The following is a 55,628-nucleotide window of genomic DNA, read 5'->3' on the forward strand; positions in this document are numbered from 1 at the left end:
CGGCTCCTAGGTGAGGGGGCCATCACCCTCCAGACCGAGGAGGTATCCGGGTGGGAGTGGCGCCCCGTCGACCGCGTTACCGCGCCGACACTGAGGGAGAAGCTGCTCAAGCTCGGTTCGCCCACCCCCGTGGCCGAGCCGCCGAACACCTCGGAGTGTCTCGTAGGGGGCACCGAGTCCGCGGGATCGGGCCGTCCACCGGCCGTGCAGGCGAAGGCACCGAGCGGGACCGTCCTGAACGTCATCGGTGTCCATCTCTACCTGGAGGATGCCGAGGGACGGGTACTGCTCGGACTGCGCCATCCCGACTCGGCATACGCCGGATCGATGCACCACTTCCTGGCGGGCCACTGCGAGCAGGAAAGCGCTGTCTCGTGCCTCGTGAGGGAAGCGCGGGAGGAGGCCGGACTGTTAATCGATCCCATCGATGTTGATCTCGCGCACGTCGTGCATCTCGTGGATACGCCCGGCGACCGGCCACGGATGCAGATGGTCTTCCGGGCGCGTGCGTGGTCGGGCACGCCGGAGGTCCTGGAGCCCGACAGGTGCATCAGCTGGGGCTTCTGGCACCCGCAGAGGCTTCCCGAGCAGGTCGTGCCCTATACCCGCGCAGCCATCGAAGGCATCCGCGCCGGCTGCCTCTACACCGAGCTGGGGTGGACATGACCGTCGAGGCGACCGGCGAAGCGCCCCGGGCCGGCACTGGGGACAGCATGCTTCCACGACAGGGCACAGCAGCAGACCCCGCGGGCGATTCTGCCGCTGCTCGGGCGGCGATGGTCGCCCGGCTGGAGGCGGACGGCGACCTCGGCCCCGGCCCGGTGCGCGAGGCGCTGCTCGCCCTGCCCCGCGAGGTATTGATGCCACAGGCGTACGTGCGGCGCAGCGCCGCCGATGAGATGCCGCCGCGCTGGGAACTGCTGGACTGGGCCGAGCCGGATGACCGTGAGGAACTTCTCGCGGTGCTGCACGGTGGCCAGAGCGTCCTGATCCAACACGACGGCGAGCCCCTTCTCGGCCGGCCGCGCCGGGGCCGGTCCGGCGGGGGCATGACGTCGATGTCGACCGTGATGAGCCTGACCTCCTCCCTCCTGGAGGAGTTGGCCCTCCGGCAGGGGCACCGGGTGCTCGACATCGGTACCGGCGCCGGCGTGACCACGGCGGTGGCCTGTCATGTCTGCGGAGATCAGACCGTGGTCACACTCGACCGGGACCCGCACGTAACCGAAGCCGCCCGAGCACGTCTGGGAGCCCTCGGGTACGGGCCGACCCTGGTCAGCGGAAACGGCGAACACGGCTGGCCACAGCAGGCCCCGTACGACCGGATCCTGATCACCTACGCCCTGCCGTACGTGCCGCAGGCATGCGTGGACCAACTGGCCCCCGGAGGGCGGTTGCTGGTACACGTCACCACCTCCTCACCGTCCTGGCCTGCGCTGGCCGTCGTTACCCGAAAGCCTGACGGGCGACTTCAGGCTCAGCTGCGGGCCGTGGAGTACGCCCACCGCGCCGGGCACGGCATGAACCGGCTCTACCTCTCCGCAGCCTTCCGTCAGCGCATCGCGGCCGGTTGCGCCGAGGAGTCGGAGGCTCGTGCCTTCCGCTCGGTACAGGCGCCGCCGCCGGACGAGGCCCGCGGTTTCTGGCTCGCACTGGACGCGTTGCACCCGGGCCTGGTGCGGCACTGGGGAGCTGGGGGGCTGGTGTCGGCGCACCTCGCTGCGGCTCCTGGGTGTCTGCCCACCCGGACCGCACTGGTGCCTGGAGCATCACCACCGGCGGCCCACGCGACATCTGGGGCGAAATTCACGAGACCGCCGCACGTTGGCGGGCCGCCAGCGCGCCCGCGGTCTACCACCTCGCTTTCGAAGAAAGCGGGAAACAGCGCGTGAGCGCGGGCAACGGGCCGAGCGCCCTGACCTGGCGACTGCCCGTTCCGCCCACCGCCACCGTCCACCACCGCTGATGAGGAGAGCACCTGTGGCATACGACCGCTCGGACTGGTCGAAGCACTACGACGAGGGCCGCGGTTTCCGCCCGTTGCGCGACGTGGAGCGCGACTTGCTCACCCGGCACACCTCCGCACCCGACGGCGGCCGGGCGCTGGATGTGGGCTGCGGCACCGGCGAACTCGCCGCCCACCTCGCCGAACTCGGCTACGAAGTCGATGCCGTTGATTTCGCCGAAGGGGCCCTGGCCCGCGCCCGCAAAGAGCAGGACGGCGCCGAGGGGGTGCGGTGGTTGTGCCTGGACATCGAGCACGACGACCCGGCCGGGCTGAACGACGACGGCTACGACCTGATCACCATGCGCCTGATGCTCGCCTTCGTGGGCGATCGCACCCGAGTGGTGCGCAGCCTGGCGAATCGGCTGCGTCCCGGTGGCGCCCTGGTTGTCATCACACCCGTAGCGGCGAACACCCCTGAGGAGCGGCGGCGCATCGCCCTGGACGAGCACGAGATCGACCTGCTCACTGAAGGCTGGGCACAGGTGGAGCGGTGCGACGCGGACGGGCTCGCGTTCCTGGTCCTGCGCGCTCCGGTCAGTTCCTTCAAGGCGGTGGAGAAGGGCCGCCCGGAGCCGCAGGCAGTCCTCGGCGCGTGCGCCGTGGTCACCGACGACTGCGGGCGGGTCCTGCTCGGGCGCTCCGCCCGCGGCATGTGGGAACTCCCCGGCGGTCGCGTCGAGAACGGCGAATCTGCTCAGGCAGCGGCCGTACGGGAACTGGCCGAGGAGGCTGGCCTGAGCGCACGTCTTGAGGATGCGCACCTGCTAACGATCCTCCACGATGATCGCGCCGATGTCCGTCGCGTATCGGCGGTGGTCCGCATCACCGCTTGGACAGGCGCCCCACGGGTGTCCGAGCCGCACCGCTTCACCCGCTGGGAGTGGCACGACCTGCATACCCTGGCCGGCCTCGGGCCCGTCTTCACGCCCTCCGCGCAGGCGCTGGAGGCGGTGTGGCCGGGCGTCCTGCCCGGCCTACCGCCCGTGCACTCCTACCCTCACGCCGATGGTCCCCCCGCCGTCGGCGGCGAGCCGGCCGAGGCTGTCCGGCTTCGTCAGAAGATGGCCGACGCCGTGATCGCCAAGGGCCGGGCACCCTCGGCGCCCGTTCAACAGGCGCTGCGCACCGTGCCCCGGCACCGCTTCACCCCCGAATCCCCGCTGAGCACCGCCTACGACGACGACCTGGCCGTCGTCACCCGCCGCGACGAATCCGGTACGGCGCTCAGCTCGGTCTCGGCCGCCTGGCTCCAAGCCGACATGATCGAGCACTTCCACCTCGAGCCGGGCATGACCGTCTTCGAGGCCGGCTCAGGCGGCTACAACGCCGAGCTGATGGCCCACGTCACCGGCCCGGCAGGGCGGGTGATCACCGTAGACCTCGACCCTTACGTCATCCGCCGCACCCGGCGGCTGTGCGCCGAGGCCGGCAGTGGCCGGGTCACCGCCGTGCTCGGCGACGGCAGCCTCGGCGCTCCCGACCACGTCCCGGATGAGGGGTTCGGCGGCATGGTCATCACCCACAACGTGTGGGACATCGCGCCCGCCTGGCGGGAGCAGCTGGCCGAGGGCCGGTACCTCGTCCTCCCGCTGGAAATGCACGGCTACACGCGTGCGATCGCTTTCCAGCGGCAGGGTGACGTGCTGCACGCGCGCGACTGGACCGTGTGCGGATTCGTGAGGGATCAGGGCGCCGCCGCCCGCGCCACGCAGACGGTCACGCTCGCCGACGGACGTCTGAAGCTTCCACGACGGCCCGGCGCTGGAGACGACCAGGCTCGAGGAGGCACTGCACGGTGAGCGATACGAGGCGCCCACCGGGGTGGTCATGCCGGGGATGTGCCCCTTCGACACGCTGCAGGTGTACGCGGCCACCACCCTGCCGGACCACTGCCGCCTCACCACCGACCGCTCCTCCAGGACTCCCCTCGTGGTCACCGGAGGTGAACACCTGCCCGCCCTTGTCGCCGACGGGTCCCTGGCCTACCTGACCACCGTCCAGCTCCACAAGGGCGAGACGCCGCCCGAAAGTCGCTGGGAGTTCTATGCGCACGCCTACGGCCCGGCCGGGCCCGCTCTGGCGGACCGGCTGATCGACTGCGCACAGCAGTGGGACCGGCATGTCCGCCACACCGGCTACCCGCCGATGACCGCCCATCCAGCAGGTACGCCCGACCAGGACCTGCCCGCCGGGCACGTGTTGGACAAGGCGGCCTCCCGCCTGGTCTTCCAGTGGCCAGGCGGCTCGGCGGATGCCCGGCCGGCGGCTCTGACCGCGGCAGGCAGCACACGTGAGTGACGGCGAGGCGTTCACCCACGCGGCCGCCGACACGCTGGTCCTCGCCTACGGCGCCCACGGTGAGTGCGAGCGACAGGCGGCCGACCCGACTCAATTCGCACGATCGGTCCTCCTGGCCGGCCCGGACGACCACCAGAGCCCCGCGCTGCTGCCTCGAAACCCTAGGCTCAGCTACTGATCATTCCAGGGCGCCGTCTGCAATGCCGGCGGTGCCCCGGAGCTCCAAGGAAGACCACGTGTGGAAGGAGGGCGCGCGATGGAGATCGTGGTCGCCTCACAGAACGTCTCCCGAGGCGGGATACGGAGCGGAAACGGCGACCCGCAGGACCGGTGGCCCGTCATCGCGGAGGCGCTGACCTCCGTCTCGCCGGACATCGTCCTGATACAGGAGGCAGAGGGCTGGAGCGCCGATGCGGCCCGGCAACTGGTCCGGGCCGAGACCGACTTGGACATGGACGGCATCCTCAGCCCGAGCCGCACGGGGCTTGGGCCGGCCCTGCTGTACCGGCGGGAGACACTGGGCCGCCGCCAGTACGTCAACAGCGACTTCAGTCTCGACGAGACGCACCACGGCTACACGACGGTCGGCTGGTCCCTGCCGACCGCTCTGCCTGCCCTGCTGTGCGCCGGCAGCGTGCACTTCACGCCGTACGACGCGACGAAGGCCAAGCAGGAGGCCAACTTCGTGGCCTCGCGCGTACACCGCGCGGGCGGTGGCTACGCCATCCTCGGCGGGGATGTGAACTTCGCCCCGCAGGACGGTCCCGAGCCCGACCTGACCATGATGCGGCCCTACAACCGCGGCTCCCGGCTCCTGCCCTCCGTCAACGGCGAGCCACCCCGAGCTGACCGGTCCGTGGCCCAGGTCCTGGCTGACAACGGGTTCGTGGACGTCGCCCGACACCTCCACCAGGCGACCGGGGACGAGGCCCTGATCGCGCCAACGGCGGGCGGCCTGCGCATCGATCAGATCTGGGTTTCCGGCGCGCTCGCACCGTGCATCATCGACTACGGAGTGCTGGACCACGGTGCGTCCGATCACCCTGGGCTTTGGACTCGGCTGGACCTGTCGCGGGCAGCAACCGACGACGTGTGGGAGTACGTGTGAACGGGCGCAAAGTTGCGTCGAATGCAGCGGCGAGGCCGGACCAGGCTGCGGGCCATGAGGGCGATGACGGCGGTGTTCATCATCGCTTCCGCGTGCGCGGGCTCGCGCACATAGTCTCTGACCAGCCGTCTCGCCTGATCCACCAACTAATTGAACGACCCACACTCCAACGCCTGGGCAGGAGCACGAAGCGCTGCGTGCGGCCGCCCGTCTGCCGGACGATGAGCCTCGCACGCTCGCGGACTACCTCCTCGCCGAGACTGAGCGGCGCTGTCCGTACCGCTGGTGGGGCACCGTGCGCTGTTCCCAGGTCCGCGCTCGCCTCGGCCGTGCCCTGTATGAGCGCCAGGATCGCCAGAGGGGCCGGCCGTGCCGGTCCCCTCAACGTTGTCTGAGGCTGCCGCGCACCTAGGCGCGACCACGGCTCCCCTGGCTGTGCGGCCCGTGTTGGGTTCCCACATGCGCGCACGTCACACCGTGTCCGCACGGTAGGGAATCCTTCGAACCTCAAGGGGATGTGGCGGCTGGTGTTCTTTGGTCAGCAGGTGACGACGAGGCCCGTACTGACTTGGCAGTTGGCCGAGGATCGGATGCTGTGACCGTCGGTGACGCGGGGGACGGCGCTGCCGTAGCGCGCGGTGGTGGTGAGAGGCCCGAGTGCGAGCAGGTTGTTGGTGGTGGCGGTGAACCGGGCGGTGGCTGTGCGGGTGCCGGTGTAGCGCACCACGCAGTTGATGATTTTGTTCCTTGTGCCCGCTGCTGTCCGCACGTCACAGCCGGTCCCACTGGTGAAGCTGAGGCTCCGTGGGAGGTTGATGATCGCTGAGACCGATCCCGCTCCGTTGTCCTGGCGGGCTGCAACGCTCAGCGTGTAGGTGATACGCCCTCCGACAGCCACCCCGCGCGGTGCAGAGAGCCGGAGCGAGACCCCCTTGATCTCGATGGGGTCGGGAGCCTCCGAGGGCCACTCGCAGCGCCCCTCAAACGGCGCGCCCCGCTCGTCGGCGACGAATACCAGCGGCGGGTTCGCGAGGGCGCAATCCTTCTCGTACGCGTAGTGGTTGCTGCAGTGCCAGAACTTGCTGAGATCCTCGTGCTCGAATGTCCCGTCGGAAGCCGGACAGTCGAAGTCCTCTTGGGCGAGGGCGGCGCGGGCTGGGACAGCCTGCGCGGAGACCGGGGCCAGCACGCTGGCCAGGAGCACCAGCATCACCGCTACCGCCCACAGCCGCCGGGCCGGCCCCCCGCGGAACCGTCCAGTGATTAAGAACCCACTGTTGCTGTGCACAGGGAACCTCTCTCCTTGGTCAGGTCGGGCCCGCCAACGCTCAGGGGCGGGTGCGCCGCTGTCCCGGGACGGGGTCGCTGGCCGTCCGAAGCAGTCGGGGCCCATCCATCCAATCGGCAGCAGATGGGGCTCCAGCGGGAAGCGAAAACTCCGAGCAGCGAATGAGCCACGGCCAAGGGAGTTTCTGAGAAAACTTGCGTACCAGCGCCTTGGTCAGCGGCCGTCACACCGTCAGCCCGCTCAGCTTGTAAGCGACCGATACCGCGTCACTCCCACCGGTGAACGGCAGCGTTCAAACATCAGGGAGCGTGATCGGAAAGGCCCGGCGCAGCCTTTGAGAAGGTGTCGCCCAGCGTCTCAGCGCAGGTCGACGGAGATGTAGAAGTCGCCGTCGATTCGCGCGAGGCGGGGGGCGGTGGTGCGGATGGCCTGCCGCAGCTCGGCGGCGGTCAGCCGCGGGTCGCGGGTGAGATGGCCCTCGGCGCACTCGTACGTGGCGTCCTCGTGCCGGGCGGTGAGCACCCCGCCGGTACGCGCCCCGCAGGTGCGGCACACCAGCGGCAGCCGGCTGCCGCTGGTCATGAAGAACCACACAGTGCCGGCGACTTCGATCGCGCGGACGGTCGGCTCGACGCCGGCCCCGGCCTCGTCGGCAGCGAGCGCGGCCAGCAGCTCCGTCAGTTCCTTCAGCGCGGCCGCGCCGGCGTCTCCGGCAGCCAGCTGCGGGGTGTCGAGCAGTGCATCGGCGGCGGCCAGGACGTCGGCGAGCCGCCCGCTCATGCCGGTCATCAGCAGGGCCCGGCGTACGCGCAGCAGCTCCAGCGGGCCGACCGCCAGGTGCTCGACGGCGGTCTGCTCCTGCGCATCCGGCCGCCAGGTACCGGCGCGGTAGTCGGCCAGCAACTCGTTGGCGGCGTGTGCGAAATCGTCTGCCATCAGCTCGGCTCCTCGGGGAAGAGCGAGGTGAGCGTCTCCTGCCGACGCCGGGCGGCGGCCTGCAGAGCCGGTATGCGCTCGCACAGCGCCGGGAGGCGATCGGCGAGCAGCGTCTCGTCGACGCCAGCGTCCTCGCGATGCCGCTGCACCGCCTGCCGTACGCGGCTGAGGAGCACCTCGACGTCAGCGTCGCCGTACCGCTCGAGCAGGTCGTCGCGCTCGCGTCCTCCGGTGTCGGCCGGGGCCGGGCATGCCTGCAAGGCTGAGACCACGTACTGCAGCCCGTCGGCGACGTCGACGAGCGGCAGTTTGGTGACCGCCGGGCCCTCCAGGCCGGCCTGCTGGGCCCGGTCGTGCAGGACGGCGGCCAGCAGCACGGTCGCCTGGGTGCGCTCGGGTTCGGAGGTCAGCGTCGGATCGTCTTGAGCGGCCCACTGCCGCAGCAGGTCGGCCATGCTCACGCAGTGCTCCCATGTCGTACGGGGCCGCAGTGTCGTCATGGCCATACCCTCTCGCATCCCACCCAGCGACGTTGAGGGAGGTCTCGCGAGGCCAACCGCTGGCGACAGGCACGAGTCCTGCGAGCGTTCACCGCAGCTGGTAGGCGCGCCAGCGCCGCTCCGTACGTCTGAGAATCCCGCGGTGTTCCAGCTGCCGCAGTTGGTAGTGCACCGAGGACGGACTCGACAGTCCGACCTGCTGGCCGACTTCGCGGACCGTCGGCGCTTCACCGTGTTCAGCGATCCACTCCCGCACGCACGCCAGCACCCGTTCCTGCCGCTCGCTCAAGCCCTCCCGCACCGCTACGCCTCCCGCTCTTCGCGGGCGCGGGTCTGGCGGCGCAGCTCCGCGCGGGTGGCCGCGGAGCGCCGCGTGGTCGCCGTCCAGAACGGATGGCCGGCGATACGGGCGGAGAGCAGCTGCAGGCGGCGGCGCAGCGCCGTGGTGTGCGGCGGCCGCGCGGCGAGCGCCTCGTAGGTGCGGTTCCACTCGTGCTGTGCCTCGATCAGGTCCTGGGGGAAGGAGGTGGTTCGCGCCATGGCCGAATTAGATCACGTATTCGATTTCTCGTGCACGTGCCGACGCGGCGCGCCGCCGGATGCGGACCGGCGCGAAGCGCGGACCAGCGGCGCGCGACCAGACGCGTGCGCCGGTTGCATATGTGACGCGTGAGGCTCCTGTGGCGCTCGGAAGGCTTATGGATAGTGGATGTGCCAGTTCCGAAAGATTTTGCAGATGCGCGTGAACATTCGGCCGCCCTTTCCGATTGGCTGATGAGCGAGGGCTACAACGGCCTTGGGTGCCAACGGGGGTGGGCACTCTCCAGCGTCCTGGAGGGACACCAAACGTGGATCTTGAAATGGCCGCTCACGCGATGACGTGGGCAGTCACGGCGAGGGTGATCGCAGCCGATGCGTGCACGGCAGGACGGCGCCTGCTGGGAGCCAGCGTGCGCATCGGAGCCGCCTACCTCGCCGCCCAGCAGCACGACCGCGCCCGCAAGGTGAAGCACCGGCAGCCGGGGGAGGGCTCCAAGTGACCGACCAGACCGACCCCTGGGGCGACTCCGCTGCCAACAGCGACCGCTTCTCCGCCGTGCTCCCGCTGGACTTCACGGCATTCTTCATGCTGCACCACAAGGCGTACCTGCGCTTCGCCCACCTGCAGCTGGCCGACCGCACAGCAGCCGAGGCCGTCGTGGAGGAGGCATTCGCCGAACTCGCCGACACCTGGAATGAGGTACTGCGCCAGCCCAGCGTGGAGGCGTACGCGATGGCCACCCTCAAGGAGGTCATCGACCGGCGCCTGGCCGCCAAAGGGCGCGAAGTCCCCTTCGTCGCCACCGCCGCCTTCGCCGCGATCCGCGACGCCTCCCGAATCCGCCTGAACGCACTCGAATCGAACCTCGGCCTGTACACGGCGATCGCCCGACTGCCCGAACGCCACTACGACGTCATCGTGCTGCGCTTCGTACTCGGCTACCCACCCAAAGAAGTCGCCCACATCATGGGCATCTCCCCCGCCACCGTCCGTTCGCACATCCACGGAGCGCGTCGCCGCCTCGCCCGCTACCTGGGATTCGACTGGGAACCGACCGAGGAGGAAAAGGTATGAGCCGGAAGAACAATCTGCCCGCCATCGACCGGGCCCTCGCCCAGGCCGAGGTGCTGGCCGGAGAATACGACGACTACGACGCGCAGGCCGCGCTGAACCGCATCGCCCACCGCGTGGTCTGGCGCAAGGCCGCCGCCCTCGAGCACCGCGCCCACCGGGCCCGGCACTCCCACGCCCGCCCGGAGGACCGCGAAGCACCCAGCACCGCAATGGCCGCCCTGCACGCCCGCGCCGCCGCCCACCTCGGCTCGCTCTCCTCCCGCGTGGTCCGCAACCCGGCGGCCACCGCCGCGATGGCCCTGCTCGTCGATGACCCGGCCCGCATCGAGCCGGCCGGCGCGCTCGCCTTCGCCTGCCTGCTCTACCTCGCCGACCGCCACGAAGCCGCCCAGTTCTGGTGGCAGTTCGCCGCCGGCGCCGACTCCGCCACTGCCGCCCGCTGCCTGTACCTGCACCACCTGCAGCTCGCCGAGCCCGAATCCGCCCTGTACTGGCACCACCAGGCCCAAGCCCTCTACGACAAAGAGACCGACCCGATGCTCACCGAACGCCCCACCCTGCTCGCCCCCGCCCCGGACCTCTTCATCACCGCCGGGCAGGTCGACGTCCTCGTCGAAGTCAAGCGCTGCACCCGACAACACCGCGCCTACGAAGCCAGATGGTGGGTCTTCAGCACCTCCCTCACCGACGCCGTACTCCGTCTGGAGACCGACTCCGACGAAGACTTCGGGGCCATCCCCAAGCCCGACCCGGACCTGGCCGCCGAACTCGAAGACGCCACCACCCCGTAGGAACGACCGTCCGGGGCCAGGCACCCTGCCGGCCCCGGACGGGCTCCCGACACCGCGGCGCAAGAGCGCGCATCCCGCCCGCCTGCCTCGAGCACGTCCTACGCGCGGGTGGTTTCGACGCCGGACGCCTCGGGCTGCGGTCCGAGGCCGCGTAAGAACTTCCATTGTGGATGCCGCCCTCGGCCGACGCCCGCTGCACCTACCTCGCCGACTGGGTGGGCACCAAACTCCGCTGGGAGCTCACCGCCGACCGTACGCAGGTGAAGAGCCTCCAGGACGTGGCTGCCGGCTGCGGGCAGCAGCACGTCCAGTACGAACACGCCCAGGACTGACACCACCGCCGTACCGCTCCCAGCCCGCCCTCCAGGCCGGCCGGTCTGCGGGCGCGCTTCACGGCCGGGAGGCGCTCGCCTGCGGCAGCGGGCTTCGGCCGAGCGGCCCGGGACGACAGCGGATTCACGCCGGACCGCTTCGCAGGGCCGGGGCGGGACGTACGGGTACGCTCCGCCTGGAGGGCGCGGCGCTGTCGCCGCTGTTGGCGCAGATGGGCACCTGGGCGGGTTGGCCTGTTCCTTCTTCTCGTTCCCTGCCCAGTACGCCAGCCGCCGGTGCTCCTCGCCCCACAGCTGCACCTCATCGACGCAATGGCGGGCAAGGATTACCCAGTCGATGCCTGCGGCCAGCACTCGTATGCCCGGCGTCGGACTCATAGCGTGTCGCGCCATACGGCCGCCGGGTTGCTCGGGCCCGGCGGCCGGTGGAGCCCGCTCTTACAGGTGGTACCGGTTCCGGGACGTCTACCGGTGGCTGAAGAAACGGCTGAAGCGTTCGAGGCTGATGTTGGGCTTCTTCGCGAGGGCACCTACCACGTCCCATCCGCCGACGGTGTTGCCGATATTGGCGGTCAGTGCTGTGCCAGTGGCTGCGTCCTTTGCCTGCTGGTCCACGGCGGTCTTGGTGGAGAGCTCGATGACGAGGGGCACCTGGGTGGCAAGGCTGACCGATCCCTGCAGCACCTTCCCGGCGATCTGGCCCTGGCTGACGGTGCCTTTGACGACCTGGGCGCCCTTCTGGCCGATGTAGTCGAAGATGTGTGAGGCATCGGAGGCGCCCTTGCCGGCGATCGCCCCGGCGAAGGCCCGCCCGCCTTGGTTGACGATGACGTTGGCGACCTTGTTCATGCGGGCCGCGGCCCAGGCAGCCCTGGCGCCTTTGGCCACGGCGCCGACGGCCGGGATGGCAGCGAGCGTGTCCGCTGCGAGACCAGCGATCGCGGCCGGGTCGTCCCAGTTGCCCGCGATGGAGACAGCTGCCGCGTGCGCGCCCATCGAGGCGACAGCGGTGACGATGGCGACGGGGGCCATGAGCGGCGTGAAGATCGGGATGAGCGCCAGGACGCCGGCGGCGGCGCTCACCAGTCCGAGGATGTCCCCCACGTAGCCCCAGAAGGCGCTGCTCTTCTCCTTCGCCTCCATTTCAGCCCTGGCACGCTCCACGGCCCATTCCGCGGTCTTCTGATACAGCCACTGCTCCTCCTTGCCCCGGCTGTCGATGATGTTGGCAAGTTCCCGGTCCACGAAGACACATTGGAGCTGGTATTCCGCCTGCACGGCCAGGACGCTGTCCACCAGGTCATACAGCAGCCCGTCAGGAATGCGTGTCCTGGGGTAGCCGTGGTCCTTCAGCCGCCAAAGCTCCATGTCGAAGCCGGACGCCTGGAACGACGTGTCCTTGGGCCTCTTGTTCCCCTCCGCGTCCGTAGGGGCGGAGGCATACGCGAAGCCACGGGGGCCGAGATCGTGAGAGATCTCGGGGTCGTGGAAGTCCACGACGCTGCGCACGGCGTGGAGGCGTCGGAAGGGGGGCGGCAGATACTTGTCCGTGAACGGACTCTCGCGCACGACGCGGAACCGGCTGTCTCCAAGGACACTCCCAAGGAAGGCCCCGACGGTCTGGGCGAGGGCGGGCCCGAGATGGTCCACGAGAACCCCGCCCACGAGCATCGTGCTCTGCTCCAGCACGCTCTGCCCGGGGGCGACCCGGCGCGAAGGCCGAAAGGCCTCCAGCGGATTCGTGTCTGCCGAGGAGACGTGAGCGTCGGCCTTCGGCGCCTCCTGTTGCCACTTGGCCACTACGTCCTTGGCCGCCCGGTCACGTTTGTCGTCCGTGAGCTCGGCGGCTGCTGCCTCCGGCAAGCCGCCAACTACGTGATCGATCGCGCGGCGGGCGGCGCCCTGATTGAGGGAGTCGATGAACGCCTTGGCGTTCGCGCGGGCCTGGGGGGAGGAGTCGGCGTAGGCGCGGTATTGCTCGTCCAGCCAGTGCAGCGCGGCGACGATGCGCTGTTCCTGGTAGATGAAGGAGCGCAGGAGCTGGGCGATGCGGTACCGGTCCGTGGCGTGCAGGGAGCGGGAGTTCCAGCCCCACATCTGCACTGCTTCGCCTTCATTTTCGAGGAACCGGTTGAGCTCCTTGTGTGCGGCCTGCACGAGCAGGTCGTGCACGGAGGCGTTGTAGCCGAGGTGGTCCAGCTGGGTGTCGGCTTCGCTTTCGGGTGTGTACAGCGGCTTCGTCATGACAAGGTCCTTTGGTCCGTGGCGGCAGGCGGCGTCAGGTGAAGGCGATGGTGCTGCAGACGCCGGCCAGGATGTCGACGCAGTGGTCCCACTCGGCGAGGTTTTCGGTGGCGATGGAGAAGTCCGCCATCGCCAGCCGGCCCGGGATCGGCACGAAGACATGCAACTGGCGCACCACGGTGGGTTGGTCGTCATTCGCCAGGAGGTTGACCGGTTTCTCGACCTTGCTGTCCTGGGTCAGCAGCACTACGGGCCCCGAAGGCAGCCGGGAGACACCGACCTCTGCCTCGGGATGGATCGCGCCCAGAGTGCGCGCCAGACGCGTGACGGTGTGTTCGTTGGCCAGCTCACTGGGCCGGGCGATGACCGACAGGATCAGCGAGCTCAGATGCTGCTTCTCCGGCGGGGCGCCAGCCGGTGGCTTCGCCAGCAGAACACCTGCGTAGACGGCGCCGGCCGCGGTCAGCATCTCGTACATCGTCTGCTGCGCCAGCACGGCGTGGGCGAGCTCCTCCTGCGACGGCGTGCGCTCCAACGTGCCGAGTCGTGCGAGCAGCAGGTTGGTGTTCTCCTCCGCGGACGCCGCAAAGTCGAGGGAGAGGAACTCTTCGGGTACGGAGAACGCCAGCGGCAGCTCAACCCCGGTCCCGGCCTTCGTCGAGGGGACTCGTTCCAACATCCACTGTCGGTACGCGTGGGTCTCCGAGTCGTCGTCGTACACCTCCGCCTGGGCACCTGCATCGTGACTGTGGCCCACGACGTTGAGCCAGCGCCCGCCGACCACACACTTCAGCTTCCAGACCTCACCGTCCGGGGTGGTCTCGTTGAGGACCTCCCACATGTAGCTGTCGGCATGGTCGGGCTCGTAGACGAACTCCTCCAGCAGGGTGCTGGCGTCACCGCTGTGCCCGGCGGGGTGCAGGTATGTCTGCCGCCGCTCCATGTTGCGCAGCATGAAACGTCCCTGGGCGTTGCCCTGCCGTAACTCCCACAGCTGCGTTCGACGCGCCTCCCCTTCCCGCAGGGGCTGCAGTTCGACGGTCCCGTGCTCGGCGCGGTCCGGATTGGGCTTCCCGGTCAGGTACTGCCCGGTCTTCCTGTTTTTGATCAGGTACTGGCCGCCTTCGATCAGGTCGCTCATATACCCTCCTTAGGTATTTATCCCGCCCAGTACCTCTTAGGGTCGGTGTGCGTGTAAAGGCGATGGGTCTGTGCCGGTGGCGGTTCACGTCAGCGGAGGCTGCCCCTCCGGGGCCACCGAACGACAGCACCGCCACGGACAAGCCGGAACACAACTGGCGTCGGCCAAGACGGCCGCCGCCCCGGTGCCCTTGTCGGCCAATCGTCCGGCTGCCGTGGGCCAGGACACTGAAGAGCACGCGGCGGCCTCTCGGCATGACGCCACATGGTCCGCCGTCCGCGAATGGCAGGTCCGCCTCGACACCGCACCGCCGTCGACGCCTTCCTCGACTCCGCCATGGGCGATTTCGACTACATCCACCCGAAGACATCCTCAGGCTCCGCCGAGAGAGCTCGTCGCCGACGGCTGCGCTGCCCGGGCAGCGGAGGCGAGCTGGGCCAGGACCAGGGTGAGATCGTCGGCTGCCGCGGCGGCGTGCCGGGGGTGCTGGTGGTGCAGGGCCAAGAGGACGTCGAGGGCCTGGTCGAGGGTGGGGGCCATGAGCGCGGCGCGGGCGTGGGAGTCGAGGGGAAACAAGGTGCCGTGGGCGTCCCGGGCCTCGGTGAGGCCGTCGCTGTACAGCAGCAGGCGCTGGTCGGGTAGGAGGCGGTGGCGCTGGACGCAGGGGCCGGGGCCCAGCCCCAGAGGCGGGGAGGGACGGCGTGGGGTGAGCGGGTCAAGGCTGCGGCGGGTGATGCTCAGGGATGGGGGTGGCCACAGTTGGCCAGGCGGACTTCGCTGGGGTGGAAGTCGGCGATCAGCAGGGTGATGAAGTCCTCAGCGTGCAGGTGCGGGCCCCGGCGGGCATCGAGGGCCTCTCGCGCCGGGCCACTTCCACATTCTGGTCGTAAACCACCAGGTGAGAAGCGTGCAGGACGACCCGCACCCGCCTGCCGATCAGCCGGATCGGCACCGAGTAGCGGTTGGTGCGGACCGGGATCTGGCCGTACCGGTCCACCCTCGGGGTGAACAGCCGACCCGTCTCGAACGGCTCCTCAGGCAGCGGCAGCAGCAGCGGCTGCTCGAGCGCGAAGCACTCGGCGACCGTCTTGGACCGGGCATCGATGCGGTGTGCGTCGTCCTGCCGGTGAGCCGCGTAGGCGCGACAAGCGCCGGGCCTGCCTCAGCAGCGAGTCTGTCCGGTGACCGCTACCCGCGGAGAGGACCGGACGGGAGGCAAAGAAGAAGGTCTCAGGTCACAGGCGGAGGCTGGCGGTTGATGTCCTCGGGTTGGTGATCGCGGTGGTGGTGCTGACCGTCTGCGTGCACGACAATGCCGCGGGGTCGCGCTGCTGGACAAGTGCCCCGGAGCCCGGCGCGAGGCTCCGGGGCATGGGAGGAACTCAGCGCAACCTCGCGTGAGAAGCCGGTCGCATCCGCCCAGGAAGGTACCGGCGGTGCCCGGTACGGGGCGCTGGCATGCCACCTGTACGGGCTCTCTCTGGCACGAAGACGGACTCACCAGCCGGAAATGGGGACGATCGGCGCACCGCTACGGCAACGTCGCTCGGCCCATCGCACGCTCGATCGCGACGTTGATCACGACGCGCTCCGGATCCGGGACCGGTGTGCGCCCGTACCGCGCGCCGTACCGCTGAACGGCATCGTCCACGGCGTCGGGGTCGGTGAGGATTTCCGCTGTTCCCTCCAGGGTCGCCCAGCGGCCCCCGTCTACCTGGCAGAGGGCCACACGCGCCCCGCTGGGCTGTGCAGCCTGGATGTTGGCAACTTTCTTACTTCCTTTGCGAGTGATAACTCGCGCGACCCCCGTATCGGCGTCGAGCGTGACGCCCACTGGTACAACGTGTGGCCGTCCGTCCGGCCTGATCGTCGTCAGCGTGCACAGATGGTATTCGTTCCAGAACTTGAGGTAGTCATTGCCTTGGTCGTGGAGCACCTTGGACATGGCTGAAACGGTAGCTCTTGCTTTTGCTCGATCCGGCCGAGAGTGACCACGCGCACAGATCACCTTTCGAGGTGCATATGGGGCGTCCGGGAGTCCGATGATCGGCACTAATACTCAAAAGTCTCGGATTGGTAACGATCCTCAAGTGAGGGCTGCGGCTGAAATGAACATGGCGGGCACCTGAAACGCCAGCGCATGGATGTAGGTCAACGATCAAGTGCCCTGTTCATGCTTTTTGTGTGAGTGGACTGTGCGTCGAGATGTGGGCTGAGGCGTCGATATCAAGCCTCAATCACGTGTACGCGTCACGTATCGTCCGCATGTGGCGCCCGACGCCCTACTGGAGTGCCCAGTGAGGTGTCATTGCTTGTTCGCGGTAGTGATCATGAGGCGCCTCCTGGGGGTTGGATGGAGTCCATGACCCCGTTCAAGCCGCTACAGAGCGGTGCGTTCCGACGTACCCCCGACGACCGCGTCTGCCGTGCATGCGCGGTGGCAAGTTGGACGGGGATGGCTCGCCTGGCTCCCGAGAGGAGCTGCTTGGCCGGTACGGAAGGGACTCGAATGCGATCGGGTACGAGTGGTCGCGATCTTGCTGGTGGCATGGCCCATCTTCGAGGTGCGGCGTCGCGCTGGTGGAGGAGTCGCCGGCAGCAGGTACCGCCGACCGCCGAGGCAGAGCTTCTTCACCGGATGCGTCGCGAACTCCGTGACCTCGGCATCCACCCGCCGCTCGACATGGCCCGCCTGTGCCAGGCGCTGGGGGAGCGACGCGGACGTCCGATTGAGCTGGAAGCGAAGCGGCTGACGACACTCGGCCCCTCGGGCCTCTTGGTCGAAACGTCTCGACGTGACGTGATCATCTACCAGGCCGAGACGACACGGCTGCACCAGGACCACATCATCCTCCATGAGCTGGGACACATCCTCGTCGCCGATGATGCTGGCGAAGAGGAACCCGATGACGCCGTTGAGACCTGGGCGGGGCTGATCCCGGTGTTCGAGAACGAGATGATCCGCCGGGTGACCCAGCGCTGCTCGTACGAGTCGGAGGAAGAGTGCGTCGTGGAGGCGGCAGCGACGTCCCTGCTGGAGTGGTCTTCTGTGGAAGGCGCCACCCCGTTGGCGGAGGATCCCTCCCTGCGCAGGGTGCAGTCGGTCGTTGGCGACCAGCGCGGTTGGCGGTAGCGCGTGTTCCACCTGTTGCTTCTCGTTCCGGCCGCGGCCGTCGTCTGGAAGCTCTACCAGCTTGCGCGGCACCCGAAGGATGCGCCCCTTCGCTCGGTGACGCTGTGCCTCGTGACCGCAGTGGCCTCCTACCCCTTCGCCTTGCCCAACGCTGCTTCCGAAGCATCGATGAGTGCCGACCATGGAGCAGGGAAGATCGTGCAGAACGTGCTGCTGTTGGGCACGGTCTACTTCCTCATGTGTTTCTACCTGTACTCGGCAGACGAACAGGCCGGCGGGCGCCGGGCACGTACGGAAGCGGCCGTGGTGGTGATGGTCGCAGCGCTTTTGATCGCCGACGCAGCGACCGTCCCGCACGACGTCTTCGCCGGCTCGTACAGTACGGCGGACATGACCATCCCCCAGGTTGCGTTCTTCTACGGCCTGGCAGGTGCGTATCTCATGTATGCCCTGGCGGTCGCAGGGAGGTGGACCCGACGCTGTGCGCGCCAGTCGAGCCGACCACATTCCACGGGTCTGTGGATGGCTGCTGTCGGCCTGAGTGCGATGGCCGCCGCCTGCCTGGTCAGAGGTGTCATGATCCTCATTCGCTGGCTCGGGGGAATCGTGCCGCAGCAGGTGACGGCCGCCGTCGCGTTCTTCCTCGCTGTAGCGATTGTGCTGTTCGTCGTCGGTATCATCTATCCCGCCGTTCGCACGCGGATTACCTCTGCGCGTTTGTGGTTCCGGCACCGTCGAGATCACCGCCGCTTGGCGCCGTTGTGGCAGCTGCTGGCCGAGGCGTATCCCGACAACGTCCTGATGCCCTGCTCCGATGACCCTCGTGAGGCACGCCGTGTGCGAGGCGTACACCGGCGGTACTACCGCCGCATGGTGGAGTGCCGAGACGGACTCGTTGACGTCAGCCCCTACCTGGCCGGGGGAGAGGACGAAGATGGACTCCTCGACCTCACTCCCGAAGAGCTGGCCGACAGGCTCCGGCGAGCCGTGCACCGCGTTGAGCAGGGGGCCCCAGCGCCTCGGCGCGCCATGCCGCTGGCCATCTCTGGTGGACGAGATCAGGAATCCGATGTCCGTCAGCTGATCGCCATCTCCGAGGCCCTCAGCTCATCCAGTCATCAGCCGACCGACCGAGGAGAACCAGTCGATGCTGATCACCGCTGACCGAATCCTGGTGAGCACCGGCACGTACCTGGAGGACGGCGCAGTCCTCACCGACGGCGACGAGATCATCGCGGTAGGCCCCAGAGAAGAGATCAGCCGGCAAGCAGGACCTGACGTCCGGCGTGTCGAGTTCGCCGGCACGGTCATGCCCGGCCTCATCGACGCCCACGTGCATCTCATCTTCGACGGGAGCCCGGACCCCGTGGCCGCACTGCAGAACAGTGACGAGGTACTGCTCGACCAGATGCGGCATCGGGCTGAGCGGCTGCTGCGCAGTGGCGTGACGACGGTGCGTGACCTGGGGGACCGCAACGGTCTGGCGTTTAGGGTTGCTGAAGAGGTCGAGGCCGGCCGGCTGTCTGGCTCGCGCATCCTCGCGGCCGGCACCCCGGCGACGCCGCCCGGCGGACACTGCTACTTCCTTGGCGGAGAGGTCACCGGTGAAAAGCAGGCCCGTGACCTGGTCCGGCGCAACGCCGAAGCCGGTGCCGCCGTCATCAAGGTCATGACGAGCGGGGGAGGGCTCACCAAGGACGGCCCACGCAGCTGGCAGAGCCAGTTCTCGCGCGAAGAACTGCACGCCCTGGTCGAGGAGGCCCACTCCGCCGGACTGCCCGTCGCCGCGCATGCGCACGGAACGGAAGCGATCACCGAAGCCGTCGACGTCGGCGTCGACACCCTCGAACACTGCACGTGGATGACCGAGGACGGATTCGACCTCCGTCGCGATGTCCTCCAGCGCATCATCGACGGAAACATCACGGTCAGCACGACCGTGAGCCCGCACTGGCGCATGCTGCCGAAGGTCTTCGGTGAGGAGCGCGCGAACCTCATGTTCGACCAGATCCGGCAGATGGCCGAGGCCGGAGCCAACATGATCGCGGGCACCGACGCGGGGGTCCAGCGCACCGGCTTCGACGGCCTGCCCGGCGCGCTGACCTTCTACGCCCACCTCGGCATCCCGAACAGCACCATCCTCGACATGGCGACCCGCCGGGCTGCCGAGACGCTCGGACTCGGTGAGGTGACAGGACGAGTCGCCCCCGGCTTCCGCGCTGACCTTCTCCTCGTCGACGGTGACCCGCTCCAGGACCTCGAAGCATTGCGGCGGGTCCGGGCTGTTGTCGCCGCCGGCCGTATCCACGAACAGGAGTAGGGCTGGCGGGCGTTGCGCGTAGGTGCCGCCAGGTCTCTATGGCGCCCGACTTTTGCAGTCGTAGGGCGCTGGGTTGCGTGCGGTCCGTGTCCGGGCTCGTCCGCGGATCAGGACGGCGGGCGTTGCGCGGTGCGCGACGGCGGAGGCGGCACACGCGTGCGTTCGATCCTGGACCAGCCCTCCGGCGTCACGCGGTAGTGATCCCCGTCGTCGGCGTCCATCCGCGAGTGGGCGTGCACATGCACGTAGTCCTCTTCGAGCCGGTAGGTGAAGCCGCCCATCATGCCGACCACCTGGAAGAAGATCTCCACGGCCGGCCCTTCTGTGAGGGGAGCCAGCGGGGGCAGCAGGTGTTCGATCTCCTCGAAGCAGCGGCCGGTACGCTCCCGCAGCAGCGCATGGAAGTGGTCCTCTAGCACCTCCGGAAGGGAGGGGAGCTGTCGCACCACGACCGGCTCCAGGAGTTCCAGCAGGTGCGTGTGCCCCTGCTCCCGCGCGATGTCCACGGCGCGCCGTCCGTCCCGGGTGCGCTGCGTGCGCCAGGCGCCGTGCGCGATCAGTCGGGAGACGACGGCGAAGTCCGCGCCGTGCCAGGCCGCTTGATGCAACGGGGCGAAGCCGCTGCGGTTCCCGGGCCGGGGGAGATTGACCCGCCTCGGATGCTTGCCCAACTCCTCGAACAGGCCGTTCCAGTCGGCGTCCCGGGCCGTGTCCGCGAGCCGGTCCCGTTCCTTCAGGTACCACTCGTTGAAGCGCTCGCGGTCGGTGAGCCCGTCCCACTCCATGCTGATCACACCAACACGCTAACCGACCACGCCGGGGCAGTACCGAAGGGGAAGCCCCAGCCGCCGGGATCAGAACCTACGGGGCACTACTAGCGAGAGCCGGAGTCTCTCTGCTCCAGCTCGTCCACCAGGTCATTGACGATCGACATCACGTCGGCCGGCAGGCCCTGCGCCCCGCCGCGGGCGCGTACGCGGCCCACCGCACCCCGTCGTGAGGCTGACAGCAGCCGCAATCCTTCGTACACCTGCCGTGCCACCGCGTCGTCGGGCTGGAAGTACATCGGCGAGACGCCGAAGAACGAGGCGAGCCCTTCCAGGACGAGCGGGGCGGCGTCCGTCTGCTCGCCAGTTCGGAGGGCGCGCACGTCCTCTGCCGAGGCGACATGGGCTTCGGCGTGCGCGTTCACCGCTTCGGCGATCTCCGCGTCCGACGGCGGCTTCTGCTGGCCGGGGAACGAACGCTCCAAAAGAAACGTGATCTTTTCTGCGAGGGAGCCGGGCGGTCCGCCGGCCGCGGCCTTGCCTTCTCCCGCGGTCTCCTCCTCGGCGTCTTGCGCCTTGGCGATCGACCGCTCCTGCGCGCGCAGCAGCTCTTCCTCGCTCACCCCGTAAGCGGCCGCGAGCGGCCCGACGTACCGGTCCTTGAGGCGCCGCTCCCCGCGTTCGGCACCCCGGACGGGCCCAGCGCTCTTGGTTCCGAGAATCGCGCTCGTCTCTTTCTGGTACAGGCCCGCATCGCAGCGCAGGTCGGCTAGGTCCGGCAGCCCGGTGCGCGGAAAGAGGTCGTCCAGGTCTCGTCCGAGCACTCTGGCCAGCGCGGGGAGCTTCTCCGGGTCCGGCGAGGTAGGGCTGTCCGCTTCCCAGCCGGCCACGGAGGACGTGGCCACGCCGACACCCGATGCGACATCGCCTTGCGACAGCTCCGCGGCGCGGCGCACCGCACGCAGGCGGCCTCTGTCGAAGTGGCGGGCAGGCATCGGACCTCGTTTTTCACTGAGCCGAAGAAGTGTCGGCGCATTGACTTTGTCGCTCTATCGGAATAGGTTCAGCCTAGCGAAAAACGGAGTGGTCTGCACCCCGGGCTTCGTGTTGGTCGGGCCCATTCCGTGCACTTCACGGGGTGGGCGCACCGTTACTCCTGCTGTTGTCGTTGGCTGGGGCGCGTGGAGCGATCCTGCGCCACGCGGTCTCGACCGAGGCGGCGCAGTCGGGAGGGCTGTGCCCTGTGGCCGTATGTGTCTGGCTCTGCGCACCCTGCGTCGATCGCCCAGGGAATGTGTCGGGTTGGCGTCGGTGTGGGGCAACCCCCTCTAACGGCTGGAGCGTTGACCGGCCTGCACATATGTTGCTGGTCCCTCGGCGAGAGCCGCCGAGACAACGCCCGCGAGGAGCGACAACCACACCGAGTGTGCCGGAGGGAGTCGTGCCCGGCGCCCGGAAGTAGCAGCTTCCGGGCGCCAGGACCGCCACCCCGAAGGGGCACGGATACACAACTGGAGCGGGTCGGCTGACCTTTTCGACGAGAGCGGCCGTCCCTCCCCACCTACGAGCGAGGAATTATCGCATGCCCGACAACGCCCGGGGAGGGGCGTCCGCGGCCCTGCCCGCCGAGGCACCCTGCGCCGGCATCCGCCAGCAGCATCTCGCCGAGCTGCTCGCCGACATGGCGCCCGGCACTCACACAGTGATGCGCGCCTGTTCACGACTGGACGGGGACGAACCGCACTACCTGAAGCTGGCCGCGGGCGAGCTGAGGCCCGCAGTTGAGCAGCACACTGTCGCTGCAAGGGGGCGCTGAGCATGGCGAGGATCCGTACGTTGAAGCCCGAGGCTTTCGCCTCGGAGTCGCTCGCCGAGGTGAGCGTCCACGCGGAGCGGACGTTCTTCGGTCTGCTGACCCAGGCCGACGACCGGGGCCGCTTCCGAGATCAGCCCGCCGTCATCGCCGGGCTGCTGTGGTCGCTGCGCCCCGAGCACGGCCCGGTCGACGTCGAGGATGACCTGACTCAACTCGCCGCCGCTGGACTGATCTGCCGCTACGAAGGCCCCGACGCCAAGCGGTACCTGCACATCGTCACCTTCGCCCAGCACCAGCGGATCAACCGGCCCAGCGGCATCCGCCACCCCGGCTGCCCGGTCCACGACTCCGAGGACCCCGCCGGGCAGGACGCGACGCAGACTCCAGGAGTCCTCCGTGAGCCCTCACGAAAGGCTCACGGAGGACTCACTGAGGGTTCAGTGAGTCCTCACCGAGCAGACCGTGAGCCCTCCGCGGACCGCGAAACCGCAGGTCAGGAGACACTCACTGAGTACTCAGTGAGTCCTCACGGAGGAAGCAGTGAGCCCTCCATGAGCCCTCACGGTCCGGATCTAGGACCTAGGAACGTGGATCTAGGATCTTCCCCTTCGGGGGGCGCAAGCGCCCCCGCGCCCGGCTCCGCCCCCACCCAGCAGCTCATCGGCGAGTACGCCGCCTCCTGCGCCCACCGCCCGCCCCAGGGCGTGCTCGGGCACCTGGGGCGCGAGGTCACCAAGCTGCTGAAGGAGGGCATCGCGCCCGAGCACATCCGCGCCGGGCTGGCCCGCCACCGGGCGAAGGGGCTGCATCCGAGCACCCTGCCGAGCCTGGTGCACGAGGCCATGAACGCCGCCAGCCCGACAGGTGGGTTGGTGCGGCCGGAATCCGCGCCTACCGTGCCCGGTCACCGGGCCTGGGCCAACCCCGCCAACCCTGCCGCCGCCTACGCCGAGGAGTTGTGATGCGCGACCACGACGCCCAGCCCGTGGGTGGCATCGCCCGGCGGCTGACCGGCATCCTGAAGGCCCGGGGCATCGACCCGAGGACACCGGTTGCCGACGAGGCCGAGCCCAGCCCCGCGCTGGAGGCGGCTCAAGCGCGTATCCCCGCCCGCTACCAGGACGCCGTCGCCGACCACCCGGCCGTCACCGCCTGGGTGAAAGAAGTCGCCGCTGCCGGACGCCGAGGACCGGACGGGGCCCCAGGCATCGCCCGGGGCCGGTCGCTGCTGATCGTCGGCACCACCGGCACCGGCAAGACCCACCAGGCGTATGGCGCCGTACGCAGCCTGTTGGCAGCCGGAGTCCGCCTGCGATGGAAGGCGACCACCGCCGCCGACCTGTACGCCGACCTGCGGCCGCGGCCCGGCCACGACGGCGAACGCGAACTGCAGGACCTGGCCCGCTGCCCGCTGCTGATCATCGACGACCTCGGCGCGGCCAAGGCGAGTGAGTGGACCGAGGAGATCACGATGCGGCTGATCGACCGCCGCTACACACAGATGATCCCGACCCTGGTGACCACCAACCTCGGCATGGCCGACCTGCGCGCCCACATCGGCGACCGCGTCGCCTCCCGGCTGACCGAGATGACCGACAAGGTCATCCTCGACGGCCCCGACCGCAGAAGGGCCATCGCGGCCGAGCGCCGCCGCCTCACCGCCGCCTGACCGGCACCGAACCTTCCCTCACGCACCACGCCCGGGCCCGCGCCTGCCCGAACGCGGCCCGAGGCCGACCGGAGACACCCATGTACCACCAGACCGCCGAGCCGCGCACCCTCGGCGACTACACCTGGCACAACCACGCCGCCTGCCTGTCCACCCCGGCCAACCCGGTCGACCCGGAGATCTTCTTCCCGGAACCGGATGAGATGGACCGCATCCGCGCCGCCAAGGCCCTGTGCGAACAGTGCCCGGTCCGCCAGACCTGTCTGGACGCCGCCCTGGAGGATGGCGACCGCGAAGGCATCCGGGGCGGAATGACCGAGGAGGAACGCGACCCGCTGCACCGCAATTTGCCCCACCGCCTGGACTACGCCCGCGTCAACGCCACCCTGGCCGGCCGCGACATCCATCTGACCGACGCCGAACGGCGCGCGGTCACCCGCGCCGCCTACCAGGCCGGCATCCCGGCCGGACGGCTCGCTTGGCTGCTGAAGGTCACCGAGGAGCACGCCGAGAAGCTCTACCGCCAGGTCCGCCGCGAGATTCGCAACCGCTCGGTCAACCGCAAGAACAGGGGCGACCTGTCCCTGGCCACGGCCCAGACCGACCACGACGACCTCGGGGCGGCCGCGTGACCCACACCGACGCCGCACCGGTACGCATCACCGGCTGGGACCGCGCCGCCATCGTCACCCTGGGCGGAGCTGGCTGCGCCCTGTCGTACGACGCGTTGCAGCAGATGGCCGTCGCCATCCACATCCGCGGACTGCTGACCTACCTCTTCCCGTTCGTCATCGATGGCTTCATCGGCTACGGCGTACGCGCGGTACTGGTCATGCGCAGCGCCTCCCTGGGCGCCCGCTGCTACGTATGGGCGCTGTTCGGCACCGCGACGGCAGCCAGCATCTGGGCCAACGCCCTCCACGCCGTCCGCCTCAACGACCACCTCAGCGGTGACGGTCTCCGGCTCGGTGACGTCACGGTCGGCGTGCTGTCCACCCTCGCCCCGCTGGCCCTGGCCGGCGCTGTCCACCTGTACATCCTCATCGCCCGCCGCGCGGGACAGCCCGGACACAAGGAGGCGGCAATCGCAAGGGAGACCGTGAGTGTCCGGACAGAGCGGGGCACAGTTGTCCCGGACAGTCGGTCGGGTCGGGGTGTCCCGGGCAGCCAAGCCGCTGTCCGGCCGGTCACCGGTCAGCAGTCCTCCGCGCTGTCCGCCGGGGTCTCCGCCCGGCCAATGGGCATCCGTCCGGACGTCCTGGACGAAGAGCCGGTCACCGCAGAATCCGAGCCGGTCAGCGCGTCCAAGGGCGCTCTGGAGCAGGGGCGTCGGAACGCGGCCCCCAGCGGAGAGCCCGGCACGAGATGCGGGCACACCGCCCCCACCGATGTGCCTGACCCGGAGGGCACCAGTTCGGCCGCAGCCGCTGAAGTGGACGATCTGCTGCGGATCGCCCGCCGCGCGGTCGCCGACACCGGAAAGCTGACCCGCAAGGTGGTCGCCGACGCCGTCCGTGGACAGCGGATCCCGCTGTCCAATGACCGACTGACCGAGCTGATGCAGCAGCTCCGCGCCGAGGCGGACAACCGGACGCTCCGGTCCACCGGCTGACCGCACGAAGCCATTCGGCGGACACCCCGCCCGGTCACTCCGGACACCGGTCAACCGGTCGCCGGCAGCAGGGTGTCCGCCCGGCCCGGTCACTTCGCCCACCCCGACGTTCCTGTCCTCCGCCGAGGAGCCCCTGTGCGCACTACGCCACCCACTACCGACGAGATCGACGCATGGATCGCTGTCCTGAGCGCCCACGGCCACCTGCACCACGCCGAGCCCGGCCCCGATGGGGCCTGGACGGTTCGGCGCACACCGTCGAGCAGGCCACGCACGCTGCACCACCCCGTCCTCGCCCTCGACTACATCGCCGAGGTCCTGCGCGAGGCACGCGTCGAAGCCGGAGACAACGCCCGATGACGACCCCGAACGCCTCGGACACCCCGCGCGAGGGGCACCCGTACGACCACCTGGCACGAGGCCGAGCAAGCTATACCTTGCGAAACTCCCTCGCCGGACAAGCCGCCGAGGGAGTTTCGCAAGGGCATGCCCCCGCCCCAGGGGAGACGGGGGAGGCCCGGCACCAGGAGGCGCCGGACTCTGGGACTGCGACCGAGGGCGGATCGCAGCTGGAGGGGGAGAAGACGCCGAGCGAAGCCGTCGAGACGCGTATGCGCCCACGCCTACGTCAGTCCCAGCAGCGCGACCGCGTACGCAGCGTCCGCCTGACCGCCGACGAACTCGCCGACGTTCAGCGCGCCGCCACCACGATGGGCATGCGGGTCGCCGGATTCCTTGCCGACGCCGCGGTGGCCGTGGCCCGCGCTCAGGGTGGTCCACACACCTGGTTGATGGACCAGCGCGCCGTCGTCGGAGAGCTGATGCGCGCTTCCGCCCAGCTCGCCCGCGTCGGCAACAACCTGAACCAAGTCGCCAAGGCACTCAACAGTGGCGGCCAAGCCCCGTACGCCGAAGACGCCCTCGCCCGTGTGTTGCGGGCGGCAGCCCGCGTCGAGGCCGTCGCCACTGAGATCGCTAAGCGCTGACGCGGTGGTGCCCGATATCTCTCTCGGCGATCGTACCTACGGCCTGCTCGCCTACCTCTATGGCCCCGGCCGCCGCGAGGAACACACCGATCCCCATCTGGTGGCCGCGTGGGAGTCGGGGCTAGCTCCCGACCCGGGCCGCGACCGGCAGGCGACGCTCAAGCAGCTGCAGGAGCGGCTCGACCTGCCGGTGCAAGCGGTACCGGAGCACCGCCGCCCGAAGCGACACGTGTGGCACTGCCCGGTCCGTACCGATCCCGGGGACCGGTACCTGACCGACGCCGAATGGGCCGAGGTCGCCCGCCGGGTCGTGCACGCCACCGGCATCGCCGAAGAGGGCGACGAGCAAGCCTGCCGCTGGATCGCCGTACGCCACGCCGACGACCACATCCACATCGTCGCCACCCTCAAACGGCGGGACGGCCGTGCCCCACGTCGGCACGACGACTTCAACCGCGCCCAGGCCGAATGCCGAGCCATCGAAGCCGACTTCGGCCTTCGCCAGCTCAACGCTGGTGACGGCACTGCCGCTAAGCGTCCCACCAGCGCCGAGCGCGCCAAGGCCGAACGCACCGGCCGCACCGCCACCTCGCGCGAGCTGCTGCGCGACTACGTACGCCAGGCCGTGGCTGGCGCCGCGAATGAAACAGAGTTCTTCCGCCGCCTTACCGAGGCCGGAGTACGCATCGATCAACGCCTCGCACCTTCCGGTGACGTCCTGGGATACAAGGTCGCCCTGCCCGGCGACCGCAACCGCCACGGCGAACCGATCTGGTTTGCAGGCTCCCGCCTGGCCCCCGATCTCTCTCTGCCGAAGATCCGAGACCGCTTCGGTGACGAGGGGGGAGCGGACGAGCGGCCGGCCGAGTCCCGTCCGCGTACACAACGTGGGGCACCGGCACGCGCACGACGCGCTGCTGCCGACCTCGTGGACCAAACGCCCTCCGCACTCGATGAAGGCGGTGAACCCGAGGTGGCCGCCCGCCTGTCGGGCTTGGGCGAAGTGCTCGACGCCCTCGCACAGACCTCCTCTGCCTCGACCCGACAGCAGACCATCGAAGCCGCCCGCTCCTTCGAGCGCGCCACCCGATGGCACACCCGCGCCGAACGCGCAGAACATCGCGCCGTGCGCTCGGCCGCCCGCGGCATCATCCGAGCCGGCACCGCCCTGGGCCGCGGCGAAGACGGCGGCGCCACCGCCATGCTCCTGTCCACCCTCATCCTGGCCACCATCGCCGCCGCTCGCTGGCACACCGCCCGCCATCACGCCCAGCAAGCAGCCGCCGCCCACCAAGCCGCCCAACACCTGCGCACTGCATACCGCACCACCGCGACCATGCCGATGCGCGCCATGCGCGACCACGGACGACGCCTCCCCGGCCCAGCCCGACACCGCCACCAGGGCACCGTCGAAGCAGTCCTTCCTAACCAGACCGACGAGATGCGCTGTGAACACGGCTTCGACGCCCTCCTGGCCACCCTCGACCAGGCCCAGCACGCCGGACACGACCCAGAGGCTCTCCTGCAACGCGCGGTTGCTCACCGCGAACTGGACACCGCCGACAACATCACGGACGTCCTCGTCTGGCGCCTACGCCGACTCGGCAACCTCCCCGCACACCCCCCTCGCGCCCGCACCACTGCCAAGGCCGCGAAGCAGCAGGCGCGAACCGCCCGGCCGCATACCGCCACACCACCCCGGACTCGGGCCCCACCCGAGCACCGGCCTCGGCGCTGAACCAGCAGGGCAATGCGCTGGACGCCGCCGGCATCACCTGTTACGGCTGATCAAGAACCACAAGGAGAACAATGCACGCGATCGCCAACAACCAGTTCGCCAGAGTCACCGTGCCGAGAGCCTCTCAGGGTGACGACCCGCTGCTGCGACTGCAGCAGGAGACCGAGGAGGACCGCCCCCGGATTCGCTTCACCACCCACCCCGACCCCATCACCATCACCGGCATCACCGTGATGTGCCCAGCCTGCGCCGCCCGCCGCGACTGGATGGTCATCTGCGACGTCCCCGGCCGCGTATTCCTCCGCTGCCGCTGCGCACACCAGTGGCACGAACCCGAACTCACTCGCGCCGACTTCGACGCCATGATCGGTGACCCTGACCGGAAGTACCCCAGCCTTGAAGCCGCCGCCCGCCACACCGGACACGACGGCACCCTGGCTGGTACCTACCTCACCGGCGATTTCGACATCGGCGAGTAAATCTGACAGAGGAAAGGATCAGAATCTGGAACCTCAACATCTACTGCAACTCCCTCCATAGCTCGGCTGATGATGCTCGTAGTCCTCGCCCTTTCACCGTTCAGCTGAGATTGGGGCTGAGCAGGGTGGTTGCCTTGGGGTATAAATAAGATTAGGTGGCCTTTCTATCTCAACAAGGAGACTGGACGGTCGAGAAGGTCAGGAGTTTGGGTGCGGGGCATCGGCAACGCCAACGCCTCGACATCACCGGAAGGTGTGAAGCGTCGAGCCGAAATAAGGGTGATCGCTTACATTTTTCGGTGTTCTTGAGGAACTCCGCGATCAGAGGTGAAGAGAATGAGCGAGCGCAGTGCGTCAGTTGAGGGTGAGGCTGTCCCCGAGGGCGTCCATGCTGTTGTTGACAGCTATCTGAACGGTCTCGGCTCCCATCTCAGTCGTATGCTCAATAACCAGGCCACCGTTCCTCACGATGTGCGGGAATGGGTGCACAAGCAGTTGTATGCGGCAGCGCGTGTCACCTATCATTGCGAACAGCTGAATGCTTTCCTCGTGGCCTATGCAATCAACTCCGGAATCTCGAAGGATGACGTGTCATGGGCAATGGATCGGCCAGCGGATGAACTTGGTATCTTCACAACTGTCACATCTCAGAGGCTGCTCCAGGGCGTACTCGGAGAGGACCCCAAGGATCATGACGTCGAAAGCGTAGAGGATCACTTTGTGGCCAGGTCTGTGGTGGAGCATCGAAGCGAGCATCGTAGGCTCGCCGATGAGCTGATGGAGCTATTGCTTCTCCACCGGACCCCGCGCCATGCCGCAAGAGGCCTGTATTGGGCCAGTGACAAGACGAGGACAGCCATCCAGAACGGCTGGTACATCCAGGCCAAGCGTGGGCCGGGGAGGAAGTCGGACGATGATGCTTCCGGGGCGATGGAGACCGCCTCTCCGCCCCACCAGGTTGCTCGATCGTCCGTAACACCGCAAAGGTCGGCATAAGACAGTCACCTCCCACGCGTTTAAAGTGGACCAATCCGCCCTGACTCGTGCGCGACCCGCCCCAGGCGCTGTGGCCCAGGAACTGTCCGTGGGTATGGCCGGTGCGGAGGGGGCTGTGCTGCAAGCGGCTGGACGAGCCGTCCGGGCCTGTAGGAGTCGACCGCAAGGCAGCCGAACGCCGGGGCCCCGCGAGCGGTGCTTGCGGGGCCCCGGCGTTGTGAAGGGGGTGGTGCCGCCGTATGGAGACCGTTGATCTAATGCCGTCTTGTCGGCCAGCCGCAGGTGCAGATGAGAATGGGGGAGTGGAGCGCGGCTTCCTTCAGGGCCAGCTCAGTTTTGTGCGGACGGCGGGCGGGAGGACGCCTTCCTGGCCGCTCTCAGCGATATAGACCGCGCCTCGATCCGCCCCGGTGAGAGCCATTACTCGGCCGATGCGGTGGGCGTAGGGCCAGTCAGGATTGATTGCGAGGTAGACCGGTAGGTCGTGGTCGAGGATGTGCAGTTGGTGGAGCAGCTGCCCGACGGTCACAGCGTGTGGCACGAAGACCTCCGTGTTGTTCTTTGGCCTGCGATTCTCGCGGATATCCGTACGTTGACTTGGACTGGGCCCGTCGATCCAGTCGGTGGCAGGGCGTCTGCCATTGGCGAACGCGAGGTGCAGCGGCCGGCCCCGCTTTGCTTGGGTAAATGCAACGAGTGCTCCCCTGCTGGCTGGAATCGGGGACGTTCACCGTCGGGGGCGGGCTGCCTTGCGGGTGGAAGTGTCGCCGCCGGCGCGCGATGGCGTCGGTGCCGTCTGCGGCTGCGGGTGGGTGACAGTGGTGCGGATACGGGCGGCATGGGCCCGCTTGGCGCCGGGTCGGCTGCACGCTGTACGGCGGCGGTGACCGCCGTCTGCTTGGCCTCCAAAGGAGTGGGAGCCCGCGGATGCGAGGAGGCTTCGGCCTTCACCGGGTTGAGACGCACCAGGTGCTCGATGTCACGGTGGAGCATGTGTCGTTCCCGTACGACGGGGGTGGGGTCGCTCATGGCGGCCGCGGTGGCGGCGATGAGGTGGTGCGGAGTGCCGACGCTGAAGGACGCCTCCGCGCGGGTGGCCCAGCCTTGCGGTCCGGACCACAGCAGTACTCGTTCGTCCAGGCGGCCGTAGCTGTGGCGGTCGATGAACACCCCGGCCTGTCGATCGGGCGCGAGGACCTCCACCGTGCCGCGTTCGGCCGGCCCGTGGGTCCATCCGGCATCCAGCAGGGGCTGGACGCTGTCAGCCCAGTACACCGATGTCGGTGTGAGGAAGCGGTCGCTCTCAGGGCTCCAATCCTCGGCGAGGGCTGAGGTGAGGCCGACGACGATCTCGGGTGGGAAGGCGTGGTTGAAGGTCGCCTGCCAGCGGGGTGGCGAGACGGCGTCCTGGGCTGCGGTGATCTTCCACAGGTCGTAGTTGTCGCCGAACCAGCCGATCTTGATGCGGTGGTCGGGGGAGGTGACGAGGAGCTGGCAGGGGCCGTCGTCGAAGGTGTGGTGCGGCCAGTGGGCGACCGGCTCGAGGCCGGGATCGCCGGCGTAGCCGGAGCCGGCGAGGTAGCGAGGTGTGACGCGGTACTCGTTCCAGTGCTCGATGTTGTACTCGGTGGGCATCAGGAAGGTTTCTCTCGGGTACGCCGTTGCGCTGTCAGCGCTGGTGGCGGGGGCGTTGTGGGGACGGCGCCGTGGCCGCGGCTGTCTGGGGGCCGTTTGGCCGTGTTCGGTGCGGGCGCGAGTCGTGCGGGCGGCGCGGGCTCGCCGGGCGTGCGGTTCGGACTCGGTATGCCGGCGCTCGCGTTGCAGCCGCCAGGCTGCCGCGCGGTACGCGGCGTGGTCCTTCCGCTCGCCCACGGCCAGGAGAAAGATCTCCCGCTGGTGCTGGGAGGAAGCGGGTGCGTCGCGGAGGTCGGCCAGCGCGTCGGGATGGGTGGCGAGGCGTAGCGGGCACTCATCAGCGGCTGCGCTTCGTACGGCCCGTGCTCGGCGCGATCGCCGGTCCCCGGCTGGGAGCGGTCGGGCTTGGGCCGGACGAACTTGTGGTGGTGCGGGCGCGGGCGGCTGCCGCCCGGCGACCGAAGCCATCCTGCGGCTCAGGGGCGAAGGGCAGTGGCGAGTCGCGGGTGCGCATCCAGGTGCCTGCGGCTTCGGCGGTGGGGAAGGCGCCTTCGCGCACGGTGTAGGTGGCGAAGGAAGGCACGGTCTCTTCGAGGAAGATCCGGTAGGGCTTGGCGGCCGCATGGGGGTGGTGGTCGTACAGCAGGGTGCTGACCTGGATACCCTCGTCGAAGTTGCCGGGGTTGTCGGTGTAGTGGTCCAACAGCGTGTACCGGCCCTCGGGGTGGTGGCGCAGCTGGCGCTCCAGGCGGGTGGTAAGTGCGTCGGCCGGGCGCGGGCTCACCGAGCCGTCCGGCTCGATCGCCTCGGCCGGGCAGCCCCGGTGGATGAGCCAGTGCTGGGTGAGGGGGACGGTGGGTAGGCGGGCGGCATCGAAGGTGAACCTGCGGGCGTCCAGGTCGCGTTCGATGTGCATGCCGAGGTACTCGGCGGTGCCGGGGAGATCCCAGATGGCGGCGCCGTCGTAGAGCAGGAGGAAGCTGTGCCGTCCGTCGGCGGTGTGGTGGGCGGCCAGTCCCGCGTAGGTGTCGTCGCCGAGGGTGACCCAGTGGAAGTCGTCTTCGACGCGGCTGGAGGCGGGCTCGAAGCCGTCGATGCGGTAGTCGGGCGCGGCCACGTCAGCCGCCGTCCGCAGCGGGTTCGGGGCCGGCCAGCAGGCGGTGGTTCGGCCGCGTGGGGCTGGTCATGCACGCGGCGAACGGCCCATCAGGTGCCCGGAGCTGGAGGAGGGCCGGGTCGAGGTGGTCGCGGTGCCAGGTGGAGGGCCCGGCGAGGCCGGCCTCGTCGTCGGTGTACTGCTGCCAGGCCAGCCACAGCGCGTGCAGCCGCACAACGGCTTCGGGGTGCTCGTGCCACTGGTGGCACCAGGGGCGGCTGGCGGTGATCTCGCGGCCGTATACCGGCAGTAGCAGGTCGTACACCCAGGTCGCCAGCGCTGCCAGCTCCTTGGTGTAGGCACGGCCTGTGAGCGCCATGATGCAGGACGATGACGCCCCCTCGGCACCGGTCTCTTCAGTCGGTGGTGAAGGGACGCCCTTCTGCGGTGTGGACTGTTCGTCAGTGAGGCGGCTGAGGACCTCGGCCTGTTGCTGGCCTTGCGCCACGAGCGCGCTGACCGTGGCGGCGAGGTCGTCCAGGTCGTGGTCCGGTATCCGCACCGGGCCGCTGTCATCGGCGGACTCCGACATTGATGCCCCCTTCGTACTCGGGTGGTGGGGCGTCGATGATCCGCAGAAGGATCGGCTTGGCCCGGCTGGGCAGCGGGGTGTAGGAGGAGCCTCCTCAGCCGGCCATGTAGTGGCGGCAGGCGGACATGGACGGGGCGAGAAACCGCAGCGCCTGAGCGGCTTGTTGCGGAAGGACCACGTTGTCCGTTGTCCGTTGTCCAGTACCGGGAATCCCACGAACCGTAGTGAGAGGCGGCCCACCTCGTCGGTCATCGGTGCGGTGTTGGCCGGACCGGCCCCTCTTTTCGGGCCAGATCGTGCCGGGAAAAGAAACCCGACGGCACTTCTCTTTGATTCCTTCGTAGGATCGGCTTATGAGTGCTGAGGCTGATGATGTGGAGCGGCTGATCGCGGCCTGGGACCGGGTCGAAGCGTGGCTTCAGGCGCACGCACCGGCCTCCGCGGCGCTGCTGCGCCCGCCGGCCGGGGACGCAGACATCACCGCGGTGGAGGCGGCCATGGGCGTCGAGCTTCCGGGGGTGCTGGCGGCCTGGTACCGGATCCATGACGGTATCGACGAGGGCCATGGATCCGGGATTCTGCCGTCCGACAAGACGATGTTGTCGCTCGACCAACTGGTGGATGAGTACCGGACCCGTACCCAGGACTGGGAGCGGGAGACGGGCATTCTGCCGTTCGCGCGGAAGGCTGGCGACATCTGGTCAGGCTGGTATGTGGACGCGCGCGAGGGCGAGTCCTCGTACGGCAATCTGGGGCACTGGTCGGTGGACGGTGGGGACGAGCCGTTCCCGTCGGATGCGAACGGGTGGCCGCTTGCCGACTGGTTGGCAGAGATGGCCACGGCATTGGAGGAGGGCCGGTGTTTGCAACTACCGAACGGGGCGGACGACAGGAATGACTGGCCAGTCCTTACCGGTAGCCGCGGTCTGGCCTGGATTGATCCAAGGGATCCCCGGTTGTTCCCCGACGGGATGATCAAGCTGGACGGTCCCCTCTAAAGCCAGTGGCCCGAGAGCAGGGTGCTCCCGGGCCACCACCCAGCGGGCAGTTTCTTACGCCGCTTACGCCTTAGGAACCGTGCACTTCACGGTTGTCTGGCTGGCGTCGCAGTGCTCGAACTCGGGGAACCTGACCCAGTATTTGTCCTCGTCCAACAGGTGGTACTTGCCGGCCCCGGCGAAGGTGCCGGGGAATCCGGCCATCGAACCGGAGTTGATCCAGCCCGACATAGTGGAGCGCCCACAGACTTCCTTCCAGGTCGGTGCGGCCTCGCGGATGTCGTCGTACAGGTGCCACTCACCCTGCTTGACGCGGGTGGCGTAGGTCTGCACACAGGCGTCGCCCGAGGTGACCTCGTTCAGGCCGCCAATGCTGGCGGGCATCCCACCGGAGTTGTAGGTAGAGGCATAGGCGAATTCGTCACACGACGGAGTGTCCGTCGGTTTGATCTCCGGCAGCAAGGTGGCGTCCGGATTGCCATAGACGCTTGCCCAGCTCTTACCGTCACTGCCCTTGGGGCAGATGACGTCCCGGTTCCTCTGCGGGTCATGATTATGGGCGTTCTTGCTTGCCTGCGGGAGGTACTTCATCGGCTTGCCCGCGCTCTCACTACCCGGGTGGTTGGGCAGCTTCGACTGGATCAGCCAGCCGTGCGCGACAGCGGCCGGATACTTCTTGAAGTTCATCACCCAGGTGGGGATGTACTTGTGGAACACGCAGCCCGGCTTGGTGGAGGCGATCGTGTCGCAACGGATCTGGGCGTCCACGGCCTGCCAGCGGATCGCCGAAGGATTGGCGACCGCAGCGTAGCCGGTGATCTTCGCGCTCAGGTCGAGCATCTGCGACGTGTCCGCCGTCGTGCCGCCGTTCCAGGTATGCGTGATCGATCCCTCGGCGGTGTGCCAGTCGCCGACGGTCCACTCCAGCGCGCCGTCCCACTTCTGCGAGGTGTTATCGGTGGCGCAGTCCGTGGCGAGCAGACAGTCCATTTCCACGTTCAAGGTGACCGAGACGAACTTCTCGTCCAGCGTCACGGGCACAAGGGTGATCTTTTCCTCGATGGTGCCGGTGGTGGGAGACAGCTTGTACTGCTGACCGACCGCCCACGAGGCGTTCAGTATCTCACCGGTGGGCTTGCCGTCCTTGACGACGATGCCCTCGTACTCATAGTTGAAGCCGCCGATGCAGGCTTCAGTGCGCTTGATGTGTGAGTTGGTGTACGTGGCGCACCAGTTGGCGAGATCAGCCATTTTCATGGCCTTGGTGAGGGCCTTCTTCGTCGCCGCGCTATGGTCCGGCACGATGCGTGAGCAAGGCTGGATGCCGGTCTTCTGGTTGAGTTCGCCGCAGTGCCAGCCGTCGCTGGTACGCAAACCCTTGTTCAGCGGCGGCTGAGTGGGCTCCACGGCGCGCATCGCCGGCTGGTCGATCTGCTGCGGCTCCTGGTAGTCCTCGAGGTTCACCGCTGCAGCGCCCTGATCTGGTTCGGGCAGCTTGATGTCCACCACGCGGTCACGGATCTTGAACTTGGCCCAGGGAGACCACTCGGTCTCGTACAGGCCGCCGTCGTAGGCGGAGGTGTGGAAGGTGTAGGTGACGCCCGGCTTCAGCTTGCCGTACGGAACCTTGACTTCGGCTGTCTTACCGGATGCCACGTAGTCGGACACCAGAACGCCGTACTGGCTGTCGTCGAGCTTGACCTGTGTTTTCGGGTTGCCGTTGGCGTCGGTCGTGTAGACCTCGAAGGTGAGGTTCGCCTTGTCCCCGTCGGGGTCGGTCACTGTGTTACGCAGGACAGCTTCAGTGGTGTTGACCTGCCACACCCCGCTCACGTCGGTGAAGGTCGGGCCGGCCTTGGGGGTCTTGCCCGAGACCGGACGGCTGCCGGCCCGGATGTTCTTCTCCGGACCTGCTGCTGGGCGCGACGAGGGCGCGGAGTCGGGGTCAGTGTTGGGAATGAAGGCGGCCTCGGGTGCGGCGGTTGCTACCCCGGATCCGAGAAGCAGGGCAGCCGCGGCACCCATGGCTATGCGAGTCAGGATGCCTCTTCGCTTGGTTAATCTGGACACGTAGTTGTAGTCCTCGCTCGTCGTGATTGGATTCGTCGCGCCACTGGCTTTCTTAGGCGCTATCGAACACACGTAGCAACGTCACCTATTCGGACATCTCAGCCTGTTCGATAGATGCCGGATGTGACGCTGCGCACGGTTGTAGAACACCCGGTCACGATTGCGTTGCACTCTCCGCTGTGGGGTGAAATGCCGTGTGCTGGCAGCGCAACTACCGGTGTGTGCTCCGCCCAGAGGACGAGGACACCCGCCCATCAAGAAGGGCTCCTCCGAAGGTTCGGCCGAGGTGCGGAGGAATGGCGTGTCGCTGTGCTCGGGGGAGTTTTGGCCTCGGTGTATTGCGTTGGGCTACGCGCAAGGGCGGCGGCGGCACGGGCCGGCGACAGCCCGGTAAGCGCCTCCGCCGTGACTGGCTCAGTGCCGGGGCCGGCATCGGCGGCAGCCCGACGTCGACGCACTTCATCGAGCGGGCCGAGAGCGGTAAGGGTGTGGCTGATGACCTGGCCGGGCGCCAGTGTTTCGCTCCCGGCCAGGTCACGGGCCTGCTGCGCACAGGCGGCAGCCGTGCGAAGCAGCGAGGCGTCGAGGATCTGCTCCCCGAAGTAGCCGGCCGAGCCTCCGGCTGCGGTATCGCACAGGCAGCGCACGCGGTCGGCATCCAGTGTGCCGTCGACGAGGGCGCCGCGGCGTTGGCATTCCCACAGCACGGTGAGCTGGTCGACCGGCTCACCCCGGTGGTGCAGTGCGCTCAGCGCGCGGTAGATCTGCCTGTGGCCCGAGTCGGCGAAATCCTCGGGGCGCAGCCATCCGACCACGTCACCCAGCTGCCGTGGGTAAGCGGTCAGTGTGCCCAGTAGGAATTCCTCGTCGGCCGGTACCCGCCCATCCGCCCTGTCCCCAGGAGCCGCGGACGCCGCCTGCGCTGTTCCTGGTCGAGCGACGACTTCGCTGCCCCAGCGGCGGCCGAGGTCATCGAGTACCTCGTACAGGACCTGGGCGTGGCGCAGGGTCTCAGCGACACCGGTGCCGCGGGCAGCATCGGCGCGCGCGCCGTGGTACAGGCGCTCGGCGTGCTCGGTGACGGTGCGGCGGATCGCACCCTCCAGCACCATCCGTCCGTAGAGCGGCGCGTGTGCCGGACGTGGGCAGGCCGATACCAGGGAGTGCATGTACGAGGCGGTGAGGCCGCGCGTGTGTGCGCTCGCCCGTGCGAGCGTGTCGTTGACCCAAGCCAGTGGGACCGGTGCGTCCGGTGGCGCCTTAGTCGCGGGATGGTCTTCGGCGCGCAGGTCGAGCATGGCGGCGTACAGGGCGGAGTGCGCGGGCCGGTAGAAGTGCTCGGGGCGCAGCCATCCGGAGAGGCGGCCGAGCTGGCGTGGCTCCAGGAGCACCGCGCCCAGGACGGCCTGCTCGGCCTGGAACAGCGGCGTCATCACGGTCACGCCTGCTCCATGCCGGCAACGGCGCGGTTCGCTGCATCCAGATCAGCGGCGTGACGGTCAAGAGCGCGCGAGAGCGCGTCGTCTGAGGGGACGGCGCCGCTGCGGGCGTCGAGCCACCAGCGACCGCCCCGGTACACGGCGGCGGTACCGGCAAGCCGGTTGGAGACGTACGGGGGCAAGGGGGAAGAAGGCACGGGACACCTCGGCGGGAGACAGAAGCCGGCGGGTACGGGGGCTGGTTGGGCGTCTCGTCGGGGCGCGGTGCGGGGCGTCCAGGGTCATGCGATGGGTCCGTACGGGTGGTGGGACGGGCCCTTGGCGAGGGCTCGTTCGGTGATGGCGGCCGTGGCCTTCTTCGAGGCAGCGCCGAGCCGTTCGGCGTCCGGTTCGCGGTACCAGGGCTTGAGATCGAGCAGCGTGGGGCGGATACCGGTCGCCAGTAGCAGCGCGGAGCCCTTTGGCAGCGCGCGGATTGCGTCGGCGGGCAGGACGCGTTCTTGCCGCATGGAGATGGAGAAGGACTTGCCGGACTCGCTGGTGGAGACCGACACGGTCTGTACGTCACGGTCGCCGGCGAGGCGGGAGAGCTTGTCGGCGAAGTCGGCGTCGTCGATGCCGGAGCCGATCAGCTTGATCGTCGCAGCGGACCACAGAGCGTCCATGCCGGTGTCGCCCCACACCCGCTGGCCCTGCCGGTAGGACTGCAGGATCGTGAGCGGGATGACGCCGCGGGAGCCGAGGTGGGAGTAGAGGTCGGGCAGGTCCTGGATGCGGCAGACGTTCGCCGCCTCATCCAGGATCGCCAGCATCGGTGGGTCCAGGCGTCCGCCTGCGCGCTCGGCCTGGACGACGGCGGAGCGCATTACCGCGTCGGCTGCGGCGGCGATGATCGCCGAGGCGGAGCCGCCGCCGTCCTTCGACAGCAGGAAGAGGGTGTCGCGGCTGGTGGAGAACGCCTCGGGCTTGAACTTCCGGAGCTTTGAGTGGCCTTGGGGTGGGGTGACCCAGGCGGCGATCCGCGGGTCGAGCAGGCAGCTGGCGTACTGGCGCGCGGTCTCGAAGATGCCGTCCCGGGTCTCCACGGCTCCGGCGACGGTGCCCTGCAGCTGGGTGGCGACGGCGTCCAGGCCGGCATCGGTGAGCAGATCGATCGGAGTACGGTCGGCTGGGGAGGCCAGCCACGCGGTCACCTCGGTGACCGGGCGACCGCCGCGGGCGGCGGCGAGGAAGAGCGCGGTGAGGGTGTTGGCGGCGGCGGTGGACCAGAAGTCCCCGGCGCTGGATTCGTTCACGCTGGCGGTAACGAAATGCTGGGCCAGCCGACGCGCTCCGGCCAGGTCGTGGGCGTCGGCGAGGATGTCCCACCACATCGTCTGCTCGGCGTGCGCGATCTGCTGCGGATCCAGCGTCCACACCGCCCCCACGCGGGAGCGTTCGTCGACCGTCGCGGTGAAGGCGTCGTTGGCCGCCTTGTTCGAGGTGAGCAGCACGGGCCCCGGCGCCCGCAGGATCGCGGGGATTGCCAGGCTGGAGGTCTTGCCCGAGCGCGGCGCCATGATCGCCAGCATTACGTCCTCCCAGGAGGCGCGCACCTCTGACGCACCGGGCTGGAGAGTGCCGAGGAGGACACCGCGGTCATCAGGAGCGACGGCCTTGGGCCGGACACCGCTGAGGCTGGCGCGCAGGCCGGTCGCCTTCGCGGCCGCCTTCTTCGCCAGCAGGTCGCCCAGGTCCCGCGGGCTGGCCAGACCGCGCGGGTTCGCACGGAAACGCAACCACAGCTTCACGCCGATGGCCGCGCCCGTCGCCAGCAGCAGCGTCGGAATGCCATAGCAGCCGAGCAGAAGGCTGGCTCGGGGAACGTGGGGCCACAGCTGGTCGGGGTGGAACAGGGCTTGTGTCGGCTCGTACGGCATCCACGGGCCGGAACCGAGGAAGGTGTTGGCGATATTGCCGAACAGCCAGGCCAGGGAGCCGCCGCCGAGGCCGACGGCGGCCAGGGCGAGCAGGAGGTAGAGCAGGACGTCCGTGCCGGTGGTGGTCGATGGCGTCCTGGTACGCGCAGCAGGCAAAACGAAATCCAGAGACGTATTGAGAGGAGGCGGAGGAGCGCGGGGCGAGGAGGGTGTTCTGGAGGTGGTCACGGAGGGCCTCCTAGCGGTGGCGGCGCGAGGACGGGGCGGATGCCGAGGGCCGTGCGGGATGAGCTGGCTCAGCGGTGGGCGGGGGCGCAGCTGATCGCTGGGGCGCGGTTGCGTTGTAGCGGGTGACGCGCTCCCGCCAATGCGGCGGCTCGGGCGGGCCCAGCTCGCGCAGCTGCTCGGGCAGGCCCAGTCCGCGCAGTTCCTCGCGGGCGTCGTCCAGCTCTTCCCGGAGGTCGGTAAGCGCGGCGGAGGCCTCTGCGAACCGGTAGTGCAGCTCCCAGCCGTCATCGGTCTCGGACGCCCGGGCCTGCTCGGCGGCGGCATCGAAGAACTCGCTCAGCCGCGCCAGCACGCCGAAATCCGGGTGTAGCACCTGATCGGCGTGGTGCTTGGCGCGGTCATAGGTGTGGGAACCGAGCATCTGCGCCGTCCCGCACCTGGCGACCAGCGGTGTACTTCTCCTTGGCATCGGGCAACGGGTTCGGCATTGAGCGGCATCCTCAGAAGTGCGGGTTCTCGGTGGGCCGGTCGACGTCTGCGGCGGCTTCGATGAGTTCGGGCAGATCGGCCGGGTCGGCATCGCGGTTGTCGATCCACCACCCGGCGCGAGTGACGGGACGGACCGCGTCCTCGATGGCCTCCCAGGCGTCCTCGCCCAGCTCGCCTTCGCTGACCAGCGCGGTGTAGGCGGTGGCCACCAACTGATGGCGGCAGCGAGTGGCCCAGCCGACAGCGCGCTCGCTGCCCTCCAGCGGCGGCATCCGGTACTGCTCGGCCCACCTCTCGGCCTTGGCCGCCTCCTCGGCGCGCTTCTTGGCCAGCCACTCCGCCGTCGACTCGATGCCCTCCTCGCGGGTGGCGCGCCAGCAGTCGGTGCAGTCGCGGTCGGCGAGCCAGCGGGCGTAGCCGGCACGCTGATCGGCCGGACGCGCGGACAGATCGACTTCCATGCTGTGGCCGCAGGCGTGGTCAACGGCCCAGATCTTCTTCACGGGCACGGCAAGTTCCTTCCAGCAGTAGGGGCGGGGTGGTTCAGTGGGCTCGTCGGGCGGCCGATGCTGCGGGCGACAGATGCTGGGTGGCCTCTGGCGGGGGCGCTTTCGCCGCTGCAGCTGGGCGGTGGGGTGAGGAGGCCGTGGCGGCGTTGGAACGGGCACGCGCCCGACCGGCGTCCTGCGTGACCGGGGGCAAGGCATCGAGGTATTGGGAGACGTGTGTGAGGCGGTCGCCGAGAACTTCGATGTGCTCGGCGATGTTGCGCAGGTGATGCGCCAGCGCGGGCCCGTCCGGCTGGTCGAGCCGGTCGCACCAGGTCGCTGCGGCCCCGATGAATTGCTGCAGCTCGGGAATGGCGCCGGCAGGGCCCTCGACGGGGCGGCGCAGCCAGTCCGCGACGTCCGTAGGTTCCTCCAGCGTCGGCAACGCAGCGGACAGGCCGGCCAGAGACGTGTGCGGAGAAGGGCCCGGCGGCGGCTTCCGTTGCGGGCCGGTGGTCACGACCCGGGGGTCGGCTGCGACCGACAGGCCCGCCGCCTGGAGTTTCCGGTTGCTGGCGGCCACCGCTTGGACGGCGACGTGGTGTTCGGTGCCGGGCGGCAGCAGGTAGATGTCGCGCCGGAGGTCGTGGGCGAAGCCGTGTTGGCGCAGTACCTCATCAACCAGGGCGTTGTTCTCGGCTGCGGCTGCGGCCACTCCGAGGTCGGGGATGACGCCGAAGGCCACGCTGGGCTTCACTGTTTCTTCGGATGCAGGCACAGAATTGTTTCTCCGATTGCGGATGTCGGGAGCGAGCGGTCCACTGGATTGCATTGGGCGCGGGCTGGCAGGCCAATGCACCGGCAGAGGTGAGCGGCTCGGCGGCAGGCGTCGCTCGTGTGGGATGACAGCGGGCCAGGATGGTGCACGGTAAACGGGGATTTGGCGGTGCCGAAGATCGGTGCTAGCGCGAACGGGGCCCAGCCCGGCCCGACGGTCGGGTAGTGGCGGGTCTGCGGCGCTGGATGCCGTGGTTACGCTGACGGCGGTGGTGGACCGGGCACGGGCGGCCTCGACCTGCGCCGTTCGCGCCGACCCGGCAGCCGGGTGAGCGCGGGCTGCCTGGTTGATTTCGACTAGGGCGTGCATCGAAAACGGATCTCGTGCGCGAAGTGATCTTGTGTCGTGGCGCGTGGAGACCTATCGGATGCGCAGTGGGCCGTGCTGGAGCCGCTGTTGCCCAGAGGGGAGAAGCCGGGGCGTCCGCCGACGTGGATGAAGCGGCAGCTCATCGGCGGGATACGGTTCCGGACCCGGACGGGCGTCCCGTGGCGGGACGTACCAGAGCGGTACGGGCACCCTGGGGGCGGAATCGGGAGGAGAATGACAAGGGTGGTCATCGGCTCCCGAGCCCCCGGAGCGTGCAATGTCTCTTCCCGATTCTTCCCCAGCCGGTCTGGAGGTCTGCTGGACCTCCAGACCGCCTGGTGTGCGACTCACTGGTGCCCTCGATGCGGCCAGCGATGCGAAGTTAGAACAGTGCTTGGCCGAATTGTCGGACCACCTCGGGCCGGTTCGGAGGTGTTCGCTCATGCTGCTGATGAGCGCAGTTACCGGCTGGAAGTCGCGCAACTGGTAGGAGGGGAAGGCCCGTGCACCGATGCCTACCTGCAACGCAGGAGCGTGGAAACGGATGTACAGCAGGCGCCGGACAGTGGCTCGTCTTTGCGCAGACGGCCGGCGAGCTCGGCATCTGCCAGGCGGTGGCGGTGCCGTTGCTGATCGCCGACCACGCGGCGGTCGGCGCCATGGATCTCTACCGCACTGCCTCGTCCCGGTGAGCGCGGAGGAACGCAGCAGGCTTGAGGCGTACGCCCGCATTCTCGCGCTCCTGGCTCTGGCGCCCACCCCGTACTGATCGGCTGGGAAGAGACAGTCCCGGAGGCCGGCCCTGTGGGTTATCCGCCTGCCGTGCACCAGGCGGCCGGCGGCGTCGCCGAAGCCAGCCATGTCACCGTCGCTGACGCCCTGGCCCGTATGCGCGCCCACGCCTTCAGCCACCGACAGCTCCTTGAGGATGTCGCCCGCGACATCCTCACCCAGCAGCTACGTCTCGAGGAAGACCGCGACTCTCCGCCTGGCTAATCGCCTCGCCTGCCCTCTGGGAACCCTGCACCGGAGGCCAGCATGGCGCTTCCCGGTTCGGGAAGCCTGTTCCCATGGCGGTGGAAGGGGGCCCGCTGCGGCAGCGGTTGGACGGCACGATGGAGTGCGCCGAAGGACTCGTGCGGACGGCTCACCAGGTGATCGAGAAGGGTCAGGGCTTGCGTGACGAGAGCGGTCGCCTGCGGCGTGACCTTGCCTGAGGGACCAGGAGCGTCGGTCCCTGCCGCGACGTTGATTCAGGGCCTGGCTGAGTGGTCAGGCCACTTGTGGCATCACGTAGCCGTGAGCGATGTAACGGCGCGCGGTGGGCTGGGCCTTGCGGCGCTTGAGGCGCCTGGTCACCAAGGTGGTGGCCGCCCAGGTGATCAAGGATTCGCTCATCTCGGGAGCCGTTCGTCGTCCCGCAGTGACGGCGGTCCCGCATGGATCCACGACCAGCTTCGTTCGACCACCCACCTGCGCGGGAGGACGACGAAGCCTTTCGCGCCTGGCGGGCGACGTACCGTTTTTATGGTGATGTCGAGGTAGGTCTTGGCCCAGGCCATCAGCTTCCCGGCGTAGGCGGAATCGGCCAGACAATGGCGATCGCGGGGTAGGCGGGTGACGTCCATCCCACTGCCGACCCGCAGCGCGCGGTCCTATTTCTCCTTGGGGGGCCAGGTGCGGGTGCGCATGACTTCCCGGGCGACGTGGTGGAGCCTGACGCGGTGTGAGCGGGCGTGGTTGCGCAGGATGGTGAAGGCGGTGTTGGAGTCGGTGTCCAGGTGGCCGGCGAGGAAGCCCTTGGCCTGCTCGATGATCAGGCGGGTGTGGAAGGCACCTTGCAGTTGGTCGACCAGGATCTTCTGGTGGGTGAGGGTCTGGTGGGTGGTCAGGGCGATGGCGGCGGTGTCGGCCAGGGCCTGGGCGTAGGTGCAGTCGGTGGCGGTGAAGGGGCTGGCGTCGCTGCGGTAGAAGACCAGCACACCGCGGATGGTGAGGCCCTGGCGCATCGGGGCGGCGTACAGGGCGTGAAAGCCGGCATCGGTGGCAGGCGAGCGCTGCTGGGGCCAGGCGGAGGCAGCAGCGGACAGGTCGGCCACCGAGACGGCGTCTCCGCTGGTGTAAGCGGCAGTACTGGGCCCGCTGGCGTGCGCGGCGTGAGCGGCGAAGAAGGCGGCGGCGGCCGAGGAAGCAGCCACGGTCTCCAGGGCCCCGTCAGCATCGGGCATTTCCATACTCAAAGCGCTGCCCGGCACCAGAAAGGCGGCGTGCTGCAGCACCAGCGCGGCGTGCAATTCCAGATCGAACGGGACGTCGCTGGAGCTGGTCAGCGCCAGCAGCGCATCGACCAGGGCCTGCTGCCGTGGTTCGCCCGGCGCTGGGGAACCAGAAGTCATGGCAGATCCTCCACGGAAAGCCGCCGCTTGAGGAGGTCGTCGGCCACCTCGGCCAGCGGGCGCTGTGTGACGAAGGCGTGCGCACGCAGCCGGGCCAGCGCCTGATCCGGATCCAGGTCCAGGCGGGAGACGAGGAACCCGACCCCTTGAGAGATCACCGCGAGCGGCGGCGGGATGAGGGCAACCTCGTCGTCGTCCTGATCGGAGGTGATCAGGGTGTGGGCGTCGTGCAGCAAGAGCACCGCTGCCGCTGTCGCGTAGGCGGTCGCCCGGTCGTCGACAGTTCTCCTGGGGTTGCGCGGTAGAGCGAGAGCACCGCCACCACCTGTTCGTGCAGCAGCACCGGGAAGGTGAACACCGCCCGGATGCCTGCCTCCCACGCCTGCCCGGCGAACACCGGCCAGTGCTGCGCGGGCCCACCCGCCTCCAGGTTCTCCGCCAGGACCGGCCGCCGCTCCACGTGCGTCTCGATGCAAGGGCCCTCGCCCAGGTCGAACTGCAGGGCTTCGCCCGGTTCGGCCAGCCAGCCATGCGTGCTGACAGTCATCCGGGCCCCGGCCGTGGGATGTATCGCCACGGTCAGCCCCACGGCATCGATACCCGGCACCACGCGCTGGCAGTGCTCGGATACCTCGACCAGTCCTCCCCGTGATGTCAGCATGGCCACCAGCATGGCCACCAGCTCCGTATCCGACGATGCCGCCCCGCTCATCGGGGGCCTGGCCCACGCGGCTGGTACGAGCACGTTCCCTCTACCGGGTGCATCCCATGCCCCGATCTCCTGAACGCCACTACCAGCCGTGCAGCCGAAAGCGCCCGCCCGGGCTACCGCAGAATTTCGGACAGCACCCCGACTGGGGCACAACCATCCCGCTCTTTCACGGTAGTGCAGAACACGTGTCAAGTGCTGCCTTGCCCAGTTCGGTTGCCGTACGCCACCTGGTGTAGGTGGAGCCCGCCCGCCCGCCGGGCCGACGACCGCGCCTGGACGCCGGAATCAGTTGCACGCTGGGCCTATGCGCGCGCACCGCACATGGTCAGCATGAACAGCGCCCACTGCCACAAGCCCACGCACGATCCCCGCAACTATCTGGCTTTCTCGGCCTCGCCATCATGTTTCTGCTGCTATCGCCTCACCACCATGTAGGACACGGCCTCAAAGTCGTCTCTAGCTCGCGGCCGTGGGGTTCGCGGCTTCGGCGGCGCGGCGGTATTGGGCGTTGAGGCGCTGGGCTTCTTCGAGCTGGTCTTCGAGGATGATGATGCGGCAGGCGGCCTCGATGGGGGTGCCCTGGTCGACGAGTTCCCGGGCGCGGCCAGCGATGCGCAGTTGGTAGCGGGAGTAGCGGCGGTGGCCGCCCTCGGACCGCAGCGGGGTGATCAGGCGGGCTTCGCCTATCGCCCGCAGGAAGGCGGGGGTGGTGCCGAGCATCTCGGCGGCCCGGCCCATCGTGTAGGCGGGGTAGTCCTCGTCATCAAGACGGCCGTAGGCGCCATCTGCTGTCATTTGCACCTCTTCTGTGGAACGCGTGGAGGGGCCCTGGTGCCGTACGGCACCAGGGCCCCGAAGGAACTGCTACACCATCTGCCGGCCCTCGTACTGCGCCGGCCTTCGTGTCCGCAGACCCGACTTAGATGCTGTCGGGTGCGGGGATCGCAGTTGCTTGACCGGAGACCACCTCACTATCGATGTCCTGCGGTACCCAGGCCCAAGACTTCCGCCCGGGCGATCCTGATGGCGCTTGGCTCCTCCGTTCTTCCCTCGATGACCAACTGCGTACTGCTGATGATGCGACTGCTCAGTGGCCTGTCAGAGCACCACTCTTCGGCAGCCAGCCCCGTCGCCCGTCCTGCGTCTGCTCTGGCTTAGAACCCCGCTGCCGAACTTCCCGGTACGCGCGCCCGCAGCCGACGCCTTTACCGAGGTGCTACTCGCTGACTTCACTGCTGGTACAGCGAACTTCACTTGCCTGCGGGTACCGCCACTGCGTTGCCCGCAGTCCTGCTCGACGGCGACCCCTGGTCACTGCGGGCCACCCGGTCCGGCCGTCAGCCCCGTCACCTTCCTGCAACCGCTCTGGCTTCGGAACTCCACCGCCGCACCGTCCTGCGAACTGCATGTACTGCTGACCGGCAGTTCATCTCTGCCGGACCTTGCTGTCTCTCTGCGTTACGAGAGAAACCATAACCATGACCACCGCACGATGTCTACTGTGGCCGATGCAGATTTTCGTGTGTTCGACGATTAAATAACCGCCCTCGAACAGCGACAGGTCGGCACAAGTGCTGTCACCGGCCGGGGCAACAGGCTGCAGGCGGGGATACGAGCGTGCCGGGCAGGCGGGACTGGGCATTGAGGTAGGCCCCATCCAGCACGGTCACCAGTCCGGCCCATGTTGAGACCGAGTGCAGGCCGGCGACGACACTGCCCAAGGCGGCGCCGGAGGGGACGAACCGTTGAGGCGTGAACGCCACACGCTCGCCCGCCACAGGAAGTAACCGTCCAAGAAGGTCAAACACAGCAGGCTCTGCCTTCGGCACCGACGTCCGCCAGTCCAGTGCCCCCCAGAGCTTGACACCGCTGGCGGCGGGTACTCACCGATCAAGCCGAGAAGGCACCCGGGAGCCTCCTCAGCCCAGGCTTGGCCCGTCCGACAGCGCGGCGGGCCAAACCGCACAGATGCCGACGGCCACCGCTTCTGCGCACCGCTGGCAGCCCGCACGAAACGAATGCGTCCCATGCTTCGGCATCGCGCTGGTGCTGGCGTGTGTCGTACCGCTCGTCCAGGAGTTCGCCGTGGACGTGGCAGGAGGTGTTGGAGACAGCAGCCCAGTCCTCCAGCGCTCTGCGGCCTCGCACGGTGGCATCGGGAATGGCCGGCAGCAGGGACTCGCGGGTGAAGTGGTCGAGAGACAATGAGCCTTTTCCAACCTCAGTTCGTGCATGTGAGGTGCAGGGTGAGGACGGCCTGGACGATGCTGGTGATACGGCTGGTAGAGCATCGCAGTTTGCGCATGAGCCGCCAGGTTTTGAGGGTGGCCATGGCCTGTTCGACGAGTGCACGGATCTTCGCGTGTGAGCAGTTGACGGCCCGCTGGCCAGGGGAGAGAGTCTCCCAGCGCCCCCAGTAGGGAACTCGCACGGTGCCGCCGGCGCCCCGGTAGCCCTTGTCGGCCCAGCAATCCACCCCAGCACCCACCAGGGCACCGATGATGCCGTGGGTTCGCGTGGCCTTGATGTCGTGGACGGATCCCGGCAGCGCGGGCGAGGCCCACAGTAACCGTCCTGCCGGGTCGGCGATCACCTGCACGTTCATGCCGTGCTTCTTATGTTTCCCGGAGTAGAAGGGGCGGTCGGCGGCGATCCGGTCGATCGGCAGCAGCGTGCCGTCCAGGATCACGAACGCCTTGCCGGAGGCTGTCCTCACCGCCTCGGCGAGGGTTGGCGCCAGAGCGGCCAGGATGTCGACGGCCTCGGCGATGTACCGGTAGGCGGTGGTGGTGCTCACGCCGAACCCGGCGGCGAGCTGGGCGTAGGTATGGCCGCATCGTAGATGAGCCAGCACGAGCAGCGCCTGCCGTCCGGCGGCCAGCCGGCGCCATCGTGTCCCTTGCGCAAGACGACGTGCGGTCAACTCACGGGCGAGGACGCGCAGAGCGGAGGTGGACAGATCCACCCCGGCTGGGTAGACGAGCATGCGGAAAGCTCCTGGCAGGATGGCTTGTACTCGACACGCACCCGTCTACCAGGAGCTTCTCTACGCCCGGACCCCGCCCTTACCCCCAGTGGCTCTGTTCCGCACGCAGGTTGAGGACACCTCGGTGGGTGTTGGCATGAGGGAGCGCGCGCGGAAGTGCTCGGCGCCGATCACGAGCGCGGGACGGTGGTCGAAGCGACACCGATCCATTCGTGTCCGCGTCGTGCTCGGCTACCTGCGAGCCGGGCGCGAGCTGGATCCGGTCGAGCTTGCGGCTCAGGGCCGACTCGGACTCCTTCCGGTGTGCTCAGCTGTGTTCAGCGAGGAGCAGTACCGCCCGGGGACTCTGCGCCCAGGAGCGTGAGCAGCCCGGGGAATCTCTTCTCGATGTCCGCGCGTCGTAGTCGGATGCCCTTGCGGTTGCCGTAGTCGATCTCGTCAATGAGACCTGCCTCGCGCAGGACCCGGAAGTGGTGGGTCTGGGTCTGCTTCGAGATCGGAAGATCGAACGAGTTGCAGCCCCGCTCGCTGTCGCTGCGGTCGGCGGCCAACTCCATCATCACCGAACGACGGTGCTCGTCGGCGAGGGCGCGGAACACCGCACCCAGATCGAGCGCATCGGCCGCCGGGCCGACCAGGTTCCTCCCGGCCACGCCGCACCTCCTTCAAGTACGACTTGCATCGTACCTGAAGGACGTGCTCCACTGAGGTACGAAAATTTTCGTACCTTTGTCCGGTTGTGCTGCCCCGTGCCGCCGCCCCCTGAGACCAGGGCCGGCACTCGCCGGGGACCTGGTCATCGACACTCCGAGAGGTCATCGTCATGAAGAAGCCCGAGGTACTGATAGTCGGTGCCGGAATCGCAGGGCCCGCACTCGCCTACTGGCTCTCCCGGAATGGCTACCGGCCGACGGTCGTCGAACATGCCCGGCAGCTGCGCTCCGGTGGTAGCGCGATCGTCGTGAAGGGGCCCGCGATCCCGGTCGCCGAGCGCATGGGCATCCTCCCGCAGCTCCGCGAGCTCGCCACCCGCAATCGGTCGCTGACCCTGCTCGACCCCGGCGGCAGGCGAATCCTGCAACTCCCGCTCACCTCGGACAAGGCACCGACGGTCGAGGTGACCCGAGCCGACCTGTCCGAGGTGCTCCACCGGTCGGCGCAGACCGAGGCCGAGTTCTTGTTCGACGACACGGTCACCGCTCTCGACCAGGACGAAGGCGGGGTGGACGTCACCTTCCGGCGGTCCGCGCCACGGCGCTTCGACTTGGTAGTCGGTGCCGACGGGATGCACTCCACCGTACGGCGCCTGGTGTTCGGACCCGAGCGGCAGTTCGCGAGCGACCTGGGCCTGTACGGCGCGACCGTCCCGCTGGAACCCGACGCCATCGAGGACCCGAGTGAGATGACGATGCTGACCGTGCCGAACCGGATGCTGGTCCTCCACCCCTCGCGGACCACTCCGCTCGCGATCTTCACCTTCCGGGCCGCACAGCCAGCGCCCCACGACCGCAAGAACATCGCCCTTCACAAGCAGACCGTGGCCGACGCCTACGCCGACGTGCGGTGGCGGGCACCGGAACTCGTGGCGGCGTTCCTCGACCACCCGGCTCCGTTCTTCGACCCCCTGACCACCGTCCGGGTGCCCTCGTGGTCCCGCGGACGGGTCGTACTGCTCGGGGACGCGGCGGCGGCGACAGCCCTGCTGGGCGACGGGTCCAGCATGGCGATGGCGGGCGCGTACGCCCTCGCAGAAGAGCTCGCCGCCCATCCCGGTGATCACGCCCGCGCCTTCGCCGCCTACGAGTCGCGGCTCCGCCGTGAGGTAGGCCCGCGGCAGCGACGCGTCGGTCTGCTCTCCAGGCTCATGGTGCCCCGCACCCGGCCGGGCCTCGCGGTGCGCAACGCGGTGGGCCGCGCGGTCGGTCGCACGAACCGGATCGCCTCTCGCGAAGCCGCGAACCGGTAGACCGAGCCCGCACCGACCGCTCACCGGCCGGTGCGCAGCTCCCCTGTAGCTCCCAACCGGGTCGGCGCCGCCACGCCCGACGAGCCCGGCTCGGCGTGGTAGGTCATCGCCGATGCGGCAGGTCGACTGCTGGCGGCCTCACCCACCGTTCCCGGCGCTCGCCACGACACGGGTGCTGCCGGTGACTACACCCCCCGCGACGCGGAGGTGAAGTGCTGGACGGACAAGGCGTATCAAGGCGCCGGCGGCACCACCCGGGCGCCCGTCCGCGGTCGGCATCTCAAGCTGCGGCGACGTCGGCACAACAGCAGCCAGGCCGGAATCCGTTGCCTCGGCGACCAAGCCATGGCCGCCCTGAAGGGCTGGCGCCTCCCGCGGAAACTCCGCTGTAGCACCAACCGAGCCACTGCCATCGTGAAGACCATCCCCGCCCTTCGTCACGCCTCAACCTGAGGTTGGAAAGGGCTCATGGTGTCCTTCAAAGAGTGCGGGGGGCGGGGGCAGGGGAGCGACCGGTTAAGCGCGGGATGTGGTGTAGCGCGCCCTGAGCTGCTCCTGGATTTCCTCAAGGGTCTTGCCTCTGGTCTCGGGAACACCCATGACGTAGATGATCAAGGTTCCGATGTTGATGAGGGCGAAGACGAAGAAGGTATTGCCGTGGATGCTCTCGATGAGCTGTGGGAAGCCAAAGGTGATCAGGGTGTTGGCGACCCAGACGAACGAGGTGGAAAGCCCGTTGGCGTATCCGCGCAGGCGCAGCGGGAAGATCTCGGAAAGCAGCATCCAGAAGACCGGGCCGATACAGGCCTGCATGAAGAGGAGGAACAGCAGCATGCCGCCGAGGATCAGGTAGGAGCGGGCCGTTGACTCAGGCAGCAGGAAGAACACTCCGACCAGGAGAAGCGCCACGGTAACGCCGGTCTGACCGGTGATGATCATGGGACGGCGCCCGATTCCCCTGCGGAGCATCGCGATGCCCAGCAGCGTTGCCAGGACGGAGACCACACCGTTCGCGATCGTCGCCACCAGCGAGGCCTGCGTACCGAGACCAGTGTTGATCAGGATGGACGGTGCAAAGTACATGATCGAGTTGACGCCGGTGGTCTGGGAGAGGAAGGCGATCGCGACCCCCAGCAGAATCAGCTTCCTCACCCAGGGAATGCGCAGGTCGCGGAGGCCTGGCGTAGGGCTCGCCACGTCCTTGTGAACCACCGCGGTGATCTCCGTGAGCTCTGGTTCGATCTCGTGCGAGAGGCGCACCTGGGCGAGTGCGGCACGGGCGTCTTCTGTCCGCTTCTTGCTCACCAGCCAGCGGGGTGACTCCGGCAGGAATTGGACACCCAGGAACAGCGCGACGGCAGGAAGCGTGGCAACGACCAGCATCCATCGCCAGATGGAGTCGTGGGGGAACAGCGCGGCCATGGCCGCATTGGTGGTGTAGGCCAGGAGCTGACCGCTGACGATCATCAGTTCGTTCACTGTGACGATCTGGCCTCGGCGATTCGCCGGAGCGATCTCGGCAAGATAGACCGGGATAGTCGCCGACGCGCCGCCGACAGCGAGGCCCAGGAGGAAACGCGCCGCAATCATGACGCCGGTGGTAGGGGCAAGGGCCGTTCCCAGCGCGCCGAGGAAGAAGATGGTCGCCAGGAGCATGATGTTGCGCTTGCGGCCCTGCCGGTCGGACAGGCGGCCGCCGAAGATCGCACCGAATGCGGCGCCGAAAACGAGCGAGGCGGTGACGAAGCCCTCCTGGGCGGGCGTCAGTCCCAGGCCGCCTTCCTGTCGGCCGAGCGTCATGAACGGAAGTGCGCCACTGATCACACCGGTGTCGTAGCCGAACAGCGCACCGCCCAATGTTGCGATGGCCGTGACGATGCCGATTCGCGGGCGAGAGGAGTCGTGGAGTGGTTTTCGGCTGTCGAATTCCGTAGCGGACTTCGTTGTCGCCATGGTAATTGTCCTTTTGGCTTCGGTGCAGCCGGCTGAGCCGCCGGCAATCCTGTTGTCCTGGCAGGAGGTCGTCAGATCTGTGCGGGCGTCCAGTCCGGGGCGTCGACGAGAGCGACCTGCTTGAGCAGGCCGGCGGCCCGGCCCACCCCTTCCACCGAGTTGACCAGCGCGTCCTCGTGCTCGATGTTGAGCGGTCCGTCGTATCCCACCGAGCGCAGCATGTAGACGAAGTCGGCCCAGAAGGTTGCCCCGCCGGGGTGGCCGAGGCCGAGCGTGACGTAGTTCCAGGCGCGGTCACCGGGGTTGGTGATCGCGACGGTGTCGAGCAGCCCGTCGCGCGCTGCCTCCGGCTTGTTCACGCGGATGTCCTTGGCGTGCACGTGGAAGATGGAGCTGCCGAGCGTGCGGATCACGGTGGGGATGTCGGCGCCCATCCACATCAGGTGCGAGGGATCCAGGTTTGCGCCGACGGTCTCCGGGGCGCCGACACTCTCGATGAGCCGGAGCATGGTCGAGGAGCTGTGCACGAGCTGGGCACCGCAGGCCTCGATGGCGAGGCGTACGCCCTTGTCCTGGGCGAAGGCGGCCAGCTCCTTCCAGTACGGGACGGCCACCTCGTCCCACTGGTAGGCGAGGACATCGAGGTTCTCCGGAGGCCAGGAGGTGGTGATCCAGTTCGGGGAGGAATCGCCCTTCGCCCCCGGAAGGCCGGACATCATGACGACGGTGGGAACGCCCAGGGCGCCGGCCACCTCGATCGTGTCGCGGACGACCTTGTCGTGTTCGGGGCCGGAGACCGGGTGGAGCTGGTTGCCGTTGGCGTTCAGGGCGCTGAGGCTGAGCCCGCGGTCTGCGATCTTGCCTGCGAATTCGGCTCGGGCCTCGGCCGAGGAAACGAGGGCGGGCAGGTCGGCGTGCGGGCTTTCCGACCAGTTGCCGGTGGCCACCTCGACTGAGCTCAGGCCGAGCTCCTGGGCAAGGTCCAGAGCCTGCTCGAAGGGCAGGTGGCTGACGCCGTCGGTGATGAGGCCGATCTTCATGGTGAGTCCTTAGCGTTTGTCGGGCGGCGCCGGAGCGAAACCGGTCCTGGTGGAACCGAGGAAGCAGAGACCTGCTCGGGCTGTCCCGGCGGGGGACCGGCCGGGCCGGGTCGTCCGGTGCGAACAGCGGTAGCGGAGAGGCAGAGCCGGTCACGCACCGGTCGGGGGCCTACTCGTCGAGTGTGCGAGACGAACGGGCAGGGCATTGTTCGTACAACTAGTACGTACAAGTGCTACGTACTATGAAGAGGGGGTGCTAGGACTGTCAATGCATAGGAACGAATCAAACAGGGAGGCTCGCGTGCGGGACGCAGAGGAAGCTGTTCAACCGGGCATAACGGGGCGGCAGAAGCGCCCCACCATGTCCGACATCGCCGCGCGAGTCGGGGTCTCGCAGGCACTCGTCTCGCTGGTGTTCCGCAACCAGCCCGGTGCAAGCGTCCGGACGCGGGAGCGGGTATTCGAGGCGGCCGAGGAACTCGGCTATCGCCCCGACACCGCAGCACAGCTCCTGCGACGGACCCGGAGCAGGCAGCTCGGCGTGCTGTTCACCATGCGCCACCCGCATGACGTGGACATCGTCGAGGCCCTCTACCCGGCCGCCGAAAAGCAGGACTACCACGTCGTCCTCAGCGCCATGGTCGCCACCCGCGACGAGCGTCGGGCCGTCGAAGAGCTCCTCGGGCTGCGCTGCGAGGCCATCCTCATCATCGGCACCGAGTCCACTCCGGACCGCCTCGCAGTGGTAGCGGGCGAGGCACCCGTCGTGGCAATCAATCCGCGCAAACGAGCCTCCGGCATGGACGTTGTACGAACCGCCGACGCAAAGGGAGTTCGCCAGGCGGTCGACCACCTCACAGAACTCGGCCACCGCGCCATCGTGCACATCGACGGCGGCTCCATGCCCGGCGCCGCCGAGCGACGACGCGGCTACCGCACCGCCATGCGACGCCACGGACTTGCCGAGCACATCCGGATCATCCCCGGCGACTACACCGAGGAATCCGGTGCCCGGGCCGCACGCGACCTGCTCGCCTGCGACACGTTCCCCACGGCGGTCATCGCCGGCAACGACCGCAGCGCCCACGGCCTGCTCACCACGTTCCTCCGCGCCGGCGTTCGTGTGCCCGATGACATCTCCATCGTCGGCTACGACGACAGCCGTCTCGCCGGCCTGTCCTTCATCGGGCTCACCTCGGTGCGTCAGGACGCAGCCGAGGTGGCCGAACTCGCTGTCCAGGCAGCCGTCGAACGCCTGGACAACGGCCGCACCACCGACCGCGACATCGTCCTCGACCCCGCCCTCGTCGTCCGCGAGAGCACCGGGCAGCTGCGCAGCGACGCCTGACGGCCGCCGGACGAACCACGGCTGTTCGAAAACGGGGATGACTTCGTCCATGGAGCGCAGGAACTCGTGCTCGGCGAACTAGCTCGCTTCCGGGCGCCGTTGAGCCCGGAGTTCATGGTGCCGACGGGGTCAGCGGTCGGCGTTCGCGGCGAAACCGCTTCGAGCAGCTGCCCGTACCCGTCATCGCCGCGGTCCAGGGGCTCTGCTTCGGCGGAGGCTTCGAACTGGCACTGCGTGCCGACGTGGTCTTCGCGGGGCAGAGCGCCCGCTTCGGACATCCGGAGCAGACTCTGGGCCTCACCACCCTCTTGGGCGGGATCTACCGTGTTGCGGCACGGGCCGGCCGTGCCCGTGCCTTCGAGTGGGCCCTCACCTCGGAGCAGGTTCCCGCACACGTCATGGCCGATGCCGGTGTGATCAACCGCGTCGTCCCGGATGATGAACTCTTCACCCAGTCAGGGGCCTTCGCCGACCGTGTGGCCTTCGGTCCCACTCTAGCCCACGCCGCGCACAAGGCGCTGCTGCACAGCTGGGCCCTCGGCGGGATCGCGTCGGCGGACCGGGATCTCTTCGACCTGTCAGTACCGCTGTTCGCAACGCAGGACGCCCGTACCGGCCTGGAGTCCGCCGCCGCAGCGCTACGGGCAGGCAAACCCCGCCCGGCTCTGGACTTCCACGGCTGCTGACACCCGCCGAGTACTGGGAGCCTTCGCCCCGACCGCGCCGTTGTACGCGGGGGCGAAGGCAGAGCTGGGGACTGCGAGAAGAACGGCCCGGCACTACAAGATCCGCCGCGACTGCCGCCAGCGCGGCATCGGCCTCCGGCATGCCATCCGAGCGGTCGCCCACATGCATAACCTCGCGCCGGCCGCGTGACTAGGACAACCCCGGAACCGCGTTGCCCCTGTAGGAGCCGAGGAGTGACTTGCCCTCGCCGCGAAGGCCCGCGCGGGAACTTCCAGCACGCGGTCGGGCGTGGGAAGGACTTTTTCGGAAACCCGATCATCATCAGCCCAGCGGTGATCGGCTTCTGCCGGCGGAAACACTGACACCTGCGGTTCGGCCGGAGGGGCGCCCACCGGCTCGTGACGGCGAGCGTTACAGGGGTGCCGTCCGGGCACGGCTCACTGTCCAGACCGCTCAGCCAGGAGGGGGGGACGGCCGCTCCGGCCGCGGACAACGCGTTGCGGGGACTTCGGTACCCAGGAGGTCTTCCATCGCGGCTGTCATCCCGGCGACGAGGTCGCGTCGCGGGTCTATGAGCCACTGGAGTTGGAGTCCGTCCCACAGGGCGACAAGGGCCCCCGCGATCTCCTGGGGGTCCCTGCTGTTGGAGATGCGGCCCTTCT

General features: G+C 68.6%; 60 protein-coding genes and 1 pseudogene (2 of these 61 only partly in view). 29 read left to right on the forward strand and 32 right to left on the reverse strand.

Going from position 1 to position 55,628, the window contains the following annotated elements; translation table 11 throughout:
- The 6 genes from IF04_RS0108360 to IF04_RS0108380 form a co-directional block, all read left to right on the forward strand.
- Positions 1-666, forward strand: partial view of an NUDIX domain-containing protein gene (locus IF04_RS0108360; protein ID WP_030253027.1) — the 3' portion only. 432 nt of this gene lie to the left of the window's left edge; 666 of the gene's 1,098 nt are visible here — the last part of the coding sequence; its start codon lies beyond the left edge, outside the window; its stop codon occupies positions 664-666.
- 47 nt (positions 667-713) lie between these two features.
- Positions 714-1,892, forward strand: coding sequence for a methyltransferase domain-containing protein (locus tag IF04_RS35585; RefSeq protein ID WP_245654323.1), 1,179 nt, complete (start codon positions 714-716; stop codon positions 1,890-1,892).
- An 88-nt stretch (positions 1,893-1,980) separates the two neighbouring features.
- Entirely contained in the window at positions 1,981-3,807 is a 1,827-nt protein-coding gene (locus IF04_RS40095; protein WP_342668121.1) for a methyltransferase domain-containing protein, read from the forward strand.
- A 28-nt stretch (positions 3,808-3,835) separates the two neighbouring features.
- Positions 3,836-4,306 carry a class I SAM-dependent methyltransferase gene (locus IF04_RS40220; protein ID WP_157847615.1) on the forward strand — a complete coding sequence of 157 codons (471 nt, stop codon included), beginning with the start codon at positions 3,836-3,838 and terminating at the stop codon, positions 4,304-4,306.
- Complete coding sequence (locus IF04_RS0108375; RefSeq protein WP_030253028.1) at positions 4,299-4,484, forward strand: hypothetical protein; 186 nt, start codon at positions 4,299-4,301, stop codon at positions 4,482-4,484. Before IF04_RS40220 ends, IF04_RS0108375 begins: the two co-directional genes overlap by 8 nt.
- A 78-nt stretch (positions 4,485-4,562) precedes the next feature.
- Positions 4,563-5,414 carry an endonuclease/exonuclease/phosphatase family protein gene (locus IF04_RS0108380; protein ID WP_030253030.1) on the forward strand — a complete coding sequence of 284 codons (852 nt, stop codon included), beginning with the start codon at positions 4,563-4,565 and terminating at the stop codon, positions 5,412-5,414.
- A 538-nt stretch (positions 5,415-5,952) separates the two neighbouring features.
- On the opposite strand, the gene IF04_RS0108385 is transcribed toward IF04_RS0108380, so the two are convergent.
- The 5 genes from IF04_RS0108385 to IF04_RS0108405 all read right to left on the reverse strand — a co-directional run bounded on the left by IF04_RS0108385 (position 5,953) and on the right by IF04_RS0108405 (position 8,678).
- On the reverse strand, positions 5,953-6,702 hold the full coding sequence (locus IF04_RS0108385) for a carbohydrate-binding module family 14 protein (protein ID WP_157847616.1): 750 nt from the start codon (positions 6,700-6,702) through the stop codon (positions 5,953-5,955).
- Between the two features lie 357 nt (positions 6,703-7,059).
- Complete coding sequence (locus tag IF04_RS0108390; RefSeq protein ID WP_030253033.1) at positions 7,060-7,638, reverse strand: hypothetical protein; 579 nt, start codon at positions 7,636-7,638, stop codon at positions 7,060-7,062.
- A complete protein-coding gene (locus tag IF04_RS0108395) occupies positions 7,638-8,138 on the reverse strand; it encodes a hypothetical protein (RefSeq protein WP_157847617.1) in 501 nt (166 codons plus the stop codon). Before IF04_RS0108395 ends, IF04_RS0108390 begins: the two co-directional genes overlap by 1 nt.
- 88 nt (positions 8,139-8,226) lie before the next feature.
- Positions 8,227-8,427, reverse strand: coding sequence for a LexA family protein (locus IF04_RS0108400; RefSeq protein ID WP_245654324.1), 201 nt, complete (start codon positions 8,425-8,427; stop codon positions 8,227-8,229).
- Between the two features lie 14 nt (positions 8,428-8,441).
- On the reverse strand, positions 8,442-8,678 hold the full coding sequence (locus IF04_RS0108405; RefSeq protein WP_030253038.1) for a hypothetical protein: 237 nt from the start codon (positions 8,676-8,678) through the stop codon (positions 8,442-8,444).
- Positions 8,679-9,174: 496 nt separating this feature from the next.
- Between IF04_RS0108405 and IF04_RS0108415 the strand changes: the two genes are divergently transcribed.
- From IF04_RS0108415 to IF04_RS38615, 3 genes are all read left to right on the forward strand, one after another.
- Complete coding sequence (locus tag IF04_RS0108415; RefSeq protein ID WP_030253040.1) at positions 9,175-9,753, forward strand: sigma-70 family RNA polymerase sigma factor; 579 nt, start codon at positions 9,175-9,177, stop codon at positions 9,751-9,753.
- Positions 9,750-10,544 (forward strand): hypothetical protein, encoded by a 795-nt coding sequence (locus IF04_RS36510; RefSeq protein WP_051830876.1) that lies wholly within the window; start codon positions 9,750-9,752, stop codon positions 10,542-10,544. Before IF04_RS0108415 ends, IF04_RS36510 begins: the two co-directional genes overlap by 4 nt.
- A 170-nt stretch (positions 10,545-10,714) precedes the next feature.
- Positions 10,715-10,876, forward strand: coding sequence for a hypothetical protein (locus IF04_RS38615; protein WP_157847618.1), 162 nt, complete (start codon positions 10,715-10,717; stop codon positions 10,874-10,876).
- Positions 10,877-11,341: 465 nt separating this feature from the next.
- On the opposite strand, the gene IF04_RS0108430 is transcribed toward IF04_RS38615, so the two are convergent.
- The 5 genes from IF04_RS0108430 to IF04_RS0108450 form a co-directional block, all read right to left on the reverse strand.
- Positions 11,342-13,120, reverse strand: a complete 1,779-nt coding sequence (locus tag IF04_RS0108430; protein ID WP_030253044.1) for a hypothetical protein — start codon at positions 13,118-13,120, stop codon at positions 11,342-11,344.
- A 34-nt stretch (positions 13,121-13,154) separates the two neighbouring features.
- Positions 13,155-14,261: an RICIN domain-containing protein gene (locus IF04_RS0108435; protein ID WP_030253046.1), complete on the reverse strand. Its 1,107-nt coding sequence runs from the start codon at positions 14,259-14,261 to the stop codon at positions 13,155-13,157.
- A 372-nt stretch (positions 14,262-14,633) separates the two neighbouring features.
- Positions 14,634-15,020 (reverse strand): SpoIIE family protein phosphatase, encoded by a 387-nt coding sequence (locus tag IF04_RS40340; protein WP_078599997.1) that lies wholly within the window; start codon positions 15,018-15,020, stop codon positions 14,634-14,636.
- Positions 15,021-15,057: 37 nt separating this feature from the next.
- On the reverse strand, positions 15,058-15,366 hold the full coding sequence (locus IF04_RS40345) for a Mu transposase domain-containing protein (protein ID WP_425428373.1): 309 nt from the start codon (positions 15,364-15,366) through the stop codon (positions 15,058-15,060).
- 426 nt (positions 15,367-15,792) lie between these two features.
- Entirely contained in the window at positions 15,793-16,206 is a 414-nt protein-coding gene (locus tag IF04_RS0108450; RefSeq protein ID WP_030253050.1) for a pyridoxamine 5'-phosphate oxidase family protein, read from the reverse strand.
- A gap of 603 nt (positions 16,207-16,809) precedes the next feature.
- Between IF04_RS0108450 and IF04_RS0108455 the strand changes: the two genes are divergently transcribed.
- The 3 genes from IF04_RS0108455 to IF04_RS0108465 are packed head-to-tail and all read left to right on the forward strand — an operon-like array spanning position 16,810 to position 19,714.
- The gene (locus IF04_RS0108455) at positions 16,810-17,394 is read left to right on the forward strand and encodes a hypothetical protein (RefSeq protein ID WP_245654325.1); all 585 of its coding nucleotides are present in this window, start codon (positions 16,810-16,812) and stop codon (positions 17,392-17,394) included.
- A 3-nt stretch (positions 17,395-17,397) separates the two neighbouring features.
- On the forward strand, positions 17,398-18,558 hold the full coding sequence (locus tag IF04_RS0108460) for an MAB_1171c family putative transporter (protein ID WP_245654326.1): 1,161 nt from the start codon (positions 17,398-17,400) through the stop codon (positions 18,556-18,558).
- Complete coding sequence (locus IF04_RS0108465) at positions 18,542-19,714, forward strand: amidohydrolase family protein (RefSeq protein ID WP_030253057.1); 1,173 nt, start codon at positions 18,542-18,544, stop codon at positions 19,712-19,714. The genes IF04_RS0108460 and IF04_RS0108465 overlap by 17 nt, the downstream gene beginning before the upstream one ends.
- Before the next feature lie 107 nt (positions 19,715-19,821).
- On the opposite strand, the gene IF04_RS0108470 is transcribed toward IF04_RS0108465, so the two are convergent.
- Both IF04_RS0108470 and IF04_RS0108475 read right to left on the reverse strand, forming a co-directional pair.
- Positions 19,822-20,499: an ankyrin repeat domain-containing protein gene (locus IF04_RS0108470; protein ID WP_030253060.1), complete on the reverse strand. Its 678-nt coding sequence runs from the start codon at positions 20,497-20,499 to the stop codon at positions 19,822-19,824.
- An 89-nt stretch (positions 20,500-20,588) separates the two neighbouring features.
- Positions 20,589-21,437 carry a helix-turn-helix domain-containing protein gene (locus tag IF04_RS0108475; RefSeq protein ID WP_245654327.1) on the reverse strand — a complete coding sequence of 283 codons (849 nt, stop codon included), beginning with the start codon at positions 21,435-21,437 and terminating at the stop codon, positions 20,589-20,591.
- Between the two features lie 626 nt (positions 21,438-22,063).
- On the opposite strand from IF04_RS0108475, the gene IF04_RS0108480 reads away from it, so the two are divergent.
- The 10 genes from IF04_RS0108480 to IF04_RS38620 all read left to right on the forward strand — a co-directional run bounded on the left by IF04_RS0108480 (position 22,064) and on the right by IF04_RS38620 (position 29,777).
- Positions 22,064-22,297 (forward strand): hypothetical protein, encoded by a 234-nt coding sequence (locus IF04_RS0108480; RefSeq protein WP_030253064.1) that lies wholly within the window; start codon positions 22,064-22,066, stop codon positions 22,295-22,297.
- Between the two features lie 2 nt (positions 22,298-22,299).
- Complete coding sequence (locus tag IF04_RS0108485) at positions 22,300-23,259, forward strand: hypothetical protein (protein ID WP_030253066.1); 960 nt, start codon at positions 22,300-22,302, stop codon at positions 23,257-23,259.
- Positions 23,259-23,966, forward strand: a complete 708-nt coding sequence (locus tag IF04_RS0108490; protein WP_030253068.1) for an ATP-binding protein — start codon at positions 23,259-23,261, stop codon at positions 23,964-23,966. The genes IF04_RS0108485 and IF04_RS0108490 overlap by 1 nt, the downstream gene beginning before the upstream one ends.
- 80 nt (positions 23,967-24,046) lie before the next feature.
- The gene (locus tag IF04_RS0108495) at positions 24,047-24,598 is read left to right on the forward strand and encodes a WhiB family transcriptional regulator (protein ID WP_037958638.1); all 552 of its coding nucleotides are present in this window, start codon (positions 24,047-24,049) and stop codon (positions 24,596-24,598) included.
- On the forward strand, positions 24,595-25,578 hold the full coding sequence (locus IF04_RS0108500; RefSeq protein WP_030253075.1) for a DUF2637 domain-containing protein: 984 nt from the start codon (positions 24,595-24,597) through the stop codon (positions 25,576-25,578). The genes IF04_RS0108495 and IF04_RS0108500 overlap by 4 nt, the downstream gene beginning before the upstream one ends.
- 135 nt (positions 25,579-25,713) lie before the next feature.
- The gene (locus tag IF04_RS0108505) at positions 25,714-25,938 is read left to right on the forward strand and encodes a hypothetical protein (protein ID WP_030253077.1); all 225 of its coding nucleotides are present in this window, start codon (positions 25,714-25,716) and stop codon (positions 25,936-25,938) included.
- A gap of 251 nt (positions 25,939-26,189) precedes the next feature.
- Positions 26,190-26,564 carry a plasmid mobilization protein gene (locus tag IF04_RS40350; RefSeq protein ID WP_211259777.1) on the forward strand — a complete coding sequence of 125 codons (375 nt, stop codon included), beginning with the start codon at positions 26,190-26,192 and terminating at the stop codon, positions 26,562-26,564.
- 4 nt (positions 26,565-26,568) lie between these two features.
- A complete protein-coding gene (locus IF04_RS0108515) occupies positions 26,569-28,302 on the forward strand; it encodes a relaxase/mobilization nuclease domain-containing protein (RefSeq protein WP_030253082.1) in 1,734 nt (577 codons plus the stop codon).
- Between the two features lie 71 nt (positions 28,303-28,373).
- Positions 28,374-28,781, forward strand: a complete 408-nt coding sequence (locus IF04_RS0108520) for a hypothetical protein (RefSeq protein WP_030253084.1) — start codon at positions 28,374-28,376, stop codon at positions 28,779-28,781.
- A 336-nt stretch (positions 28,782-29,117) separates the two neighbouring features.
- Entirely contained in the window at positions 29,118-29,777 is a 660-nt protein-coding gene (locus tag IF04_RS38620; protein WP_157847619.1) for a hypothetical protein, read from the forward strand.
- Between the two features lie 319 nt (positions 29,778-30,096).
- Here IF04_RS38620 and IF04_RS0108535 read toward each other — a convergent pair whose 3' ends face one another.
- The 4 genes from IF04_RS0108535 to IF04_RS0108555 all read right to left on the reverse strand — a co-directional run bounded on the left by IF04_RS0108535 (position 30,097) and on the right by IF04_RS0108555 (position 33,100).
- Positions 30,097-30,318, reverse strand: a complete 222-nt coding sequence (locus IF04_RS0108535; protein ID WP_030253086.1) for a hypothetical protein — start codon at positions 30,316-30,318, stop codon at positions 30,097-30,099.
- Entirely contained in the window at positions 30,303-31,412 is a 1,110-nt protein-coding gene (locus tag IF04_RS0108540; RefSeq protein WP_078599999.1) for a DUF317 domain-containing protein, read from the reverse strand. The genes IF04_RS0108535 and IF04_RS0108540 overlap by 16 nt, the downstream gene beginning before the upstream one ends.
- 337 nt (positions 31,413-31,749) lie before the next feature.
- Positions 31,750-32,529, reverse strand: a complete 780-nt coding sequence (locus tag IF04_RS0108550; RefSeq protein WP_051830878.1) for a hypothetical protein — start codon at positions 32,527-32,529, stop codon at positions 31,750-31,752.
- Position 32,530: 1 nt separating this feature from the next.
- Complete coding sequence (locus IF04_RS0108555) at positions 32,531-33,100, reverse strand: DUF4913 domain-containing protein (protein ID WP_030253092.1); 570 nt, start codon at positions 33,098-33,100, stop codon at positions 32,531-32,533.
- Positions 33,101-33,453: 353 nt separating this feature from the next.
- Here IF04_RS0108555 and IF04_RS0108560 point away from each other — a divergent pair, with 353 nt between their 5' ends.
- A complete protein-coding gene (locus IF04_RS0108560; RefSeq protein ID WP_030253095.1) occupies positions 33,454-34,098 on the forward strand; it encodes an SMI1/KNR4 family protein in 645 nt (214 codons plus the stop codon).
- Between the two features lie 63 nt (positions 34,099-34,161).
- On the opposite strand, the gene IF04_RS0108565 is transcribed toward IF04_RS0108560, so the two are convergent.
- The 6 genes from IF04_RS0108565 to IF04_RS36515 all read right to left on the reverse strand — a co-directional run bounded on the left by IF04_RS0108565 (position 34,162) and on the right by IF04_RS36515 (position 41,509).
- Positions 34,162-36,123: a hypothetical protein gene (locus IF04_RS0108565; protein ID WP_030253097.1), complete on the reverse strand. Its 1,962-nt coding sequence runs from the start codon at positions 36,121-36,123 to the stop codon at positions 34,162-34,164.
- 299 nt (positions 36,124-36,422) lie between these two features.
- On the reverse strand, positions 36,423-37,601 hold the full coding sequence (locus IF04_RS0108570) for a DnaB-like helicase N-terminal domain-containing protein (RefSeq protein ID WP_030253099.1): 1,179 nt from the start codon (positions 37,599-37,601) through the stop codon (positions 36,423-36,425).
- Positions 37,602-37,888: 287 nt separating this feature from the next.
- The gene (locus IF04_RS0108575; RefSeq protein ID WP_030253101.1) at positions 37,889-39,682 is read right to left on the reverse strand and encodes a type IV secretory system conjugative DNA transfer family protein; all 1,794 of its coding nucleotides are present in this window, start codon (positions 39,680-39,682) and stop codon (positions 37,889-37,891) included.
- Positions 39,683-39,764: 82 nt separating this feature from the next.
- On the reverse strand, positions 39,765-40,223 hold the full coding sequence (locus tag IF04_RS0108580) for a hypothetical protein (protein ID WP_157847620.1): 459 nt from the start codon (positions 40,221-40,223) through the stop codon (positions 39,765-39,767).
- A 31-nt stretch (positions 40,224-40,254) separates the two neighbouring features.
- On the reverse strand, positions 40,255-40,752 hold the full coding sequence (locus IF04_RS0108585) for a hypothetical protein (protein WP_030253103.1): 498 nt from the start codon (positions 40,750-40,752) through the stop codon (positions 40,255-40,257).
- A 34-nt stretch (positions 40,753-40,786) separates the two neighbouring features.
- Positions 40,787-41,509 carry a hypothetical protein gene (locus tag IF04_RS36515; protein WP_157847621.1) on the reverse strand — a complete coding sequence of 241 codons (723 nt, stop codon included), beginning with the start codon at positions 41,507-41,509 and terminating at the stop codon, positions 40,787-40,789.
- Positions 41,510-41,950: 441 nt separating this feature from the next.
- Here IF04_RS36515 and IF04_RS39595 point away from each other — a divergent pair, with 441 nt between their 5' ends.
- Together IF04_RS39595 and IF04_RS38625 are read left to right on the forward strand one after the other, a co-directional pair.
- Positions 41,951-42,511 (forward strand): transposase, encoded by a 561-nt coding sequence (locus IF04_RS39595; RefSeq protein WP_245654330.1) that lies wholly within the window; start codon positions 41,951-41,953, stop codon positions 42,509-42,511.
- Positions 42,512-42,682: 171 nt separating this feature from the next.
- Complete coding sequence (locus IF04_RS38625; RefSeq protein ID WP_157847622.1) at positions 42,683-42,874, forward strand: ANTAR domain-containing protein; 192 nt, start codon at positions 42,683-42,685, stop codon at positions 42,872-42,874.
- A gap of 398 nt (positions 42,875-43,272) precedes the next feature.
- On the opposite strand, the gene IF04_RS37215 is transcribed toward IF04_RS38625, so the two are convergent.
- The 7 genes from IF04_RS37215 to IF04_RS0108635 all read right to left on the reverse strand — a co-directional run bounded on the left by IF04_RS37215 (position 43,273) and on the right by IF04_RS0108635 (position 48,625).
- On the reverse strand, positions 43,273-43,506 hold the full coding sequence (locus IF04_RS37215; RefSeq protein WP_078600003.1) for a transposase: 234 nt from the start codon (positions 43,504-43,506) through the stop codon (positions 43,273-43,275).
- A 27-nt stretch (positions 43,507-43,533) separates the two neighbouring features.
- Positions 43,534-44,274, reverse strand: a complete 741-nt coding sequence (locus IF04_RS36520) for a GAF and ANTAR domain-containing protein (RefSeq protein WP_051830882.1) — start codon at positions 44,272-44,274, stop codon at positions 43,534-43,536.
- The gene (locus IF04_RS38630) at positions 44,271-44,516 is read right to left on the reverse strand and encodes an ANTAR domain-containing protein (RefSeq protein ID WP_157847623.1); all 246 of its coding nucleotides are present in this window, start codon (positions 44,514-44,516) and stop codon (positions 44,271-44,273) included. Before IF04_RS38630 ends, IF04_RS36520 begins: the two co-directional genes overlap by 4 nt.
- Positions 44,486-44,953: a GAF domain-containing protein gene (locus IF04_RS38635; protein WP_169746118.1), complete on the reverse strand. Its 468-nt coding sequence runs from the start codon at positions 44,951-44,953 to the stop codon at positions 44,486-44,488. Before IF04_RS38635 ends, IF04_RS38630 begins: the two co-directional genes overlap by 31 nt.
- Before the next feature lie 489 nt (positions 44,954-45,442).
- Positions 45,443-45,781, reverse strand: coding sequence for a MerR family transcriptional regulator (locus tag IF04_RS0108625; protein ID WP_030253111.1), 339 nt, complete (start codon positions 45,779-45,781; stop codon positions 45,443-45,445).
- Between the two features lie 1,426 nt (positions 45,782-47,207).
- Entirely contained in the window at positions 47,208-47,972 is a 765-nt protein-coding gene (locus IF04_RS0108630) for an IS5/IS1182 family transposase (RefSeq protein WP_030253113.1), read from the reverse strand.
- Between the two features lie 317 nt (positions 47,973-48,289).
- A complete protein-coding gene (locus IF04_RS0108635) occupies positions 48,290-48,625 on the reverse strand; it encodes an ArsR/SmtB family transcription factor (protein WP_030253115.1) in 336 nt (111 codons plus the stop codon).
- A gap of 170 nt (positions 48,626-48,795) precedes the next feature.
- Here IF04_RS0108635 and IF04_RS0108640 point away from each other — a divergent pair, with 170 nt between their 5' ends.
- Positions 48,796-49,938 (forward strand): FAD-dependent monooxygenase, encoded by a 1,143-nt coding sequence (locus IF04_RS0108640; RefSeq protein ID WP_030253117.1) that lies wholly within the window; start codon positions 48,796-48,798, stop codon positions 49,936-49,938.
- Positions 49,939-50,454: 516 nt separating this feature from the next.
- Here IF04_RS0108640 and IF04_RS0108645 read toward each other — a convergent pair.
- Together IF04_RS0108645 and IF04_RS0108650 are read right to left on the reverse strand one after the other, a co-directional pair.
- Positions 50,455-51,891 (reverse strand): sugar porter family MFS transporter, encoded by a 1,437-nt coding sequence (locus IF04_RS0108645; RefSeq protein ID WP_037958641.1) that lies wholly within the window; start codon positions 51,889-51,891, stop codon positions 50,455-50,457.
- A gap of 71 nt (positions 51,892-51,962) precedes the next feature.
- Positions 51,963-52,931 carry a sugar phosphate isomerase/epimerase family protein gene (locus IF04_RS0108650; RefSeq protein ID WP_030253121.1) on the reverse strand — a complete coding sequence of 323 codons (969 nt, stop codon included), beginning with the start codon at positions 52,929-52,931 and terminating at the stop codon, positions 51,963-51,965.
- 361 nt (positions 52,932-53,292) lie between these two features.
- Here IF04_RS0108650 and IF04_RS0108655 point away from each other — a divergent pair, with 361 nt between their 5' ends.
- The 3 genes and pseudogenes from IF04_RS0108655 to IF04_RS40225 all read left to right on the forward strand — a co-directional run.
- Positions 53,293-54,279, forward strand: a complete 987-nt coding sequence (locus IF04_RS0108655; protein ID WP_051830883.1) for a LacI family DNA-binding transcriptional regulator — start codon at positions 53,293-53,295, stop codon at positions 54,277-54,279.
- Positions 54,280-54,446: 167 nt separating this feature from the next.
- Positions 54,447-54,965 (forward strand): enoyl-CoA hydratase/isomerase family protein, encoded by a 519-nt coding sequence (locus tag IF04_RS0108660; protein ID WP_078600007.1) that lies wholly within the window; start codon positions 54,447-54,449, stop codon positions 54,963-54,965.
- Between the two features lie 88 nt (positions 54,966-55,053).
- Positions 55,054-55,155: pseudogene (locus IF04_RS40225) on the forward strand (IS5/IS1182 family transposase); the annotation flags it as partial.
- A 264-nt stretch (positions 55,156-55,419) separates the two neighbouring features.
- Here the strand turns inward: IF04_RS40225 and IF04_RS0108665 are convergent.
- Positions 55,420-55,628: the 3' end of a TetR family transcriptional regulator C-terminal domain-containing protein gene (locus tag IF04_RS0108665; RefSeq protein WP_157847625.1), read on the reverse strand. The gene runs 283 nt beyond the window's last position; only the last 209 of its 492 coding nucleotides appear in the window; its start codon lies beyond the right edge, outside the window; the stop codon is at positions 55,420-55,422.

This window comes from Streptomyces violens, assembly GCF_000717745.1.
GTDB classification, from domain to species: domain Bacteria; phylum Actinomycetota; class Actinomycetes; order Streptomycetales; family Streptomycetaceae; genus Streptomyces; species Streptomyces violens.

Bases quoted from the DNA above. Each gene is read 5' to 3' on its own strand.
- IF04_RS35585 (WP_245654323.1), top strand. From the start codon at position 714: ATGCTTCCACGACAGGGCACAGCAGCAGACCCCGCGGGCGATTCTGCC.
- IF04_RS40220 (WP_157847615.1), top strand. From the start codon at position 3,836: ATGCCGGGGATGTGCCCCTTCGACACGCTGCAGGTGTACGCGGCCACC.
- IF04_RS0108380 (WP_030253030.1), top strand. From the start codon at position 4,563: ATGGAGATCGTGGTCGCCTCACAGAACGTCTCCCGAGGCGGGATACGG.
- IF04_RS0108390 (WP_030253033.1), bottom strand. From the start codon at position 7,638: ATGGCAGACGATTTCGCACACGCCGCCAACGAGTTGCTGGCCGACTAC.
- IF04_RS0108395 (WP_157847617.1), bottom strand. From the start codon at position 8,138: ATGACGACACTGCGGCCCCGTACGACATGGGAGCACTGCGTGAGCATG.
- IF04_RS0108405 (WP_030253038.1), bottom strand. From the start codon at position 8,678: ATGGCGCGAACCACCTCCTTCCCCCAGGACCTGATCGAGGCACAGCAC.
- IF04_RS36510 (WP_051830876.1), top strand. From the start codon at position 9,750: ATGAGCCGGAAGAACAATCTGCCCGCCATCGACCGGGCCCTCGCCCAG.
- IF04_RS38615 (WP_157847618.1), top strand. From the start codon at position 10,715: ATGCCGCCCTCGGCCGACGCCCGCTGCACCTACCTCGCCGACTGGGTG.
- IF04_RS0108430 (WP_030253044.1), bottom strand. From the start codon at position 13,120: ATGACGAAGCCGCTGTACACACCCGAAAGCGAAGCCGACACCCAGCTG.
- IF04_RS0108435 (WP_030253046.1), bottom strand. From the start codon at position 14,261: ATGAGCGACCTGATCGAAGGCGGCCAGTACCTGATCAAAAACAGGAAG.
- IF04_RS0108450 (WP_030253050.1), bottom strand. From the start codon at position 16,206: ATGTCCAAGGTGCTCCACGACCAAGGCAATGACTACCTCAAGTTCTGG.
- IF04_RS0108455 (WP_245654325.1), top strand. From the start codon at position 16,810: ATGGCCCATCTTCGAGGTGCGGCGTCGCGCTGGTGGAGGAGTCGCCGG.
- IF04_RS0108465 (WP_030253057.1), top strand. From the start codon at position 18,542: ATGCTGATCACCGCTGACCGAATCCTGGTGAGCACCGGCACGTACCTG.
- IF04_RS0108470 (WP_030253060.1), bottom strand. From the start codon at position 20,499: ATGGAGTGGGACGGGCTCACCGACCGCGAGCGCTTCAACGAGTGGTAC.
- IF04_RS0108480 (WP_030253064.1), top strand. From the start codon at position 22,064: ATGCCCGACAACGCCCGGGGAGGGGCGTCCGCGGCCCTGCCCGCCGAG.
- IF04_RS0108485 (WP_030253066.1), top strand. From the start codon at position 22,300: ATGGCGAGGATCCGTACGTTGAAGCCCGAGGCTTTCGCCTCGGAGTCG.
- IF04_RS0108490 (WP_030253068.1), top strand. From the start codon at position 23,259: ATGCGCGACCACGACGCCCAGCCCGTGGGTGGCATCGCCCGGCGGCTG.
- IF04_RS0108495 (WP_037958638.1), top strand. From the start codon at position 24,047: ATGTACCACCAGACCGCCGAGCCGCGCACCCTCGGCGACTACACCTGG.
- IF04_RS40350 (WP_211259777.1), top strand. From the start codon at position 26,190: ATGCGCCCACGCCTACGTCAGTCCCAGCAGCGCGACCGCGTACGCAGC.
- IF04_RS0108520 (WP_030253084.1), top strand. From the start codon at position 28,374: ATGCACGCGATCGCCAACAACCAGTTCGCCAGAGTCACCGTGCCGAGA.
- IF04_RS38620 (WP_157847619.1), top strand. From the start codon at position 29,118: ATGAGCGAGCGCAGTGCGTCAGTTGAGGGTGAGGCTGTCCCCGAGGGC.
- IF04_RS0108540 (WP_078599999.1), bottom strand. From the start codon at position 31,412: ATGCCCACCGAGTACAACATCGAGCACTGGAACGAGTACCGCGTCACA.
- IF04_RS0108555 (WP_030253092.1), bottom strand. From the start codon at position 33,100: ATGTCGGAGTCCGCCGATGACAGCGGCCCGGTGCGGATACCGGACCAC.
- IF04_RS0108560 (WP_030253095.1), top strand. From the start codon at position 33,454: ATGAGTGCTGAGGCTGATGATGTGGAGCGGCTGATCGCGGCCTGGGAC.
- IF04_RS0108565 (WP_030253097.1), bottom strand. From the start codon at position 36,123: ATGGGTGCCGCGGCTGCCCTGCTTCTCGGATCCGGGGTAGCAACCGCC.
- IF04_RS0108570 (WP_030253099.1), bottom strand. From the start codon at position 37,601: ATGACGCCGCTGTTCCAGGCCGAGCAGGCCGTCCTGGGCGCGGTGCTC.
- IF04_RS0108580 (WP_157847620.1), bottom strand. From the start codon at position 40,223: ATGCCAAGGAGAAGTACACCGCTGGTCGCCAGGTGCGGGACGGCGCAG.
- IF04_RS37215 (WP_078600003.1), bottom strand. From the start codon at position 43,506: ATGGACGTCACCCGCCTACCCCGCGATCGCCATTGTCTGGCCGATTCC.
- IF04_RS36520 (WP_051830882.1), bottom strand. From the start codon at position 44,274: ATGACTTCTGGTTCCCCAGCGCCGGGCGAACCACGGCAGCAGGCCCTG.
- IF04_RS0108625 (WP_030253111.1), bottom strand. From the start codon at position 45,781: ATGACAGCAGATGGCGCCTACGGCCGTCTTGATGACGAGGACTACCCC.
- IF04_RS0108630 (WP_030253113.1), bottom strand. From the start codon at position 47,972: ATGCTCGTCTACCCAGCCGGGGTGGATCTGTCCACCTCCGCTCTGCGC.
- IF04_RS0108640 (WP_030253117.1), top strand. From the start codon at position 48,796: ATGAAGAAGCCCGAGGTACTGATAGTCGGTGCCGGAATCGCAGGGCCC.
- IF04_RS0108645 (WP_037958641.1), bottom strand. From the start codon at position 51,891: ATGGCGACAACGAAGTCCGCTACGGAATTCGACAGCCGAAAACCACTC.
- IF04_RS0108650 (WP_030253121.1), bottom strand. From the start codon at position 52,931: ATGAAGATCGGCCTCATCACCGACGGCGTCAGCCACCTGCCCTTCGAG.
- IF04_RS0108655 (WP_051830883.1), top strand. From the start codon at position 53,293: ATGTCCGACATCGCCGCGCGAGTCGGGGTCTCGCAGGCACTCGTCTCG.